Genomic DNA, 57671 nt, shown 5'->3' on the forward strand with positions numbered 1-57671 from the left:
CCGCCATCACGCGTCCCCGGCCTGCACGTACGCGGCGCGCATCACGTCTTCCAACTCGGCCTCGTCGAGGGCGATGTCGGTGACCTCGTACCGTTCGATGACCGACTTCAGCGCCTGGTGCACCGTCGGCGCGCCGGGTCCGTCCGGTCCGAACACCACGCGGGAGCCGTCGTGGCGCAGCACCGCGATTCCGGGCAGAGCCACGACCTCGGCGTGCGGGTCGGCGAGGGTGGCCCGCACCTGCCATGTCGAGCCGAACTTGCGGCGGATCTCGTCGAGGGTGCCGTCCAGGACCAGCCGTCCGTGGTTGATCAGCACCACGCGCTCGGCGAGCCGCTCGACCTCCGTCATGTCGTGCGTGGTCAACAGGACCGTCCGGCCCCGCTGTTCGACCTGGTGGCGCAGGAACTCGCGGACCTGTTCCTTCACCACCACGTCCATCCCGATCGTCGGCTCGTCGAGGAAGACGACGGGTGGGTCGTGGAGCAGCGCCGCCGCGAGGTCGCAGCGCACGCGCTGGCCGAGGGAGAGGTGGCGTACACGGGTGTCCCAGAAGGAGGACAGGTCGAGCAGATTGTCGAACTCCCGTAGCCGGACTGTGTGTTCGGTTTTCGGCACCTCGTAGATGTCCCGCAGGATCGCGAACGACTCGCGCACCGGGAGGTCCCACCACAGCTGTGTGCGCTGCCCGAACACGGCGCCGATGTTGCGGGCGTTGCGTTCCCGTTCCCGGTACGGCACGACGCCGGCGACGCGTGCCTCGCCGGAGGTGGGGGTGAGGATGCCGGTGAGCATCTTGATGGTGGTGGACTTGCCGGCGCCGTTGGGGCCGAGCAGGGCGAGGAGTTCGCCGGCGGCCACGTCGAAGGTGATGTCGCAGACGGCGTGCTTGGCGACCCGCTCCGGGTTGACCAGGGAGCGCAGGCCGCCGGCGAGGCCGGGTCGGCGGACGGTGGTGTGGAAGGTGCGGGAGAGGTCGCGCACCTCGATGCTGCCGATCACTTGTTCAACCTCCAGTGAAGCGCGGCCGGCCGGCTGGGGGAGCCGGCCGGCCGCGGGAGACGCCATCACCGTGTCGGAATGTCGATCAAATGGTCAATCGATTAATCGATCCCCGAGAAGACGAAGGAGAACTCGACGGGTTCGGCGTTCAGGAAGTACCGCGGGAGCGGGCCCGGGCCGCACGACTGGGAGCCGATGCCGTGCTGGCCGTGGTCGAGGTTGACCCAGACCGTGTCGCCGGGTGTGAGGTCGGTCAGGTGCCGCGCCGCGTCCAGCTGCTCGTTCGTCCAGCGCCGCGCGGAGAACCAGAACTCCGGGTCGCCCTCGATCCGCAGTCCGCCGAGCTCCGCCCAGCGGACGTCGGCCCGGGCGCCGTTCTCCTGCGGGCGCAGGTACGGGGTCTGCATCTCCTCGATGCTCCCGTCCCACTGGCCGAGCATGGCCGCGGCGCCGGTGTCCGGGTAGGCCTCGCCGGGACCACCGCCGAACCACTGGGCGTGTCCCGCGGAGGACGCCAGCCCGAAGCGGATGCCGATCCTGGGCAGCGGCACCGTCCAGTTGCCGTCGGGTCGCACGGAGACGGTCAGCTTCAGCCGTGTCCCGTCGGACGTCCAGCGGTACACGGTGCGCAGGCCCGCCTCCCGGGCGGCCGGTGCCACCCGGGTCCGTACGGTCAGCGCGTCGTCACCCGACTCGACGCCGTCCAGGCGGTGCCGCATGCGATGCAGACCGTACGAGCGCCACAGCACGCCGTAGCGCGTGTCGTCCTGCCAGGACGCGCCGTCGTCGTTGTCGGTCGGCGCCCGCCACACATCCAGTCGCAGCCCGGTCACGTCGACGCCGCCGATCGTCCTCGGTTCGCCGGTACGGGCGTCGAAGACACCGGGGCCGAGCGTGATCAGGCGCTCACCGGCGACGGGACCCGCCGACGCGGCGACGGTCACGGGTGCGCGTGGGGCGACGGTCTCCTGGCCCCACGCCACCGTATGACCCTGGGGCGCCCACGGGGTGTCCTCGGCGAGCAGTGCGCGGACCGTCCACTGGACCTCGGCGCCGTGACCGTCGGGGCCGGCCGGGAGCTTGATCTCGGTCGACTGCCCGGGGGCGAGGGGCCCGACCGTGAGTTCCCTCGCGCCGGTGGGAAGCCCGTCCACCTGGTGGGAGAACTCGAACGCCAGATGGGAGAGGTCCGAGAAGTCGTACGCGTTGGTGACCCGCACGGTCCCGCCCGTGCCGTCGCCCGCGATACGGACCGGCTCGATCACCTTCTTGTACTCGACCAGGCCCGGCGACGGCTTCCGGTCCGGGAAGACCAGACCGTCGCAGACGAAGTTGCCGTCGTGCAGCTCCTCGCCGAAGTCGCCGCCGTAGGCGTAGCCCAGCTCGGGGTGCTTGATGCCGTGGTCGATCCACTCCCAGACGAAGGCGCCCTGGAGGCGTTCGTGCGCCTCGAAGATCCGCTGGTAGTCGGCAAGTCCGCCCGGTCCGTTGCCCATGGCGTGGGCGTACTCGCAGAGGATGAAGGGCAGTTGGCGTCGCCTGTGGGTGCCGCCGTCCAGCCCCTTGCCTATCCGCTCCACCTCGTCGTGGAAGGCGTACATGCGCGAATAGACGTCCGTGTCGCGGCAGTCGATGTCGCCTTCGTAGTGCACGAGGCGCGAGTCGTCACGGTCGCGGATCCACTCGGCCATCGCGGTGAGACCGCGCCCTGTGCCGGCCTCGTTGCCGAGGGACCAGATGACGACCGACGGGTGGTTCTTGTCGCGTTCGACCATGCGGGCGGCACGGTCGAGGAGCGCGGGGGTCCAGCGGTCGTCGTCGACGGGGTTGTCCCGCCAGTCCTGCTCGACGAAGCCGTGGGTCTCCAGGTCGCACTCGTCGATCACCCACAGCCCGTACTCGTCGCACAGGTCGAGGAAGGCCGGGTGGGGCGGGTAGTGCGAGGTGCGGACGGCGTTGATGTTGTGCCGCTTCATCAGCAGCACGTCCGCGCGCATCGTCTCCAGGTCGAGGGCCCGGCCCGTCTCGGGGTGCCACTCGTGCCGGTTGACGCCCTTGAAGAGGATCGGCCGGCCGTTGACCTTGATCAGGCCGTCCGCGAGCTCGACGGTACGGAAACCGATGCGCAGGGGCACCCGCTCGCCCTCCGTCACCAGTTCACCGTCGTACAGCGCGGGCGTCTCCGCCGTCCACGGCTCAACCGGTACCGTAACCGCTTCCCCGGTCTCGACATCGATGTCCAGAGCCGGCACGGACACCCGCCCGTCGACATCGGAGTCGACGCGCAGGGTGCCCTCACCGGTGACATGGTCGTAGGAGGCGTGCACGAAGAAGTCGAGCACGCTGCCCGCCGGGCGGTGCAGCAGGGTGACGTCACGGAAGATGCCGGGCAGCCACCACTGGTCCTGGTCCTCCAGGTACGAGCCCGCCGACCACTGGTGGACCCGGACCGCGAGGACGTTGCCCGTCGGCCTGAGCAGGTGCCCCACCGCGAACTCGTGCGGCACCCGCGAGCCCTTGAACTCGCCGATGTCCCTGCCGTTCAGCCAGGCACGGGCGCAGGACTCCACGCCGTCGAAACGGAGAACGAAACCGCCTTCGGAAACGTCGGGCCATCCCTCGGGCAGGTCGAAGACCTTCAGGTGGTCGCCGGTGGGGTTCTCGGTCGGCACCCGGGGCGGGTCGACCGGGAAGGGGTAGAGATGGTTGGTGTAGACGGGCGAGCCGAAAGCCCCGTCGCCCTGGAGGACCCAGTGACCCGGCACCGCGACCTCGGCCCAGCCTCCGGCGTCGTAACCGTCTTCGGCGAACGAGTCGTCCTCGGCGTCGGCGGTCGCCGACACACGCAGTCGCCAACTTCCGTTGAGTGAGAGTGACTTCGCGTCCGACGAGGCGTACCGGGCGCGGGGCGGCAGGGCCCCGCTGCCCGGCGAGACGTTCTCGACGTAGTCGGCGGCCGTGGTGCGGAAGGTCATCGGTCTCCTAGGTCAGCCCTTGATGCCTGTCTGTGCGATCCCCTGGACCAGCCAGCGCTGGAGGAAGAGGAACACGAACACCAGGGGCAGGATGGAAAAGGCGGTGGCCATGAAGATCAGATGGAAGACGACGGTCTGGTTGGTCATGTAGTTGGAGAGCGCGACCTGAACGGTCCACGAACCCGGGTCCTGGCCGATGACCAGCGGCCACAGGAAGGAGTTCCAGCCGTTGATGAAGGTGATGGTCGCCATCGCCGCGAAGAAGTTCAGCGAGTTGGGCACCACGATGCGCCAGTACGCACCCCAGTAGCCCAGTCCGTCCACCCGCGCCGCCTCCTCCAGCTCCTTGGGGAACCCCAGGAAGTACTGCCGGAACAGGAAGCAGGTGAAACCACTGAACAGGCCCGGAATGATGAGACCCCGGTAGGTGTCCACCCAGCCGAGCGACGACACCAGGACGAAGCTCGGGACGAAGGTGACCGCCGTCGGGACCATCAGGGTGCCCAGGACGGCGTAGAAGACCTTGTTGGCGTGCCGGTAGGGGATGCGGGCGAGACCGTAGCCCGCGAGGGAGCACACCAGCAGGACGCCGACCGTGTGCAGGGTGGCCACCACCGCGGAGTTCCACAGGGACTGGCCGAACGGCACCGTCTCGTCGGTGAAGAGTTCGCTGACGTTGCCCCACTGGATGTCCGTGGGGAAGAACTTCCAGTTCTCTCCGGTGATCTCGGCGTCGGTGGAGAGGGCGTTGCGGATCAGCAGATAGAACGGGATGAGGAAGAAGAAGCCCGCGACGCCGGTGGCGACATAGAGGCCGGTGGAGCTCATCACGCCGCCGCGACCTGCGCGGCGGGGCTTGTCCGACGACGGCGCGGGTTCCCGTACCTCGGGCATCGTGGTGGTCACTTGGACTCCTCCCCCCTTCCGAAGCCCATGAACTTGCCCTGGAGCAGGGTCACGGCGCAGATCAGCACGGTCAGGATGACCGCGCCCGCGCTGCCGGAACCGTAGTCCTGGCTCTCTCCCAGGGCCTTGTAGTACAGCTCGACGAGGGGCGGACGACCCCACGTGGTCTTCGACAGCAGGTTGTAGAACTCGTCGAAGGCCTGGTACGCGGCGATGAGCAGCAGCAGGATCACCGCGGTGGACGTGGCGCGCAGCTGGGGCAGGGTGATGTACCGGAAGGTCTGCCAGCCCGGCTTGGCGCCGTCGATGGCGGCGGCCTCGTACAGCTCGCCCGGGATGTTCTGGAGCGCGGCCAGGAACAGGATCATGTAGAAGCCGGACTGGAGCCACAGCCGTGCGGTGACGATGACGAACCAGTACCAGGGCGGACTGGGGTCGGCCAGCCAGGCGATGTTCTCGACCCCGAACCAGCCGAGGACCGTGTTCATCATGCCGAAGCGGACGCCGCTGAAGATGGACATCTTCCAGATCAGCGAGGCGGCCACGTAACTGCACGCGGTCGGCAGGAAGAAGACCGAGCGGAAGAACGCGCGCATGAAGCGCAGCCGGTTCACGAGCAGGGCCAGGCTCAGTGAGAGCGCCCAGGTGGTGGGCACGATGAACGCGGCGAACGCCGTGAAGGTGCCGAGCGAGCCGACGAAGTCGTCGTTCGTCAGCATGTACGTGTAGTTCTCGAAGCCGACGAACTTGTCGGGCGTGACCGTGAAGCGGGCCTCGAAGAAGCTGAGCCAGAGGCTCCAGAGGATCGGCGCGTAGACGAAGATCGCCAGGCCGATGAGGAACGGCCCCGTGAAGAGCCAGAAGTTGAAGGTGGGGCTGCCCCGCAGAGCCCGCCGCGGCCTGGCCGGTGTGGCCTTCGCCGCGGCGGGGCGCGCGAGGTCGCGCGTCTTGGTCGTCGACATGTCGTGTTCCGTCCCGCGGCCTATCCGAACAGCTTCTTGAGTTCGCGGTTGACGGCCGTGTCGGCCTTGTCGAGCGCGGCCTCCGGGTCCATGTCCTTGCGGACGCTGTTGGCGAAGACGTCCTCGAGCGAGGTGCGCATGGCCTGCGTCCAGCCGATGTTGTCGAAGTGCCCGAACTCGTTGAAGAGCCGGACGCCTTCGGCGGCGTTGCCCGACTTGAGCTTGGTGGCGGTCTGCGCGAGCGAGGTGCGCGGCGGAATGTGGAAGCCGAAGTCGGTGGCCCATTCCTCCTGGTACTTCTTCTGGTCGATCCACAGCCACTTGACGTATTCCTTGGCCGCTTCGACGTTCTCGCCCTTGGCGTTGACGAACATCGACCAGCCGCCGTTGTAGACCGACTGCTTGCCCGAGTCGATGGTCTTCGGGAAGGGGAAGACCCCCCAGTCGTCGCCGAGTGCGGCCTGGATCCCCGGCATCGCCCACATGCCGCAGAACTGGATGGCACACAGGCCCTGGTTGAGCGAGGAGGGGTCCCAGGACTCGGTCGGAGCGCCGAGGAGGAGGTCGCCGCTGGTGAACAGCTTGCGCATCTTCTTCAGGCCCTCGATGACGCCGGGGGTGTGGTAGGCGATCTCGTTCTTTTCGGTGAGGTGGTCGGCGCCGGCCGACCAGATCATCGTGTCGATGACGTTGTGCAGGTCGTTGCCCATGTACAGGCCCTTGACCTTGCCGGTGGTGAGCTTGGCGGCGGCCTCCGCCAGTTCGTCGAGCGTGGTCGGCACCTCGACCTTGGCCTTCTCCAGCATCGACTTGCGGTAGAAGAAGAACTGCGGGTCGTCGATCATACGGACGCCGTAGATCTTGCCGTCCACCGTGTGCGACTTGATGTCGGCCGGGTTGAAGTCGTCCTTGACCGGCGTGACGATGTCGGTCAGGTCCGCCACCTGACCGCTCTTGATCAGCTGGATCTGCGGGTGGAACTCGAAGAGGTCGGGCGCGTTCTTGGTGAGCAGGGTCGCGAAGAGCTTGCTCTCGAAGTCGGCACTGGTGATCCACTGCGTGGTCACGGCGGCCTTGTCGTAGGCCTTCGCGTACTTCTTGATGGCCTGCTCGGTGCCCGCCTCGCCGTACGCGTGGAAGTACTGCGTGAGGTTGACACCCGAACCGGAGCCGCCACCGCGGCCGTTGTTGCCGCCGCAGGCGGCGAGCGTGCCGGCGGCGGCCATGCCCGCGGCGGCTCGGAAGAGGGACCTGCGGGACCAGTTGCTGTTGCTCATTGCCGACATGGCGACGTCCTTGTCTCGAAGTACGGCTACGGCTCTGTGGCTCGGCGCAGGTGGCTCAATTCCTGTCGCGGAGCGGGACGTTAACCTTCGGCTAAGCCTTCGGCAAGGGGTTGGACGAAGTCTGTTCGAAGCGTTGTGATCGGTTCGGAATGGCGAACGGGAGGGGTGTCGGCAAAGGGTGTGGAGCGGTTGCCGCAGGGGTAATGCGGGCGCGCGACAGGAGGGTTGAGGGCCGCCGGTGTCAGGGCCGGCGGCCCTCGGTCAGTAGGGCGATCCCGGACGGCTATTGCCTGGTCAAGGCCTCGTCGACCTTGCCGGTGCGGCCGTGGAGGATCACTTCCGGGCCGTCGACGACCGTCCGGTCGCCGACGGCGGGGCACTCGCCGTCCGTCCGGCCGACGAGTTGTCCGCCGACGCTCGGCAACCGGTGCGGGGGGTCGTCACCGGCGTGCGCGACGGCTTCTTCGGCTTCGCCTTCGGCTTCCGGCCCTCGGCTTCCGGCTTCCGGCCCCGGTCCCCGGCTCCCGGTCCCCGGCCGGTGGACGCTCGGCTGCGTCCCTGGGCTCCCCCTTCGCGTCGTGCGCGACAGGACTGCTGCTCGCTGCCGCCCGCGCGGGGATGCCGGAGCCGTGGACCGGGCCGCCGACCGGGCCGCCGACCGGGCCGCCGACCGCGCCGCCGGCCGCGTCGGCGGGCAGCGGTTTGTGAGAGCGGTTTCCGGCAAGTGCTCCGTTGCGGCAAACGAATCGCCCGGTTTCCTCGGTTCTCCTCGGGCAGCGGACGTACGTCGCTGTCGGTGCGCGTAACACTGCATCCCTTCCGTCGTCGTGAAGGTGGTGCGGTTCCGCATGGTTCATGCGGGCGGTGCGGTACGGCTCCTCGCACCGGCGAAAACGGCTCGCTTCGCGTTTCTCTGCCCCACCGACTGCAACGCCCCTTCGAGCGCGAATGTCGCCGCGCCCAGACAGGCCGGGTCGGTGGGGATCGGGGAGAGGACGATCCGGTTGGCGGCCAGCGGCCGTTTCAGCGCGTGCCGGGCGACGGCCTCCCGCACCTCGTCGAGGAGGGGTTCGCCGAGCCGGGCGGCGACCCAGCTGCTCAGGACGACCACCTCGGGGTTGAGCACGTTGACCAGGTTGGCGATGCCCGCGCCGAGGTAGCGGGCGGTGTCGCGGACGACCTTGACGGCGACCGGGTCGTTCGCGGCGACCCCGGCGGCCAGGGCGTCGATGGTGGCGGTCTGGTCGTCGGGATGCAACAGCGGGCTCCGCGGGCTGAGTTCACGCAGGTTCTGCATGATGCCGGGCGCGCCGACGTACGTCTCCACGCAGCCGTGGTTGCCGCAGCGGCACAGCCGCCCGTCGAGCACCAGCGTGGTGTGCCCCCACTCGCCGGCGCTGTTGCTGACGCCCCGGTGCAGCCCGCCGCCGAGGACCAGGCCGGCCCCGACTCCCGTGCCCAGGTTGACCACCACGGCGTCCCCGTGCCCGCGGGCCGCCCCGAACCACAGCTCGGCGACCGCGCCCGCGCGCAGCGGGTTGTCCAAGTACAGGGGATACGCGATGTGTTCGGAGAGCAGGTCGAGCAACGGCACGTCGTGCCAGTCCCAGTTGGGCGCGTACTCGGAGATGCCGGTGGCACGGTCCACCTGCCCCGGCACGCTCACCCCGACGCCGAGCACCCGGGCGGCCTCGACCCCGGCCTGCGCGACCACCGAACCGGCGGCCGCGGCGACATGGCCGACCACCTGCTCGGGGCGACTCTCGCCGGGGCGCATGTTCTCCTCGGCGCGGGCCAGCACGTTCAGCGCGAGGTCGAAGAGCTCGACATGGACGTAGGTTTCCGCGATGTCCACGCCGATCAACGCGCCCCCCGACGCGTTGACGGCCACGAGGCCCCGGGGGCGGCCACCCGCCGAGTCCTCGAACCCGACCTCGGTGATCATGCGGAGGTCGAGCAGCTCGCCGACGAGGGTGGCGACGGTGGCGAGCGAGAGACCGGTCGCGGCCGCGAGCTCCTGCCGGGAGGTGGGCGAGGCGGCGATGATCTGACGCAGCACCTCGTAGCGGTTCGCGGTGCGGATGTCCCGTGATGTGCCGCGCTTCATGCAGCGTGCCCCCTCATCCCTTCCGTGCCGTTCCGTGCCGGGCGGGCCCGCACTGCGACGGCACCGGCGCCGCGCCAGGTTATGGGCTGCCGAACCGTTCGACAAGGGGTTAGGAAAGGGGCTTTATAAAGTCGCCGGAGGCCGCGCGTACTCAGCCCGCCAGGAAGTCCCGCACGAAGGCGTTGGTGAACTTTCCGGCCGGATCCAGCACCCGCGCCAGGGCCGTGAAGTCGTCGATCCGGGGATACCGCCCGCGCACCACGTCGGCCGGCATCTCGAACACCTTGCCCCAGTGCGGCCGCGGCTCGAAGGGCTCCAGCGCGGCTTCCACCGCCCGCACCACCGGGAGCACGGCCGCCGTGTCCTCGACCCAGGTGAAGTGCAGCGCCACGGTGTCCCGCCCGTAGGAGGGGCTCAGCCACTGCTCGTCGGCGGCCACCGTGCGCACCTCGCAGACCTGGAGCACGGGGGCGACTGTCTGCCGGATACCGTCGATCGCATACAGCGCCTCGGTGGCATGCCGGCGCGCCAGCAGATACTCGCTCTGTAGCTCGTTCCCGCTGCTCGGGGTGAACTCCGCCCGGAAATGCGGCAGCCGCTCGTGCCACGGCCCCGGCACCCCGAACTGCTCGGTGCAGTTGACCGCCGGCATCCCCGGTACCGGATGCAGCGCCTCCCCGGCCGGCGTCGCCCACGGGAAGTCGGCGAGGGGCTCGTCCGTACGCCGTTTCAGCCACACCTGCCGGAAGCCGGGCGCGCCCCAGTCGGTGAACAGGCTGACGCTGTACGCGGCCGCCGCGACGGTCTCGAAGTCCAGCCCGTCCAGGGGAAGTTCGGTGAACAGATGCTGCTCGACCCCATAGCCGGGCTGGAGATCGAGGACGAGCGCGGTGACCACGCCGAGAGCGCCCAGCGAGGTGACGGCCCCGCCGAACCGCCGGTCGCCGCGCCCGATGACGACGGTCGAGCCGTCGGCGGTGACGATCTCCACCTCCCGTACGGCCGAGGCGAGCGAGCCGTTGCCGACCCCCGACCCGTGCGTACCGGTCGCCACCGACCCGGCGACCGAGATGTGCGGCAAGGAGGCCATGTTCGGCAGCGCGAGCCCGCGCTCGTGCACGCGGCGCGCCAGTTCGGCGTACCGGACGCCGCCGGCGACCCGCACGGTCCTGGCCGCCGTGTCGACGTCGACCTCACCGGCCAGCGCGCCCAGCGACAGCAGTACCCCGTCGCCGCCGGGCTCGGCGATCTCGTTGAACGAGTGCCCGCTGCCCAGCACCCGCACCCGCCCGCTTCCCGCCACGAGCGAGCGGAGCGCGTCGAGGGAGTGCGGACGGTGCAGTTCCTTGGCGGCGAAGGTGATGTTGCCGGCCCAGTTGGTAACGGTTTCGGTCATGCGACTGCTCGCCCCTCCCGAGGAGATCGAGAACCCGGAATTCCCAGGTGGAACCTACCCTGCCCGCAACACGAGGCCCCCGCCCCCACCTCCGCTTCGCCGGGGGCATACCGTGAGGAGTCGTACGCCTGAACCGGGAGGAGAGAGGGATGGGCAGCCGTACCGCGCTGGTCGAGGATCTGATGGAGCGGTTTCCGCATGTTCCGCGGGAGGCCGTCTTCAAGGAGGACCTGCTGCGTGGAGGTGTGGCCTTCGATCCCTCCGCGCTGAGCGACAACGAGTCGGGCGAGGTCAAACCGAAGTCCTACTTCATCTTCTCCTTCGACCACGGCACCCTGCCCGAGCTGGGCGAGGCCGCGCTGCGTCGCCCGCCGGAGGAGATCATCCTCACGGGAGGCCCGTACGACCTGCGGCGGACGGTCGTCTCGGTCCGGGTGAATCCGTCCTCCCCGTACCGCGTCGCGGCGGACGGCGAAGGTCTGCTCGGGCTCTACCTCGACGGAAAGCGCATCGCCGACGTCGGCGTGCCGCCGATGCCCGAGTACTACCGGCACAAGCTCTCCAACGGGAAGTCCGTCATGGAGGTCGCCCCGACCATCCAGTGGGGTTACCTGATCTATCTGACCGTTTTCCGGGTGTGTCAGTACTTCGGCGCCAAGGAGGAGTGCCAGTACTGCGACATCAACCACAACTGGCGCCAGCACAAGGCGGCCGGCCGGCCGTACACGGGCGTGAAGGACGTCGAGGAGGTCCTCGAAGCCCTGGAGATCATCGACCGGTACGACACCCAGAAGGCGTCCACCGCCTACACCCTCACCGGCGGCGCGATCACCAAGACCGTCGCCGGGCGGGACGAGGCCGACTTCTACGGTCACTACGCCAAGGCCATCGAGGAGCGTTTCCCGGGCCGCTGGATCGGCAAGGTCGTCGCCCAGGCGCTGCCCCGTGACGACGTGCAGCGCTTCAAGGACTACGGGGTGCAGATCTACCACCCCAACTACGAAGTGTGGGACCGCCGTCTGTTCGAGCTGTACTGCCCGGGCAAGGAGCGCTATGTCGGCCGCGACGAGTGGCACAAGCGGATCCTCGACTCGGCGGAGATCTTCGGCGCGCGCAACGTGATCCCCAACTTCGTCGCCGGGGTGGAGATGGCCGAGCCGTTCGGTTTCACCACCGTCGACGAGGCCATCGCCTCCACCACGGAGGGCCTGCGTTTCTTCATGTCGCAGGGCATCACGCCGCGCTTCACCACCTGGTGCCCGGAACCCACCACCCCGCTGGGCAAGGCCAACCCGCAGGGTGCGCCGCTGGAGTACCACATCCGGCTGCTGGAGGCCTACCGCGCCACCATGGACGAGTTCGGTCTCTCCTCGCCTCCCGGCTACGGACTGCCCGGACCCGGCCGCGCGGTGTTCTCCGTGAGTTCCTTCATGGACAGCCTTCCGGCAGAGGACTCGGCGACCGTATAGTCCGCGCAACGGTCCCGCCGTCCGCGAAACAGTCCCCGAAACCGGTGTCGAAACATGGCGTCGGTGTTGAGCACAGGGCGGTCCGCGTCCGTACTGGAGGCCGGAGTACCGGGCGCGGCCGCCTTCTCGTCGTCCCGTTCCGTTGTCTGTCCTGCTGTCCTGACATGACATCTGAACAGGGCGCTTGTCAGTTGTGTTGGAAACGTGAAAAGCTCTGCCCCTGCCGCGAGGTTCCCCCCAACTCCATTGCCGTCATGGTGAGTTGACCTCGCTTGTGGATGCAGGAGACTCATGCCCGACCTGCCGACCCCGAAGGACGCCGCCGAGGCCGCGCTGTTCTCCGAGTGCTGGGACGCCGTCCTGTCGTACGCCGACCTGTGTACGTCCGGCTCGACCGCGGCGAACCAGCTGGCCCGTGAGGCGTTCGCACTCGGCATACGCGAGGCCCGCGCCGCCGAGGACGGTACCGCACGAGGTGCCGGCCGTCGCTCGTCCCGGCTGCCCCGGATCCCGCTGCTGCTGACCGCCGTACGCACCACGGCCGCCGCCTGGGAGGCTCGGGGACAGGGCCACAAACTCGACCCCGATCTGCGCCTGTGGCTGAACTCCGACAAGGCCGCACGGTACGTCGGACCGCCCCTGAGCCGTCCCATCGCCCTGCGCGGACTGCGTGACATGCAGGAACCGGACGCCGCTCTGCTGTGGCTGGCGGAGGTGGAGGCACTGCCGCTGCATGCCGTGGTCCGCCGGCAGGGCCTCGACCCGACCGCCGCGGTGGAGGAGCTGAACCAGGTCCGCGGACTGTTCCGGGACCGCTGCCACCGCAACCATCTCGACACGCCGATGGACGCGGAGTGCCGCAGCTACGTCCGGCTCCTGGACGCCGTCACCCGCTCGCCCGCCGCCGACACGCCCCCCGACCTCTCCCGCCATCTCGCCACCTGTGTGGAGTGCGCGGAAGCCGCCGCCTGTCTGCGGCTGCACGGGGGCGGCCTGCCCGCCGCCCTGGCCCAGGGCGTCATCGGCTGGGGCGGCCTCGCCTACCTGGAGCGCCGCCGCCGGGCCGCCGAGGTGCGCCTCGGCGCCGGACGCCCGGACGCGGCGGACGCCGAGGGCGCGGCGGCACAGGTCGCCGCGAGCAGGGCGCGCGTACTGCGGGGCGGAATGCTCGCCACCGCCGTCCTGGTCTCCGTGGTGGCGCTCGCCGTGTCGATGATGCCCGGCGACACCGGCGGCGGCAGCGGCGGCGAGAACGTCGCCCAGGGCAACCCCGCGGACAGCAGCCCGGTGGCCGGCCCCGGCTCCGTCCTGCCGTCCGCGGACCCTGCCACCTCCGCCGCGCCGTCCTCGTCCCGCCCGGCGGCGTCCGCGAGCGGTACGCCCTCGGCGCCGGGCGGCGACGACGCCGGGAAGCCCGACCCCGAGCCCCAGGGCACCTCCTCGGCCACCGCCGGTGCCGGGGGGAGCGAGGACGCGGCGGCCTGCGAGGTCACGTACGACCTCGTCAACCAGTGGCCCGACGGCTTCCAGGCCACCGTCACCGTCACCACCGCCGTGACGCTCGACGCCTGGCGTGTGGCCTGGTCCTTCCGTGACGGCCAGAAGGTCGACCAGATGTGGGACGCGAGCCTCGCCCAGAACGGCTCACGCGTCACCGCGACCGCCGCCGACTACAACAGGTCCGTCTCGGCGAACGGCACGCTCACCTTCGGTTTCCTCGCCTCCTGGCAGAACAAGAACAGCGCGCCGTACGCTTTCACCCTCAACGGGCAGACGTGCACGAGCTCTTGACGCACGACGGCTGAACCGGCCGTCGGCGGAAACCGAGCGCAAGCCGTAGAGAGGGGCGGGCTTCCCGCCCCTCTCTCTTCTCTCGCCGCTTCGGCGAACAGGCGGGCCCCGGCGAGGGAGATGCGGTGCTGGGCCCGTTTCGAGGTGGGCGCGCCCCTCTTCGGTGACCAGGAACTGGCGCGCCCGACGGTCGCGGGGGCCGGGCCGCCTGCGGCTGGGCCCCCGGGCGCAGCCGCAGGCGGCCACGCGCGCGGCGACTTCGGTGCGTGGGCCGGAATTGGGTGGCAACCGGCTTCCTGCGCCCCTATCCTGAGTGAGCTTTGAGCGGGGCCGACGGCCGCGCTGTCAGTCGTGTGAGAAACATGAGGAACGGGAGGTGTGACCGATGACTGTCGCCGAGAAGGGTGCTGTTCGCAGCGACCAGACGTTCGTTCACTCCACCTCCGCGGTCTCCGGCTGACCACTTCTTCCGCTTCGCGTACGCGAGCGCTGCCGGGGCCGTCCCTGTGAAGGGTTTCCCTTGCATTTCTCCTCCACCTCCACTTCCGCCTTCTCCTCTTCGGCTTTGCCGCTGCCTCTCGCCGCGTACGGCTGGGACGCCGACCGGGAAGCCGAGTTCGCCCCCTACGCCGAGCGGGGCCTGCTGCCCGGCCGTGTGGTGCGGGTCGACCGTGGACTGTGCGATGTCGTCACCGCGGCGGGCGTCGTGCGCGCCGACACCGAGTTCGTCGTTCCCCGTGACCCGCTGAAGGTCGTCTGCACGGGCGACTGGGTCGCCGTCGATCCCGAGGACGCCGATCCGCGGTACGTACGGACACTTCTGACGCGCCGTACGGCCTTCGTGCGCTCCACCTCCTCCAAGCGGTCCGAGGGACAGATCCTCGCCGCCAACGTCGACCACGCCGTCGTCGCGATGTCCCTGGCCGTCGAACTCGACCTCGGTCGCGTCGAGCGGTTCCTGGCGCTGGCCTGGGAGTCCGGCGCCCAGCCCGTCGTCGTACTCACCAAGGCCGACCTGGTGCCCGACCCGGTCGCGCTGTCGTACCTCGTCGAGGACGTCGAGGCGAGCGCGCCCGGCGTGCCCGTGCTCACCGTCTGCGCGCGCGACGGTGACGGCGTCGAGGAGCTCGCCGCGCTCCTCGACCGGGGCACCTCCGTGCTGCTCGGGGCGTCCGGCGCGGGCAAGTCGACGCTCGCGAACGCGCTCGTCGGCGAGGACGTGATGGGCGTCCAGGCCACCCGAGACATGGACGGCAAGGGGCGGCACACCACCACCACCCGCAACCTGCTGCCGTTGCCCGGCGGAGGCGTTCTCATCGACACGCCCGGACTGCGCGGCGTCGGCCTCTGGGACGCGGGCACCGGGGTCGGACAGGTCTTCTCGGAGATCGAGGAGTTCGCCCGGGACTGCCGGTTCCACGACTGCGCGCACGAGTCCGAGCCGGGGTGCGCGGTGCGGGCGGCCGTAGAGGACGGGGAGCTGCCGACGCGCCGGCTGGAGAGCTACCACAAGCTCGTCCGGGAGAACCAGTGGATCGTCGCCAAGTCCGACGCCCGCGTGCGCGCCGACGTCCGCCAGGACTGGAAGCGCAAGCAGGCCGCCGGCCGGGCCGCGGGGGAGGCGAAGCGAGGGCGCGGGCCGTGGCGACCCGCTCCTCCGCGGTAACGCTTGCCTGTTCCGGCAACGCTTCCCGTTGCGGTAGTGCGTGCCTGTTCCGGAAACGCTTGCCGGTCGCAGTAACGCATGTGTGGTCCGGTAACGCTTGCTGGTCCCGGTAACGCGTGCGTGGTCCGGTAACGCTTGCTGGTCCCGGTAACGCGTGCGTGGTTCGGTAACGCTTGCCGGTCCCGGCCCCGGTAACGCTTGCCGGTCCCGGTCCCGGTCCCGGTAACGCGTACGTGGTCGGTAACGCTTGCCGGGCCGGCCACCCGTTCCGGCCCGGCAACCCGTTTCCGGTTCAGCATCACGTCCGATTTCCGCTAGCACGGTTTCTCTCGGGCGCGAAGACTGGAGTCCATGACGGACCAGGACACGCGGTACGAGGCGGTCCGCAGCCGGGACGCCCGGTTCGACGGCGAGTTCTTCTTCGCCGTCGAGACCACCGGCATCTACTGCCGGCCCAGCTGCCCCGCCGTGACGCCGAAACGCCACAACGTGCGTTTCTTCGCGACGGCCGCCGCCGCGCAGGGCTCGGGTTTCCGGGCCTGCCGGCGGTGCCGCCCGGACGCCGTGCCGGGATCGGCCGACTGGAACGCGCGTGCAGACGTGGTCGGCCGGGCCATGCGGCTGATCGGCGACGGCGTCGTCGACCGGGAGGGCGTCACCGGGCTCGCCGTACGGCTCGGCTACAGCGCCCGCCAGGTGCAGCGGCAGCTCACCGCCGAGCTCGGCGCGGGACCGGTCGCCCTCGCCCGGGCGCAGCGCGCGCACACCGCGCGGGTCCTGCTCCAGACGACGGGCCTGCCGGTCACGGAGATCGCCTTCGCGGCCGGGTTCGCCAGCGTGCGCCAGTTCAACGACACCGTCCGGACCGTGTACGCGACGACCCCGACCGAACTGCGGGCCGCGGTACGCGCGACCCGCCGCACCGCCACCCCGTCGGCCGGGATCCCGCTGCGGCTCGCCCACCGGGGCCCGTACCACGCGGGCGCCGTGTTCGACCTGCTGCGCCGGGAGGCCGTGGCCGGGGTGGAGGAGGTGAGCGGGCCGCCCGGCGGGCGTACCTACCGCCGTACGCTGCGACTGCCGTACGGCACCGGGATCGTCGCCGTGGACGAGCGGGCCGGCGACCCGGGCCGGGCCTCGGCCGTCCACCCCGGCGGCTGGCTCGAGGCCCGGCTGCATCTCACCGACCCGCGCGACCTCACCACCGCCGTCCAGCGGCTGCGCAGGCTGTTCGACCTCGACTCCGACCCGTACGCCGTCGACGAGCGGCTCGGCGCGGATCCGCGGCTCGCCCCGCTGGTCGCCGCCCGGCCCGGGCTGCGTGCGCCGGGAGCCGCCGATCCGGAGGAGTACGCGGTGCGGGCGGTCGTGGGGCGGGCGGCGGCCGAACGGCTCGTCCGGGCCTACGGCAAGGTCCTCGACGCGCCCTGCGGGACCCTCACCCACCTCTTCCCCGAACCGGCCGTCCTGGCGCAGTCCGAATCCGGGGCCGGGTCCGGGGCCGGGCCCGAGGGGCCGCTGGGCGCCCTCACCGCCGCCCTCGCCGACGGCACCGTACGGCTGGACCCGGGCGTCGACCGGGACGAGGCCCAGGAGGCGCTGCTCGCGCTGCCCGGTCTGGACGCCCGTACGATCGCGGAGATCCGTGCCCGTGCCCTCGGCGACCCCGACGTCGCGCCGCCCGGCCCGGACGTCCCCGACACCTGGCGCCCCTGGCGCACCTACGCCCTGCACCACCTGCGCGCCGCGGAGGAACGATGACCGACCTGACGTACTGGACCAGCGTGGAGAGCCCGCTCGGTGCTCTGCTGCTCACCGCCGACGCCGACGCCACGCTGACCTCCCTCTCCGTGCCCGGACAGAAGGGCGGGCGGACCGTCCAGGACGGCTGGCGGCACGACCCCGGACCCTTCCGCTCCGCCGCGGAACAGCTCGCCGCCTACTTCGCCGCCGAGCTGAAGGAGTTCCGGCTGCCGCTGCGCAGTGAGGGCACCGAGTTCCGCGAGCGCGTGTGGGCCGCCCTCGACTCCGTGCCCTACGGGGCGACCACGACCTACGGCGAGATCGCCGCCCGGGTCGGCGCCTCGCGGATGGCCGTACGGGCCGTCGGAGGGGCGATCGGCGCGAATCCGCTGCTGATCGTGCGCCCCTGCCACCGGGTGATCGGCGCCGACGGCTCGCTGACGGGATACGCGGGCGGGCTGGAGTGCAAGGTGCGACTGCTCTCTCTGGAGGGCTCGCTCCAGGAGCGGTTCCAGGCTCTCGTCTGATCGAGGGGCCGCCTCGGGGCGCGTCATCCGGCGCGCGATCCCCGTAGAGCCGTCATCCCCACAGAACCGTCCCCAGCCACGCCCCCATGATCAACAGGCAGGTGAACAGTTCCGTGAGGACGCTGGAGCCGCCCGAGCGCATCGCCGTGCGCAGGGCCGCCCGGGCTTCGCCGTGGCGGCCCAGGCGGAGACGTTCGGAGAGGTAGATGCCGCCCATGAAGCCGGGGATCGCGCCGATCACGGGGAGCAGGAAGAAGCCGAGGAACGCGCCGAGCCCCGCGTACACCGCCATCCGGGGGGTCGCGCCGCTCTCCCGCAACCGACGGGGCGGCAGCGTCCAGCGCACCACCTGCGACAGGAACAGCGTCACCGTGGCACCGACCAGCACGACCCAGGCGACCGGCTGCGGATCCTCCAGCGCCCACCACAGGACCGCGGCCCACACCAGCCACGACCCCGGCACGCCGGGCACCAGCACTCCGCACAGGCCGAGCAGAATGACCAGTCCGACCAGCAGGAGTTGCGACACTCCCATCTGCCCAGGGTGCCCGAGTCAGGGAGAATGCGCAGGTCAAGCCGTACGGACTCGGACCGCGGACGCGTACCGTCAGTGCTCCCGGGCCACCCAGCCGCGTTCGTACGCGTGCCAGCCCAGCTGTAGCCGGGTCGTCACTCCCGTCAGCTCCATCAGCCCCTTCACCCGGCGCTGCACGGTCCGCAGCCCGAGGTCGAGCTGCTTGGCCGCGCTCGCGTCGGTCATCCCGGCCAGCAGCAGGGAAAGGATCTCCAGGTCGGTGGCGTCGGGACCGTCCTGGGCATGCTCGACGACGCCGGCCGTGCCGAGGCGCAGCGGCAGCGCCTCCCGCCACACCGACTCGAACAGGCCCGACAACAGTTCCAGCAACCCGCTGGCGTGCACCACCAGCGCGGCCGGCTCCGCCGAGCGGCCGGTCAGCGGCACCAGGGCGAGCGAGCGGTCGGCGACGACCAGTTTCGTCGGCACCTGGTCCACCACCCGCACCTGTTCGTCCCGGCCCAGCGCGGCGGTCAGCTCCGTCATGCCGTCCGGCTGGTCGAGCACCGCCCGCTCCAGTACGACGCGGTAGCGCACCCCACGGGCGGTCGCCCGCTCCTCGGCGTCGTTCTCGCCGCCGGTCACGGCCACCGGGGTGCCGGTGACCAGCGCGCACACCTCCTCGCTCGCCCCGAGCTGGATCTGGAGGAAGCGCTGGGTGACGGCGGCGGCGCCCGTCACCACCTCGACCAGGTCGTGCACCGCCGGTTCGGCGGCGGCCGCCCGGTACTCCTCGGCGAGCAGGGCCGCCGCCAGCTCGGCCTTCTCCAGCTCGTGCCGCTGCTGGGTGAGCAGCGCGCCCAGGGCGACGCCCGGAGGCGCGGCGACCCACCGGCCGGGGCGACCTGAGGACTGCGCGGCGAGACCGTGCCGCTCCAGCCGGCGCAGCGCGCGTTCGGTGTCGTGCTCGCCGAGGGCCAGCCGGCGCGCCAGGTCGGGCACGTCGGCGGCGCCCACGGACACCAGCGCCCGGTAGGCCGACTCGTGCGTCTCGTCCAGCCCTATCGCTCCCAGCATCGGGGGTTTCTCTCCTTCTGACGTCCCGTGAGTGGCGGGAAACAGCCACGGCGTAAACCCGCCGCCGCACATCATCGCCGTACCGCCGGTCACTCTGCCAAGGTGTGGCCACGGCGGAAACACGTGATCATCCACTGATCATCCACAGCGGAGGTCCAGGAACGCCGCAGACTCGGGTCGGTCGGCCACAACGCCGCGGCGCGGAAACCTTTCGAGAACGTGATCCGGCTCATGACGCGCAGGGGCGCATAGGGGATATGAGACCGGGTCACCCCATGTCGCCGGGCGGTTCTCCCGTGGGGGGTGGAACCGCTCGGCGACCTCTGTCGCACCGTGCTTCGCACGGGTGTTCAGGACGTCACTCGGCTTGCTGTTCGACACACCTGCGGTGGCGCATTTTCCGGATGCCCCGTTTTCATCCGGGCCGTGCGGTGGACAATCGGGGGCATGAGCCAGCAGGGGGGAAGGCCCACCGGTCACGAGGACGACTGGTGGGGGCAGTTGTACGACGACGCCACCGAGGACACGGGGCCCGCGCGCACCGGAGACTCCCTGGACGACCGTTTCGCGTCGGCCGCCGGGGCGGTGCGCTCCGGTGGTGCGACGGAGAGCGGGGGTACGCCGGACGGCGTCGGCGGTCCCACGTCCACGGCGGCGCCGCACCACCTGAAGGGCGCGGGCGACACGGAGGGCCACGCGGACGGCGCGGACGCTCCCGGCGGCGCGGGTCCGGTGCCGGCACCCCGCGGCGAGCGGTCCGGTTCCGCCGGACGGACGGACTGGTGGAGCTCGTCGGCCGCGACGACGGCGGGGGCGCCACCGTCCCCGGAGGCCGCCGTGCCGCTGCCCCGGAGCCGATCCGCCGCCGAGTCCGCCCCGGGGCGGGACACCGAGTGGGAGATCCCAAGGGATACCGGGCCGGACCCCGAACAGGCTGCCGGTGCCGGTGCCGGTGCCGGTGCCGGTGCCGGTGCCGGCGCCGGACGCGACGGCGACGGCGACGTGCGTGACGGCTGGAGCGACACCGAGCATGGCACCGAACAGGACGCGGGGCGTGGCACCGGACGCGACGCCGGGCGTGGCACCGGACGCGACGCCGGGCGTGACGGCATCGGGCGCGGTCCAGAGCGTGACGTCGCCGAGCAGGGTGTCGGCGTCGGCGCAGGTGCCGTGGAAACGGACCAGGGTGCCGGCCCGCCGGGGCGGCACCGCGCTCCCTGGGAGCCGCCGTCGGCCACGCCCGCCGGTCCCACGAACTTCCCGCCCCGTCCGCTGCCACCGGGATTCGCCGAGCGGGCGCCCCACGACTCCGCCCCCGCCCCCTCCGCCGCCGACGGCCTTGCGTCGACGGAGACACCCCCCGGCGCCCCCGAACCCCCGGCGCAGTCCGTCCCGCCCGCGCCTCCGTCCGCCCCGCCCCCGCCCGCACTGCCGACGACCTCACCCGCCGGGCCGGAGACCGCGACCGCACCCGGCGAGGGCACCGGGTCGGCCTCACTCGCCGCGCCGCCTCCACCGCCCACGATGCCCCCCGTTCCGGCCCACGCGCCGCCGCCCCCGCAGGCCCCCACCGCCTCCGTCGACGGCTCGGCTGCCCGCCTCTACGCGACGAACCCCGCGCCCGCCCCCGAACGCGAGCCGGATGCCGAGCGCGCCCCCGTCTCCCCGAGCATCTCCCCGCCGGACCATCCCCCCACCGTCCTCAGCTTTCCGGCCTTTCCCGCCCTTCCGCCCCTGTCCACCGCCAAGGACTACGTCGGTTCCGGGCCGCCCACCTACGACGCCGAGCCCACCGCTCTTCCGCCCGCGGATCCGGACGACCTCGCCGACCTGGTCGCCGACACCGTGTTGGACGGCGCCCGGTACGGAGTCTGGGCGCTGCGGGCCGCGTCGGTGCGGGGGGACTCCGCGCGGTACCGGGGGGAGCCGCGCCGTGACTCGTTCCTCACCGCACGCTTCGGCGCGGGGGAGCAGGCGCTGATCCTGGTCGCGATGGCGACCGGTGCCCGGGCGACCCCGGGAGCGCATCGCGCGGCCGCCGAGGTGTGCCGGTGGATCGGGCGGGCCGTGGGCCGCAGTCACGTCCGGCTCGCCGAGGACATGCGGGCGGCCAGGCGCGGAGACCTGAAGTCGGGCCTGCACCGGCTCACCGACCGCAGCCTCGGCCGGCTCCGCGCCAGCGCCGCCGAACAGGGCCTGGAACCGGAGGAGTACGCGGCCACCTTGCGTTGTCTCCTCCTGCCCGCCGACCCCGCGTGCCGTACGCGCGTCTTCTTCGGCGTCGGCGCCGGCGGACTGTTCCGGCTGCGTGGCGGTGTGTGGCGGGACATCGAGCCGCAGGTGGGTGAGGTGGCGGGCGAGCCGGTCGTCGGGTTCGGCTCACTGCCCGCCGAGACGCCCGAGGGCGACCGGCTCACCATGGACCTGGGCATCACCACACCGCCGAACCCCTACGACCCGGACCCGGGACCTCCCCGCGAGCCGTTCCGTTTCCGCGCCTCCGTAGCCCGCCCGGGTGACACGCTCCTGATGTGCACCGACGGCCTGGCCGAACCCCTGCGCGGGGAGCCGGAGCTGTCCGCGTACCTGACGGGACGCTGGTCGGGCCCCACCCCGCCCGGACTCGCCGCCTTCCTCGCCGACACCCAGGTGAGAGTGAAGGGCTACGCCGACGACCGCACGGCCGCGGCCGTCTGGGAGGCGTAACCGAGTCGCCGCGGCCACTGTGGAGGGATGGACCCGAGGAGACCGAAGGGGTGCGTCGATCCATGGCCAAGCAGAACGTCGCGGAACAGTTCGTGGACATCCTCGCCCGCGCGGGAGTGCGGCGCCTCTACGGAGTCGTGGGAGACAGCCTCAATCCCGTGGTGGACGCGGTGCGGCGCAACCCCGCCATCGACTGGATCCACGTCCGTCACGAGGAGACGGCCGCCTTCGCCGCCGGTGCGGAAGCCCAGATCACCGGGAAGCTCGCGGCCTGCGCGGGGTCCTGCGGACCCGGCAACCTCCATCTCATCAACGGCCTCTACGACGCCCACCGCTCCATGGCCCCCGTCCTGGCCCTCGCCTCGCACATCCCGTCCAGCGAAATCGGTCTCGGCTTTTTCCAGGAGACCCACCCCGATCAGTTGTTCCGCGAGTGCAGCCACTACAGCGAGCTGATCTCCAGCCCGAAACAGATGCCCCGGCTGTTGCACACCGCGATCCAGAACGCGGTCGGGCGCAGTGGCGTCAGCGTCGTGTCGCTCCCCGGTGACGTCGCCGACCAGCCCGCCCCCGAGAAAGCCGTCGAAACCGCTCTCGTCACCGCCCGGCCCACCGTCCGCCCCGGCGACGCCGAGATCGACGCGCTCGTCGCGCTGATCGACACGGCCGACAAGGTCACCCTGTTCTGCGGCAGCGGCACGGCCGGCGCGCATGCCGAGGTCATGGAGTTCGCCGGGAAGATCAAGTCCCCGGTGGGGCATGCGTTGCGCGGCAAGGAACACATTCAGTACGACAATCCGTACGACGTCGGGATGAGCGGTCTCCTCGGTTACGGCGCCGCCTACGAGGCCACTCACGAGTGCGACCTGCTGATCCTGCTCGGAACCGATTTCCCCTACAGCGCCTTCCTCCCCGACGACGTGAAGATCGCCCAGGTCGACGTACGCCCCGAACACCTCGGCCGACGCTCGAAACTGGACCTCGCCGTATGGGGCGACGTAAGGGAGACCCTGCGCTGTCTCATCCCGCGGGTGCGGGCCAAGGAGAACCGGCGCTTCCTCGACCGGATGTTGAAGAAGCACGCCGACGCGCTGGAGGGCGTGGTGAAGGCGTACACGCGGAAAGTGGAGAAACACGTTCCCATCCATCCCGAGTATGTCGCCGCCGTCCTCGACGAACTCGCCGACGAAGACGCCGTGTTCACCGTGGACACCGGTATGTGCAACGTCTGGGCCGCCCGCTATCTCACGCCCAACGGCCGTCGTCGTGTCATCGGTTCCTTCTCCCACGGCTCCATGGCGAACGCGCTGCCCATGGCGATCGGCGCCCAGTTCACCGACCGCCGCCGTCAGGTCGTGTCGATGTCCGGCGACGGCGGTTTCTCCATGCTGATGGGCGACTTCCTGACGCTGGTGCAGTACGACCTGCCGGTGAAGGTGGTCCTCTTCAACAACTCATCCCTGGGCATGGTCGAGTTGGAGATGCTGGTCGCCGGTCTGCCCTCGTACGGCACGACCAACAAGAACCCCGACTTCGCCGCCGTCGCCCGAGCCTGTGGTGCCCACGGGGTGCGCGTCGAGAAGCCCAAACAGCTGGCAGGCGCCCTGAAGGACGCCTTCCGGCACAAGGGCCCGGCCCTCGTCGACATCGTCACCGACCCCAACGCCCTGTCCATCCCGCCGAAGATCAGCGCCGAGATGGTAACCGGTTTCGCACTCTCTGCCTCGAAGATCGTTCTCGATGGCGGAGTGGGCCGGATGCTTCAGCTGGCCCGTTCCAACCTCCGTAACGTGCCCCGACCGTAGGACGATGGCGGCCGGTCAGGGATGTCAGTCGCCGGTCGGGACCCACTGACGTTCACCGTTCTCGGAGCCGTACCAGTAGCGCGGCAGTCCCTTGATGCCGCTCGTGCGGAACGGGCGGCCGCGGTCGTCGATACGGACCGTGCCGGTACGGCCCTGGGACGACCAGTCCAGTTCGAGGTACCAGTCGCAGGCGCAGGTCTCGGTCCGTGCCGTGACCAGCAGCACCTCGGGGTCGGTGCTGGACACGCGGTAGGGCAGGCTCACCGCCGGGATCGGCGTGCCCGCGTCATTGCCGGCGACCGAGTGCGCCACGGGACGGTCCTTGTCCAGGTCGACCGCGAAGTAACGCTTGCTGAGGGAGCCGCCGCAGCCCTGGTCCATGGCGTACGCGGTGCCCGGCATGGGTGCGGTGCGCCCCACGACCCGCACGCGCAGCGCCGTCAGCACGACGGCCGTGGAACTGCGGCCCTGCACCGAGATCTCCACGTTGGTCTCCCGCCCGTGCACCGCTCCCTGGGCGGTCGCCCAGGGGCCGGCGTCCTGCTCCGCCGGGGGCGGTGGAACCTGCGCCGGCGGCTTGTCGATGACGTAGTCGTGACCGCAACCGAGCGCCCAGACCTGTGAGTCGACCGTCCAGGCGAGCGGTACGCCCGACGCGGGTTTCGAGGCCTTGCCACCGGCCGGGGAGGTGTCCGGGGAGGGGGAGGTCCTCGCGGGGCGGGCGGAGGCGGAGGCGGTGCCGGGTGTGGGGGAGGTGGTCGAGCCGGCGCCGGGGGTCGGGGAGTGGGACGAGACCGTCGTCCGGGGCGCGGCCGTGGCGGAACCGGAGGACCGGGCCGCGTCGCCGGAGGCCGAGGGGTGGCCACCGCCGGGCAGCGCGGACAGCGTGCCCAGGGTGGCGAGCAGTGCGCAGGCGACACCGACGGCGACCGTGGTGCGCCGACGGCGGTACCAACGGCGAGGCGGTACCGGTTTCCCGTCCGGTTTCCGAGCTTGCGTGTCCGCCGTGAGCCAAGCGTCCGTTTCTGTCGGCGTTTCAGAGGGGTTCGCGGTCTCCGAGGCCGTCGCGGCTTCCGGCGCAACCGGCGTCGCCGTCGTTTCCCGCGTTACCGGCGTTACCGGCGTTACCGGCGTTACCGGCGTTACCGGCGTTACCGGCGTTACCGGCGTTACCGGCGTTACCGGTAACGCCGTCGTTCCCGGTGTTTCCGACCGTTCGTAGGCCTCACGTGTTTCCTGAGATTCCTGAGCTTCCTGAGCTTCCTGAGCTTCTTGGGTTTCCCGTGTTTCCCGGGCTTCCGGTGTCTCCGGAGTCGCCGTGGTCCGGGCCCGCTGGCGGGCCGCCACCGCTCGCAGCCACCGCCGGTGCAGTTCGAGGCGTTCGTCCGGGGTCGCCCCGCAGAACTCCGCGAGCCGTTCGACGGGGGCGAAATCCTGCGGAACCGCTTCCCCGGCGCAGTACCGGTGCAACGTCGAGGTGTTCATGCCCAGCCGACGGGCCAGGGAGCCGTAGCTGCGCTCCGTGCGCCCCTTCAGTTCCGTCAGCAGCGCCGCGAACTCCGTCACATCGGCCACACCGTCGTCGGTCGACACCGTTCTCCCCGTGTTCGTCCGGCCCGGCGGTCATCCCAGGCACACATATACCTGCACGTCAGATGGCCTGGGATGGTTCCACCTCGGCCGATCGGGCGCTGACCGTTGCACCGGGCCGCCCGGACCGCCGATGCTCTTGGTGTCGCACCGACCAGGGCCGGACCGACCAACCGGCGTCGTAGTGACTACCCACAGCCATGCACTTACTCACGGGGGACACCCATGTCCAAGCGCACCCGAGCGGGCACGCTCACCGGGCTCACCGGGCTCACCGGGCTCACCGCACTCACGGCCGCGGGCCTCGCCCTCGGCACCGTACTCGCCGTACCGGCGGGCGCCGCCACTCCGCGACCGCCCGGTTTCCTCTCGGCCGCCGACCTTCCCCCGCACCCCAGCTCGCCCTGGACGGCCGGCAGGGTCACCGCCGGCGCGTCACCGGACGTGGAGGTGGACCGCTGCCTAGGCATGGCGCTGGGCGACGGCTGGGACTCCTGGTACCGGGACTTCCGGACCGACCTCGACACGAGCGCCCGTCAGGTGAGCGTCGAGCTGTCGAGCGTCAGCGCGGCGAAGGGCCGGTTCTCCCGGGTCGACCAGGACATCAAGTCCTGTCCCGCGTGGATCGAGCAGGCCGACCCGGAGGTCGAGGCCACGCTCAAGGACTACGGGAGGCTGAACGTGGAGGAAGGCGCCCACGTCTACGGCCTGCACACCGAGACCTCCTGGGGCGCGACCGACATCCGCCTCCTCTCCGTCGGCCGGGACGGTACGACGGTGACCGTCGTGGACTGGGGCCGGCTGGGCGACTTCGGCGACGCCCCGGTGAAGGCCTTCAAGAAGACGACCGTCACGGCCGTCAACAAGCTCCACTGACACACGACCACCGAGGAAGAACCGGGGCCGCCGCCCTCCCGCCACGGGGGTCGGGAGGGTCGGTGGCCCCGTACGACCGCACAGCCACCAGTCAGGCCGGACAGGCCGCACACACGAGACATACGGGGAACACGCACATGATCAGCAACAACAGCACGACCGGTGACATCAGCACGACCGGCAGGAGCAGCGCGACCGGTGACAGCAAGGCCCGTTTCCGTACCGCCCGCCGTCGTACGGCCCTGGCCGCCGGCCTCGCCCTGGCCCTCGGTCTCGGCGTGACGGCGCAGGCCTCCGCCGGCAGCCCGCGCAGCGTGAGCGGCAAGCCGTCCGACAACATCACGCGCATCGCCGACTTCTACGGCGCCTACATCGACGCGGTGACCGACGAGGGCGGCGACAAGCTCGCGGACGAACTCCGCAAGCACTACCTCACCCCCGCCTTCCAGAAGGAGCTGGCGGCCTGGGAGGACAAGAACCACGCCAACGGCGTCCTCCAGGCCCAGAACGTCCCGCTCGCGTGGAAGGTCACCGACAACGGCACGGCGAACTACACGGAGGCCGTCGTCACCCTCACCTGGGGCAGCGGGACCACGAAGCTCATCGTCGACATGACCCGCGGCACCCACAAGATCTTCCACATCGGCACGACGGGAGTCGAGGCCGGCTAGGACACCGCCGCCCTGACGTGAGAGGTGGTGTCGGCGTCCGGCTCGGCGGCCGGACGCCGATGCCGCGGGACAGGCCGAGGTGGAGTGCCCTTTGCCGTCGGGGCACTCCCGGCGACCTCTGCGTCAACAGCTCGATCATCGGCCCGCCCAACCCTTTTCCCTGCCGAGGTCGTTCCGCACCAGCGGATTCCGGCCAACCTCGTCGGCCGCGCCACGGCGCGCTCGGCGCGGCGGCATGGTTCAGGGCGACGGTCGACGCGGTGAGAGCGGTATCTGCTGTCCCACCTCTTCTTCGCGTACGGCCAGGTCGGCAGGGGCGAATCGGCAGACGGGCCGATCCCCGGCGGTCGGCGGGCCACCTGGGTGCGTAGGTTCGGAGGCGGGCGGGACGGCCGGACCGGCGGCCGTATCGCACCGCGGATACGCCGGCTCACTCCCGCTCGCGAGGGAGGTGAGGGTCAGGTGCCGTTGCGCGGGGGCACGCCCCCCGAAGGCACGCCGACGCCGTCGTACGGCAGGCCCTTCGACCGGAAAACGGGGCCGATCACCGCCTCCGCCCGGCGGCCCGCCCCTTGTTCCAGTACGTGCCCCACCAACCGGAATCGGCTCGTCGACCAGGGCTTTCCCCGCCGGGCGCCGGCCGCGGCGGGATCATGGACGGCGTGCACGGCCCGTTCCACCGGCACCGGCTCGTCAGGCTTGTGCCGCGCCGACGTCACCAGCGGCACAGCGGCCACATACCGCGCGGGACGCACGAACCGTCCCGGCGCTCGCTCCGGACGCGCTCGCGCGAGGGTCGGACGCCTGGTGTGCGGCCCCGTCCCCGACGGCCCGAACAGTGCTGTCGGACGGTCTCCCCGTTCCCGGGAGCGTCCTGGAGGCCCGCCCGAACATGGCCGAACACCCGGGCGTCGATGATTCGACATGACTGGCGCGGTGTCGACCGGGCAAGGATCCCCGTGAACGTGTTCGAGCAGGAGGGGAACCCACATCGACACGCGGGCGGGGGTCATGGAGAGGCAGGCACGGGGAAGCGGTCCGACGGCGATCGCGGGCACCTCGGCGACGAGACAGGCGGGGGAGAACAGGGCCGAGGACGTGACGGAGCAGGACCGGGCGTCGCAGCTCAGGCGCAGACTCGGGCGGGCGGACCTGCGGGCGGTGCCCGAGACGCGCCGGGCGCTGAGGGAGCTGTTGCGGGGCTGGGGCAGGCCGGGGCGGTCGGAGACGGCGGAACTGCTCACCAGTGAACTCGTCACCAACGCGCTCGTGCACACCGACGACGACGCGGTCCTGACGGCCACCGTCTCACCGTCCGGCCTGCGGGTGGAGGTGCGGGACTGCGCGGCCCACCGTCCACGGCCGAGGGTGCCGAGCGCCGACGAGGCCACGCACGGCCGGGGTCTGGTCCTGGTGGAATCGCTCGCGGACACGTGGGGGGTACGGGCGCAGGGCGGCGGAAAGGTCGTCTGGTTCGAGCTGGGCGCCGGAGCCGCGTGAGCGAAGCCGACGGCAACCGACCGTTGAGCAACGGTTTTTGATGAGCAACCGTCGCTGAACGACGGGCAACGGGAAGGGGGCGCGACCTCGGCGGTCGCGCCCCCTTCCCGTGATATCTGATGAACCGTCAGCCGAACTGCTGCTCCAGGTCCTTGAGCTTGCGCTCCAGGGAGTCGAGGCGCGGCAGGGCCATGGTGTCGTCCTCCGCGGTGAGGTCGACGGTGATCGAGGAGTCAGCTCCGTGGCGCACGGGCTGAAGGGAGTGCCGTGAGCGTACGGGCAGCTGCTCCGCCGAGTTGGCTATGGCAGGCTCCGCGGAGACCCGCTCGGCCGTGGCCGGCTCCAGGGCGGCCGGAGCCTCCTGACGGCCACCACCGCCGCCACCGCGGCCGGGAAAGCGAGGGCCGTGGCCCCTGCTGATCGCCTTCAACTGCGCCCGCTCGACGCGGTGCTGCTCGCGGCGGCGCAGCTTCGTCTCTTCCTTGCGGGCCTTGTCGTCGCGGACTTCCTCGACGGCCTCGTCCAGGCTGCGCACGTTCTCGAGGAGCATCAGCGACCAGGCCTTGTAGGTCTCGCGGGGGGCGCGTGCCCAGCGCACGACGCGGATCTGCGGGAGCGGACGGGGCACGAGACCCTGCTCGCGCAGCGCGGCCCGGCGGGTCTGCTTCAGGGCCCGGTCGAAGAGCACGGCAGCCGAGAGGGACATGCCGGAGAAGAACTGCGGCGCGCCGTCGTGGCCGAGGCCCCTGGGCGCGTGCACCCAGTTGAACCAGGCCGCGGCGCCCGCGAACGTCCACACGAGTATCCGGGAGCCGAGTGCGGCGTCACCGTGACTGGCCTCGCGCACCGCGAGCACGGAGCAGAACATGGCCGCGCCGTCGAGGCCGAACGGGACCAGGTACTCCCAGCCGTTGGTGAGGCCGAGGTTCTGCTGGCCGAAGCCGACCAGACCGTGGAAGGAGAGCGCGGCGGCCACGGCCGCACAGCAGAACAGAAGGACGTAGGAGGCGGTGCCATATATGGCTTCCTTGCGCCTGCGGCGCTCCTCGGTACGCTCCCACGAATCGTCCGCGCTGGCGTTTGCCCCGGAGGAGCGCTTGCCGCGCGCGAGCACCGCCACCGCCGCCAGCATGCCCAGGAGCAGTACGGCGCCCGGAAGCAGCCAGTTCAGCGATATGTCGGTCAATCTCATCTGGGGTCCCTTGCATTGGGATAGGGCGTAACGCCCGCCATAGTGGCGCAATCCCGCCGTCCCTCAGGGGGTTTCGGGGCAAGAGGCCGCCAAGGAAGTGCAAGGGGATGCCCAGGGCGACGTTCTGCTCGAACTGCCGCTTGAGGGGCGGGAGTTGAGTTCGAATAAGACTACCCGTACGGGTGGTTCCTCGGAAAGTTCCCGGGGTAAGTGAGGAAATTGTGAATTGCCTGTAACCCTGGGAGGAGAGTCTCGTCCGGGTGATCTTACGGGACGTCCGACGGCGTCATGCCCCGGGGTGAGCCTGAGGCCGCGTCAACTGGCGGCGGCCGCGGTGAGCTTGGTGACGCGGTCCGCGTCGCAGGTGCGCGGGCAGGTGGCGCAGGCGTCCTCGGGGCGCAGTGTGTAGAACATGCAGCAGCTCGCCCGGTCCCGGGTGGGCAGGGTCTCGCCGTCGGGTCCGGTCAGCTCGCGGAAGGACGCCGAGCCGACGTAGGGCCGGGTGGCGCCCGGCAGGAGCAGCTCCAGTTCCCGTCGCGCCCGGTCCTTCTCGCCCTCGCCGAGCAGCTCGGCGACGTACCAGAGGCCCTCGACGATCTCGTCGGTCACCATGCCCCACAGGGCCCGGCCGCGGCGACGCGCGGGTGGTCCGAACCCGGCGAGCACCGGCTCGTGGTGCTCGGCTATCGCCGCCCGCACCTCCGCCCGGAGCGCCTCCTCGTCAGGGACCACCCGGGCGCCGGGCAGCAGTGCCGCCGGATCGCCCGGCAGACAGGCGAAGGAGGTGGGCGGCCGGACGGCCATCCGCATGCCGTCGCCGGTGCGGTCGTACGAGACGTGTGTCACGGGGAGGCGGGGCACCCGGCGGTGCAGGAACCAGGGGACGGTGATCAGCAGACAGGCGGGCCAGGAGTACCGGTGCAGTCCGAAGCTCGCCACGACGTCCGGGCGCGCGGGCCGGCCGTAGTCGCGGAGGACCTGGGCGTCGTCCCAGGCGAGGAAGGCCTCCAGCGCCGCTCCGCCCTGCGCGAGGTCGGCCGCGGCGACCCAGCCGCCGCCCTGCGGAAACGGTTCCCGGTGTCCCAGCTCCGTGACGGTCAGGTCGGGGAAGACCTCCGCGAGACGGGCGTAGGCCTCCGCTGTGGCCGACGAGGCTGTGAGCATGCCGGGACCGCCGTTTCGAGAGGAACTAAAGGTAAGCCTTACCTTACTCAGTATCGTCGGGATTTGAACTGACGGCCAGTACGCCTAAGGTGCTTGACGGACGAGTAACAACCAGCCGTAATGACCCCAAGTACCGACAAGGCCGGAGGAGGCCCCGTGGAGCAGGGTGCGCAGAGCTCCACCGGTACCGGAACTCCGGCCGTGCCGGGGGCCGAGGGCCGTGCCCGGGTGCCGGCGCAGTCACGGGGGTCCGCCGAGTACGGCGAGGGCGCGGACCGGGAGAGATGCGGCCCGACCGGCGCCGCACGCGGCGAGCACACGCACAGCGAGATCCCCGTCCCGCGTCCCCGGCCGGTGGTGCAGCGCGCCTCGGTGCGCGGCCAGATCCTCGACGCGCTGCGCACCGCGCTCGTCGCCGGGGAACTGCTGCCGGGCGAGGTGTACTCGGCGCCGGTCCTCGGCGATCGCTTCGGGGTCTCCGCGACGCCGGTCCGCGAGGCGATGCAGCAGCTCGCGCTGGAAGGCGCCGTCGAGGTCGTCCCCAACCGGGGCTTCCGGGTGATCGTGCGAGGCACGCGCGAGCTGGCCGAGCTGGCCGAGGTACGCGCGCTGATCGAGGTTCCCGTGATGCTGCGGCTCGCCCGTACGGTGCCCGCCGAGCGCTGGGCGGAGCTGCGGCCGGTCGGCGAGGCGAGCGTGCGCGCGGCGGCCTCCGGCTGCCCGGCCACGTACGCGGAGGCCGACCGGATCTTCCACCGGGCGGTGCTCGCCCTGTCCGGCAACGAGCAACTGGTCGGCGTCGCCGAGGATCTGCACCGGCGCTCGCAGTGGCCGCTGGCCGGCGGTTCGGTGCGGCGCGGGCGGACGGATCTCGTGGCCGACGCGGCGGAGCACATGGCGCTGCTGGAAGCGTTGACGGCGGGGGAGCCGGACCGGGCGCAGGCGCTGGTGCGCGGGCACTTCACCGGCGCACGCGGCTGAGCCGACGGCTGCCGGGGCCGCGGTCCGACCGCCCCCTGAGCCCGGTCGGCGCTGAAGCGGCCGCGCCGCGCGCCGCCCGACGCGAGCCATGGCCCACAGCGCGCGCAAGACCTCGTCAGCCCGAGCTGCGAAGATGCCTCCTCCCATCCCCTCGAGCAGTGAAGGCGCCGCCTCGCTCACCCGCGCCCTGACGCGGCCCCGTCCTCAGACTCCGGATGGGCTGGGCGTCGGCGGTGGTGCCAACTGCCGTGCCAGCCAGGTCGGTACGCCGCCCAGGAGCCGGAACAGCCGGCGCGCCTCCTCGCGCAACCGCGAGGCCTCCGGGTCGACCTCCGCGTCCGCCAGCGAGGCGAGCGCCGGGGCGGTTCCCACCAGGTAGCCCAACTCCTCCCGGATGCGCAGCGATTCGGCGAAGCCGTGCCGGGCCTCCGCCACCTCACCGTCGCGCAGGGCGAGTCCGGCGAGGTGGCGCCAGGTGAAGGACAGCAGCAGCGAGTCGGAGTGGGCCGCGGCAGCCGTGTGGGCGCGCCGGTACGCGGCCCTCGCGGCCTGCGGGGAACGCGAGATGTTCTCGGCGAGCAGGCCCCGGCGGAAGTCCAGCAGCGCCCGTCCGGGCGCGTCCGGCGGGATCAGCGCCGCCGCCCGGCCGAGCGCGGCCCGCGCCTCGTCCACCCGGTCGCGCACACCGTGCAGCGTGGCCGCGTAGGCAAGTTGCCCTCGTTCACAAGCGGCCGCGCCGCGTTCCTCGTCGTCGTGGGCCAGCGCCTCCGCCGTGCGCAGCGCGTCCTCGGCGTCCTGCCAGCCCTGCTCGGTGTACAGGCACCGTTCCACGAGCAGTGAGGCCCGCTGGATCGCGCCCGCCGCGCTGTCCGGCGGGAGCAGAGCCGCCGCGTCGGCCCAGCAGGCGCGCGAGCGCAGCCGCCATACCGCGGTCTGGAGGGGATCGTCACCTGAGGTCGTTCCGGTACCAGACATGGCGGTGTACGCCACGTTGCCCTCCCCGAGCGCGCCGTCGAGCTTTGAGTGGTGGCCGCATCTCAGCACGGATCGCGGGGCCGGGCCAAGGGGGCGGGTGAAGGATTTCACAAAGTCGTGGGACTCCGCGCCCCAAAGGGTTCGACTGCTCGTGCCCCAGGGGTGGTAACCGGTGTCGGTCCGGTGTCAGCTCATCCGCAGCGCAAGGAAGAAATCCAGCTTGTCCTCCAGCCGCGAGAGGTCACGGCCCGTCAACTGCTCGATCCGTCCGACCCGGTAGCGCAGTGTGTTGACGTGCAGGTGCAGCCGGGACGCGCACCGCGTCCAGGAACCGTCGCAGTCCAGGAACGCTTCCAGGGTCGGGATCAGCTCGGCGCGGTGCCGTCGGTCGTAGTCGCGCAGCGGGTCCAGGAGACGGGCGGTAAACGCTTTCCGCACATCGTCCGGGACGAACGGGAGCAGCAGCACGTGCGAGGCCAGTTCCTGGTGGCCCGCCGCGCAGACCCGGCCGGGGCGGGCGGCGGCCACGCGCCGGGCGTGCCGTGCCTCCTCCAGGGCCCCGCGCAGCCCTTCCGCCGAGTGCACGGCCGCGCTGACGCCCAGCGTGAGCCGCCCGTCGCCGTCGAGGCCGGACGACAGCGGCTCCCGAACCGCCGCGAGCAGCGCGTCGGCGAGGAGGCCGGTCTCGGAGCCGTCGTGCTCGCTCGACACCGCCGGCAGCGGGACCAGGGCGATGGCCTCGTCGCCGGTGTGGGCCACGGCGATACGGTCGGAGGGCTCGGGTCCGGTGGCGAGCGGGTCGACCAGGATCTCCTCCAGGAGCGACTGGGCGACCGGGCCGGCCTCCAGGCCGCCTTCGTCCCACTCGACCCGGGCCACGACCACCTGCCAGTGCGGGGCGGCCCCCAGCCCCGGCAGCAGCACCGGCGCGGCCACCCGCAGGCGGGCCGCGATCTCCGCCGGCGCCGCGCCCGTCTGGACCAGCTCCAGCACCTCCTGCGCGAGGCGCCTGCGCACCGTGCGCGCGGCGTCCCGGCGGTCCCGCTCGACGGCGATCAGCTGAGTGACGCCCTGGAGCAGGTCGAGGCGCTCGTCCGCCCAGTCCCCGGCGTCCGCCTCGACGGCCAGCAGCCAGTCCGACAGGACGCTCTCGCGCACGTCCCGCGATGCCTGGGCGGCCTGCGAGGTCCGTGGGGCCTGCGGGGCGCGGCCGCCGCTGCGGATCGGGAACAGCGAGTACGTCGTCTGGCCCATGATCACCCGGTGCGGTCCGCGCCGCCCGGTGCGGACGGCCGCAAGGTGTTCGGCCGCCAGCTTCGCGCACGCGTCGGGCGGCAGGCCGGGCCCCGCCACCTTCGGGCCCGCGATGAGCCGCCCGGTGGGGGACAGGACCCAGGCCCGCAGGTCCAGGTCGGAGCCGAGCAGGTCCAGGACCACGTCCGGGCCGCCGCCCGCCGGGCCCGAGGTCATCATCCGGCGGTGCCGGTCCACGACGGCCGCGAGGTCCCCGGCGCGCTCGCCGGACACCTGCCGCACGACGTGCTCGGTGATCGTCGCGAAGGCCACCGACTCGTGCACCGCGAACAGCGGGAGACGGTGCCGGGCGCAGGCCACGGCCAGGTCCTCCGGAACGGCCCCCAGCTCCGCCTCACCGGCCGCGAGCGCCGCCACGCCGGCCTGCACCAGGATCCGTACGAACGGCTCGGAGTCCGCCGCGTCCCGGCGCCACGCCAGGCCCGTCAGCACCAGCTCGCCCCCGGAGAGGTAGCGGCTGGGGTCCCGCAGGTCGGTGGTCATGACACCCCGTACCGTGCGGTCCAGCTCGTCCCCGCCGCCGAGGAGCCTGAGGCCCAGCGCATCGGTGTCCAGCAGTGCGCGCAGCCGCATCTCGTCGCCGCCGTTCTTTGTCTCGAAAACTACGATGAATCCTGAAGGACGTGGTGGGAGAGGACCCGCCGTCGGCCCCGCCCCGGCGAGTCCGACCCGTGCGGCGGACAGTCACGAACCGCATTCTTCGGTGGCCAGGTCGTTTCCTACGTTTCCACAGGAAAACGAGGAGGTTACTGAGGACCTCCGTTCATACGAATCTACAAGATGCCTGGACCGACCAGCCAACTCCTTCATGGTTTCCGTGACTGACCCGGTCGGAGCAAGGCGCTGTGTACTGGCCTCACTCCGCGTGAACACCACAGATACGAGCCGGGCCCGCCGCACCCGATTCTGGCTCGATACGACTCACGAGACTCAAGAGACGAAGAAGAGAGCCGGTCATGGACTTCCTTCGCCCCGCCAGCTGGGAGGAGGCGCTCGCCGCCAAGGCCGAGCACCCCACCGCTGTGCCGATTGCGGGTGGCACCGACGTGATGGTCGAGATCAACTTCGACCACCGCAGGCCCGAGTACCTGCTCGACCTCACCCGCGTGGATGACCTCTATGCATGGGAGGTCGGCGAGGAGAGCGTGCGGCTCGGCGCCTCCGTCCCCTACACCCGGATCATGGAGAACCTGCGTACGGAGCTGCCGGGCCTGGCCCTCGCCTCGCACACCGTGGCCTCCCCGCAGATCCGCAACCGCGGCGGCGTCGGCGGCAACCTCGGCACCGCCTCCCCGGCCGGCGACGCCCACCCCGCCCTGCTGGCGGCCGGCGCCGAGGTCGAGGCGGAGTCGGTGCGCGGTACCCGCCGGATCCCGATCGACGCCTTCTACACCGGCGTGAAGCGCAACGCGCTCGCCCCCGACGAGCTGATCCGCGCCGTGCACATCAAGAAGGCCGACGGCCCGCAGCAGTACTCCAAGGTGGGTACCCGCAACGCCATGGTCATCGCCGTCTGCGCCTTCGGTCTCGCGCTGCACCCGCAGTCCCGGACCGTCCGTACCGGCATCGGCTCGGCCGCGCCCACCCCCGTTCGGGCGAAGAACGCCGAGGACTTCCTCAACGCGGCGCTCGAAGAAGGCGGTTTCTGGGACAACGGAAAGATCATCGCCCCGTCGGTCGCCAAGCAGTTCGCGGACCTGTGCGCCGCCGCGTGCAGCCCCATCGACGACGTCCGGGGGACGGCGAGTTACCGACGGCACGCGGTGGGCGTCATGGCCCGCCGCACGCTGACCTGGACGTGGGAGTCGTACCGCGGCCCCCGCCGCACCGCAAAGGGAGCCGCGTGATGCGCGTCAACTTCACTGTCAACGGACGTCCGCAGGAAGCGGACGACGTGTGGGAGGGCGAGAGCCTGCTCTACGTGCTGCGTGAGCGGCTCGGGCTGCCGGGTTCGAAGAACGCCTGCGAGCAGGGCGAGTGCGGCTCGTGCACGGTCCGGCTGGACGGCGTCCCGGTGTGTTCCTGCCTGGTAGCCGCCGGACAGGCCGAGGGCCGCGACGTCGTCACCGTCGAGGGCCTCGCGGAGTACGCCAAGCAGCGCGCCGAGCACGGCGGTTGTGGAACCGGTTCCTGCGGCGCGTCGGGCGCGTCGGACACCTCCCTCGACGAGGCCGACGGACGGCCGGCCAAGGGCGCCGACTCCCACACCGGTGAGGGAACCGAACTCGCCCCGATCCAGCAGGCGTTCATCGACGCCGGCGCCGTCCAGTGCGGTTTCTGCACTCCGGGGCTGCTGGTCGCGGCCGACGAGATGCTGGAACGCAATCCGAACCCGAGCGACGCGGACATCCGCGAGGCGCTCTCCGGCAACCTCTGCCGGTGCACCGGTTACGAGAAGATCATGGACGCGGTCCGCCTGGCGGCCGCCCGTCAGGGAGAGGCGGTCTGACGATGCCTTCCAACGGCGCTCCCCTAGGCACTCCCACCAAGGTCACCCAGGGCTCCCCGACCAAGGGCGGCATCGGTGAGTCCACGCTCCGCCCCGACGGCACCCTCAAGGTCACCGGCGAGTTCGCGTACTCGTCGGACATGTGGCACGAGGACATGCTCTGGGGCCAGATCCTGCGCTCCACGGTCGCCCACGCCGAGATCGTCTCCATCGACACGTCGGAGGCCCTCGCCCTGCCCGGTGTCTACGCCGTGATGACGTACGACGACCTGCCGACCGACGTGAAGAACTACGGCCTGGAGATCCAGGACACCCCAGTCCTGGCCCACGGCAAGGTCCGGCACCACGGCGAGCCGGTCGCGATCGTGGCCGCGGACCACCCCGAGACCGCCCGCCGCGCCGCCGCGAAGATCAAGGTCGAGTACCGCGAGCTGCCCGTCGTCACCGACGAGGCCTCGGCGACCGCGCCGGACGCGATCCTGATCCACGAGGGCCGCGACGACCACCACATCGGTCACGTCCCGCACCCGAACATCGTCCACCGCCAGCCGATCATCCGGGGCGACGCGGCCGCGGCCGCCGCGCGCGCCGATGTCGTCGTCAGGGGCGAGTACACCTTCGGCATGCAGGACCAGGCCTTCCTCGGCCCCGAGTCCGGCCTCGCCGTGCCCGAGGAGGACGGCGGCGTCCACCTCTACATCGCCACCCAGTGGCTCCACTCCGACCTGCGCCAGATCGCGCCCGTGCTCGGCCTGCCCGAGAGCAAGGTGCGGATGACGCTGTCCGGCGTCGGCGGCGCGTTCGGCGGCCGCGAGGACCTGTCGATGCAGATCCACGCCTGTCTGCTGGCCCTGCGCACCGGAAAACCCGTCAAAATCGTTTACAACCGTTTCGAGTCCTTCTTCGGCCACGTCCACCGCCACCCGGCGAAGCTCTTCTACGAGCACGGCGCGACCAGAGACGGCAAGCTCACCCACGTCAAGTGCCGGATCGTCCTCGACGGCGGCGCGTACGCCTCGGCCAGCCCGGCCGTCGTCGGAAACGCCTCCTCGCTCGGTATCGGTCCGTACGTCGTCGACGACGTCGAGATCGAGGCCATCGCCCTCTACACCAACAACCCGCCCTGCGGCGCGATGCGCGGCTTCGGCGCGGTCCAGGCCTGCTTCGCCTACGAGGCGCAGATGGACAAGGTCGCGGCCGAACTCGGCATGGATCCGGTGGAGTTCCGCCGGCTCAACGCGATGGAGCAGGGAACCCTCCTGCCGACCGGCCAGCCTGTCGACTCCCCGGCGCCGGTCGCCGAGATCCTGCGCCGGGTCAAGGCGATGCCGCTGCCCCCGGAGCGCCAGTGGGAGAGCAGCGAGGGCGCCGACGTACGGCAGCTGCCCGGCGGTCTGTCCAACACCACGCACGGCGAAGGCGTCGTACGGGGAATCGGTTACGCGGTCGGCATCAAGAACGTCGGTTTCTCCGAGGGCTTCGACGACTACTCGACCGCCCGGGTCCGCATGGAGGTCATCGCCGGAGAGCCCGTGGCGACCGTCCACACGGCCATGGCGGAGGTCGGCCAGGGCGGTGTCACCGTCCACGCGCAGATCGCCCGCACCGAGCTGGGCGTCTCGCAGGTGACCATCCGGCCCGCGGACACGCAGGTGGGCAGCGCCGGCTCGACCTCGGCCTCCCGGCAGACGTACGTCACCGGCGGCGCCGTGAAGAACTCCTGCGAGCTCGTCCGGGAGAAGGTCCTGGAGCTCGGCCGTCGCCGGTTCGGCTCCTACCACCCCGCCTGGGCCACCGCCGAGCTGCTCCTGGAGGGCGGCAAGGTCGTCACGGACGGCGGTGAGGTCCTCGCAGACCTGGTCGACGTGCTCGAGGACGGATGCGTCGAGGTCGAGGCGGAGTGGCGGCACCGGGCCACCGAGCCGTTCGACCTGCGCACGGGGCAGGGCAACGGCCACGTCCAGTACTCCTTCGCCGCGCACCGCGCCGTCGTCGAGGTCGACACCGAGCTCGGCCTGGTGAAGGTCGTCGAGCTGGCCTGTGTGCAGGACGTCGGCAAGGCGCTCAACCCGCTGTCCGTGATCGGTCAGATCCAGGGCGGTACGACCCAGGGTCTGGGCGTGGCGGTCATGGAGGAGATCATCGTCGACCCCAAGACGGCGAAGGTCAGGAACCCGTCGTTCACGGACTATCTGATCCCCACGATTCTCGACACGCCGACCATCCCGGTCGACGTGCTCGAACTCGCCGACGACCACGCCCCCTACGGGCTGCGTGGCGTCGGAGAGGCACCCACCCTGTCGTCGACTCCGGCGGTCCTCGCGGCCATCCGGAACGCGACCGGGCTGGAGCTCAACCGCACGCCGGTACGTCCGGAGCACCTCACCGGAACGTGACCCCACGGGGTCCGATCAGGTGTCGTCCGGGGGTGCCACACCCCCGGACCACCCCCCTTGTTCGTCTCGGGCCGTCCCCCGGGTCGTCCATTCCCAAATCCCGCGACCAGCCGAAGGCGCCACGCGGGTGTCCCTTTGAACCTTGGGAGATGGCCCATGACCCAGCAGTCACTGGAGCCGAGGACCACAGCCGAAGACGCGGGCGAAGGCACCCGCGTCCCGGCCGGACGGTCCTGGCTCGATCGGTACTTCCACATATCCAGGCGGGGAACCACGGTCGCCCGCGAAGTGCGCGGAGGCGTCACCACCTTCATGGCGATGGCGTACATCCTCCTGCTCAACCCCCTGATCCTGTCCGGCAAGGACGTGGCCGGGGACACCCTCGGTCAGAGAGCGCTGATCACCGCAACCGCTTTCGCAGCGGCTTTCACCACGCTGCTGATGGGCTTCCTCGGCAAGGTGCCGCTCGCGCTCGCCGCCGGGCTCTCCGTCTCGGGCGTCCTGTCCTCCCAGGTCGCCCCGGAGATGACCTGGCCGCAGGCGATGGGCATGTGCGTGCTGTACGGCGTCGTCATCATGCTGCTGGTCGTCACCGGTCTGCGCGAGATGATCATGAACGCGATTCCGCTCGCGCTCAAGCACGGCATCACCATGGGCATCGGCCTGTTCATCGCGCTCATCGGTTTCTACAAGTCCGGCTTCGTGCACCAGGGCGAGGCGACCCCGGTCACCCTCGGCCCGGCGGGCGAACTCGCGGGCTGGCCCGTCCTGTTGTTCGCCGGCACGCTGCTGCTGATCTTCATGCTCCAGGCCCGGAACATCCCCGGCGCCATCCTCATCGGCATCGTCGGCGGCACGGTCGTCGCCGCGATCCTGAACGCCACCGGGGTCGTGGACCCGAAGCAGTGGGCGGCCGGCGCTCCGGAACTGCACGGCAGCGCGGTCTCGATGCCCGACTTCTCGCTCTTCGGGGACGTGGAGTTCGGCGGCTGGGGCGAGGTCGGCGCGATGACCGTCGGCATGATCGTCTTCACGCTCGTCCTCGCCGGGTTCTTCGACGCGATGGCCACCATCATCGGCGTCGGCACCGAGGCGGGGCTCGCCGACGACAAGGGCCGGATGCCGGGCCTGTCCAAGGCGCTGTTCATCGACGGCGCCGGCGGAGCGATCGGCGGAGTGGCGGGCGGCTCCGGCCAGACCGTGTTCATCGAGTCGGCGACCGGCGTGGGCGAGGGAGCCCGTACGGGTCTCGCCTCGGTCGTCACCGGCGCCTTCTTCGCGGCCTGTCTGTTCTTCACCCCGCTCACCGCGATCGTCCCGCAGGAGGTCGCCTCCGCCGCCCTGGTCGTCATCGGCGCGATGATGCTGAGGAACGCCCGCCACGTCGACTGGGCCGACCGGGCAACCGCTGTCCCGGTGTTTCTGACCGTCGTCCTGATGCCGTTCACGTACACCATCACCACCGGAGTCGCCGCGGGTGTCATCTCCTACGTCGCGATCAAGGCCGCGCAGGGCAGGGCGCGGGAGATCGGCGCCTTCATGTGGGTCCTGACGGCGATCTTCCTCGTCTACTTCGCCCTCAACCCGATCGAGAGCTGGCTGGGCGTGCACTAGCACCCCGGTCCGACGGGCACCCGCCCCGCCACACAACCGCCCTCCACTCGACCCGCCCTCCCCGCAACCGCAGTCAAGGAGACCGAGAGATGCTGGACATCGCCGAGGAGCTCGACCGGTGGGTCGAGCAGGGCCGTGACTTCGCCGTGGCCACCGTGGTGGCCGTCGGCGGCAGCGCGCCCCGCCGGCCGGGCGCCGCCCTGGCGGTGGACGCCGACGGCACGGCGATCGGCTCGGTCTCCGGTGGTTGTGTGGAGGGCGCGGTGTACGAGCTGTGCCGGCAGGCGCTGGAGGACGGGGAGTCCGTCCTCGAACGCTTCGGTTACAGCGACGACGACGCCTTCGCCGTCGGGCTCACCTGTGGCGGGATCATCGACATCCTCGTCACCCCGGTGCGGGTCGGCGACCGGGTCCGTCCGGTGATCGCGGCCGGCCTGGAGGCCGCCGCCTCCGGCGGGGCCACGGCGCTGGCGCGGATCGTGACCGGCCCGGCCGACCTCGTCGGCCGCGCGCTGATCGTCCGCCCGCACGGGAGTGACGACAGCGGTTCCTACGAGAGCGTCTCTTACGACAGCGGTTTCCACGGCGGTGGCTCTTACGACAGCGGTTACTACGAAGGCGGCTTCGGTGCCCATCCGGAGTTGGACCGCACGGTCGCGGCCGAGGCCGGCGCCTTCCTCGACGCCGGTCGCACCGGCACCCTGGAGATCGGCGAGCAGGGCTCCCGCTGCGGGGCGCCGCTCACGGTGCTGGTCGAGTCGTCCGTCCCGCCGCCCCGGATGATCGTGTTCGGCGCGATCGACTTCGCGTCGGCCCTGGTGCGGGTCGGCAAGTTCCTGAACTACCGCGTGACGGTGTGCGACGCGCGTCCCGTCTTCGCGACCGAGGCCCGTTTCCCGGAGGCCGACGAGATCGTCGTCGAGTGGCCGCACAGGTACCTGGAGCGCACGGAGGTGGACGCGCGGACCGTGCTGTGCGTTCTCACCCACGACGCCAAGTTCGATGTCCCCCTGCTCCGGCTGGCGTTGCGGCTCCCGGTCGCCTACGTCGGCGCGATGGGCTCCCGCCGCACCCACCTCGACCGCAACGCCCGGTTGCGTGAAGTAGGTGTGACCGAGCTGGAGTTGGCGCGTCTTCGGTCCCCCATCGGCCTCGACCTGGGCGCCCGTACGCCCGAGGAGACGGCGTTGTCGATCGCCGCCGAGATCGTGGCCGACCGGCGCGGCGGCAGCGGGGTCTCACTCACCGGCGCGCACACGCCCATCCATCACGACACGGCCTCGGTGCCGACGGGCCGGATCGGCTCGGTGGCCTGAGCCGCCGCACCGCGCACGGCCGGCTGGTCCGGCCAGGTGAACGCGTAGCGCGGGTCGCCGCCCCGGCCCAGCCGGACGTGGCACAGCAGTTCGCGCGCGATGCCCGCGTTGCCCATCGCCCAGCCGGTCTGCGGTTCGAGGCGGCCCGGGCGGGCCGGTGCGCGAGGTCGGACCAGCGAGCGCCGGCCGCGTCCCGGGTCGCGCGGGGGACGAGGTCCGCCACGAGCGCCCGGGCGAGGTCGGGGGAGTCGCCCTGTTCGGCGATCCGGTCCCAGGCCGGCGCCGGTACCCCCGCCGTTCCGCAGCAGCGGCCGCAGCATCCGGCGCAGGGCGTCCACCGCGAGTTCCTCGACGTCGTCGGCTGCCGTCGTGCCCTCAGCCCGGCACGGTCGCCGCGGCCCTCGCGAGGTCACCTGCCGCGGAGCAGCCGGTTCACCGCGCGCCCGAACACCCTGCGGGCCGCGGCCCCGAGGAGCGGGTCGAAGAGGGACGGTAGAAAACGCACCCGCAACTCCTCCCGCCAGAGCACCCTGGCCCGCCCGCCGGGGCCCGGCCGTACCTCGATCTCGGCCCAGCCCAGGACGACCCGGCCGCGTTTCTCCAGCCGGCACCGGCCCGGCTCGTCGTCGGACGGCGGCTGCCACACGGTCACCTCCATCCGGTCGGCGAAGGCGAACGGGCCGAGACCCGAACGGGCCACGAAGACCGTGCCCTCGTGGGTCGGCGCGGGGGTGAGCACAGCCACGTCGGTGAGCGGTACGACGTCGCCGTGCCGGGACCACTCCGTCAGGCGACGCCAGGCGTCGTCCAGGGAAAGCGGTACCGTGCGTTCGAGCTGGAAGAAGACCACTCGTTGATCGTAGGGAGTCGGGGCCGTCCGACGGAGGATTACCCTCCGGCTCACAGGTTCGGACTCACCTTCGCGGTGTGGTGGCCGGGTCAGCGGTAGACCTGTCCGGGCACCGCCGTCCCCGGCGCCAGCAGCTGGGGAACCGTCACGAAAACGTATCCGCGCTCTTTCAGCGCGTCGATGATCCCCGGTACGGCCGGCACGGTCCCGTCGTAGATGTCGTGCAGCAGGATGATGCCGTCCCGGTCGGCCTGGGCCAGTACCCGGCGCTGGATCAGTGCGGAGTCGGTCGTCGTGTAGTCCTTGGCGGTCACCGTCCACAGCACCTCGGCGAGGCCCAGCTCGCGGCTGATCTCGTGCACGGTCTCGTCGGTGCGGCCCTGCGGCGGCCGCATCAGGGTGGGGCGCCGGCCGGTGAGGCGCTCTATCTCGTCGTTGGGGCGCTGGAGTTCCTCGCGTATCTCCTCAGGGGTGATCTGCGTGAGGATCTTGTGGTCCCAGGTGTGGCTGGCCACCTCGTGTCCCTCGGCGGCCATGCGTCTGACGAGCTCCGGGTATTTCTCGATGTGCCGCTCGCCCAGCAGGAAGAAGGTCGCCGGGACCTGTTTCTCCTTCAGGATGTCGAGCAGACGGGCCGAGTTCTCGCTCGGGCCGGCGTCGAAGGTGAGGGCGATGCACTTCGCCTCACGGCAGTCGACGGCGCCGAAGCGGGCGGCCTGGGTGGTGGCCGCGGGGCGGGCGCGGGCGGCGCTCGGGTGCGTGATGTCGGCGCCGCCGCAGCCGGTCAGCGTGACCGCCAGGCAGGTGGCCGCAGCCGAGATGGCGACGGCCCGCAACCTGGCCCCCGTTTTCTTCATCTTCCTGGTCAGAGAAGGCATGTCGAGACTATACATAGAGCGTATACACGCTATGTATAGTCTCGGTCGTCATGCGCTCCTCAGGCCGGTCAGGGCCCTACTGGGCGTAGAACGTGGCGTCTCCCTTGTCCGTGGCCGTGCTCGGCGTCTGCACGTACAGCACGTAGTTGTAGTGGCGGACATAGCGTCCGGCGTAGTTGTACGACTCGTACGAGACCCCCGCGGAGTCGGCGAGACCGGCCCGCCGGTAGAAACTCGCGTCGGACGCGAACGCCGACGTGCCGTCGTTCTTCTCCAGCCACACCTCGAAGTTCTTGTGCCGCAGGTAGTAGCCCGGGAAGTTGGCCGACTCCAGGGAGACGGTGCCGGTGCCCGCGAGACCGGTGACCACCCGGAACTGCGAGTCGGCGAGCGGGCTGACGCCGGCCTCGATGCGGGCGCGGTACTCCCAGTGCCGGATGAACCGGTCCGCGTAGTTGTACGAGGAGAAGCGCTGCGGGGTGACCCCGTCGGCCACCGGGATGCCGAAGTCGGGGGTGCCGTCCGCCTTCCAGTACACCTTCTGCACGCGGGTGCGGCGGTTGGGGTCGTTCAGCGGGTCACCGGTGATGTCCTTGTAGCTGCGGTCGTGGTAGACGAGGATGTCGGACTTGCCGTCCTCGGAGACCGTGAACGAGTTGTGGCCCGGCCCGTACTGTGAGGTCGAGGCGTTCGAGGTGAAGACGGGCTGCGTCCCCTTGGTCCAGGACGCCGGGTCGGTCAGGTCGGCCGTCGCGGAGGCGGTCAGCATGCCCAGGCAGTAGTTGGCGTCGGTCGCGCTCGCCGAGTAGGTCATGAAGACCTTGTTGCCGTGCTGGATCAGCGCGGGGCCCTCGTTGACCTTGTAGCCGATCGTCTCCCAGGAGAGCGTCGGCTGTGAGATCTCCGCCGGAGTGCCCTGGATCGTCCAGGGGTTGGCCATCGTCGCGATGAAGAGACTCGTGTTGTTGTCCTCGGACGGGTTGCGCTGCGCCCAGGCGAGATAGCGGACACCGTTGACGACGAACGTGGTGGAGTCGAGCGAGAAGCTCTCCCACGTGGTCTTGATCTGGCCCTTCTCGGTCCAGGTCGCGGTGAGCGGGTTGGCGCCGGTGCCTTCGAGGACGTACATCCGGATCGCCCAGACGTCACTGGTGGACCCGGCCGCGAAGTACACGTACCACTTGCCGTCGATGAAGTGGATCTCCGGCGCCCAGATGTGGGCGCCCATGACCCCGCTGCTGTGCTTGGTCCAGATGGTGACCTCCTGGGCCGTCGACAGCCCCTGGATGGTCGTCGCCCGGCGCAGCACGATGCGGTCGTACGCGGGGACCGTGGCGGTGAAGTAGTAGTAGCCGTCGGTGTGCTTGTAGATGTGCGGATCGGCGCGCTGCTCCGCGATCGGGTTGGTGTACGTCACCGCGGGGGAGTCGGGCACGGCGGCCTGGGCGGGGGCGCCCACGCCGGTGAGGACGGCCGCGAGGGCGACGAGGCCGGCCAGGATCAGCCGAACGGCGTTGCGTCTCAAGGGAGTTCTCCTGACGGAGGGGAGGGGAGGGGAGGGGAGGGGAGGAGGGAGGGGGAGAAGGCGCCGGGCTCAGGTGGTGGGCACCAGGCGCCACTGCTGGCAGGTGTTGTTCAGCCAGGTCCACTGCCGTACGTCGGTGCCGTTGGCGGTCCCGCAGTCGGTGACGTCGGCGACCTTGCCGCTGTTCTCGTTCACGAGCCGGACGTAGTCGCCGCTCGCGGTGAAGACGGGACGGAAACGCTGGCACTTGTTGTTCAGCCATGACCACTGGCGCAGGTCGGCGCCGTCGGCGGTGGAGCAGTCGGCGGTGTCCATCACCCCGCCGGTGGCCACGTTCACCAGCCGGCTCGTGTCGTCGCCCTGGTCCTCGATCCGCCACTTCTGGTTGGTCCCGCCGGTGCAGGTCCACTGGAAGATGTTCGTGCCGTTGGCCGTGGAACCGCCTTCGACGTCGAGGCACTTGCCGCTGTTGCGGTTGACGAGGGTGTACGCGGTCGGGGTCGCCGCCGTCTCGCCGGACGGGCCGGGGAGCGTCGTGCCCAGGGCGACGGGGGTGCCGAAGTTCGGGGTGCCGTCGGCGTTCCAGGTGAACTTCTGGGCGCGGGTCGTCCGGCCGTTTCCGCAGCCGCCGCTCGCGGAGGAGTTGGCGTGGTAGACGATCCAGTTCTCGGTGCCGTCGGGTGAGGTGAAGAAACCGTTGTGACCCGGGCCGTAGACGCCGCCTGTGTCGCTGCGCTGGAAGACGGGCGTCTGTTTCTTGGTCCACGATGCCGGGTTCAGCGGGTCGCTGCCCGTCAGCTCCAGCTGGCCGAGCTTGTAGTCGGCGGTCTGGCAGTAGCTGGCGGAGTAGCTGAGGAAGGTGCGGCCGTTGTGGTACAGCGGTTCCGGGCCCTCGTTGACGGGCGCACCCACCCGCTCCCAGTCCAGTGTGGGGCTGGAGATCACCGTGAAGGTGCTGCTGGACAGCGTGTACGGGTTGCTCATCGGCGCGATGACCAGGCTCTGCGCGCTGCCGTTCACGAAACCGCTTCCGACGAGATACAGGTTTCCGTTCGCCTGGAGCACGCTCGCGTCGATCAGCCAGCCGCCCGGGGTGAGGTTGGAGCCGGTCAGGGAGCCCTTGTACGTGTAGGGGCCCAGCGGGTCGGTGCCGGCGCTCTCCAGGACGTGGGTGCGCTGGGAGTCGCAGCAGGCGGTGCCGCCCTGGCCGGCCGAGTAGTAGAGGTACCAGTGGCCGTTGAACCGGTGGATCTCCGGTGCCCAGATGTTGGTGTTGCGGGTCGAGGTGGTGTCCGACCACACCTGCACGGTGGGCGCGGTGGCGAGGCCCGCGAGGGTCGGCGCCTTGCGCATGCCGAGGACGCCCGTGAACGTCGTGGTGATCAGGTAGTAGTTGCCGTCGTAGAACTCCAGCCAGGGGTCCGCGCCCTTGGCCGACTTCAGCGGGTTGGTGTACGGGCGGCCGTCGGCCGCGGCCACCGGCTGGGTCGCCGCCACCAGGGCGACGAGGAGGGCCAACACGCAGACGAGCAGGGGTCTGCGGCGGTACTTCCGAGGCATACAGGACCGTCCCTTGTCCGTGAAACTGCCTGTCCGGGATTTCGAACATGGTTCGTAACTTCGGCCAGAAGATAGGGGGCGAGCATGTCTCCGTCAATGGTTTCGACAGCCCCACCGGCATCGGGAACCCGTCGGGACAACAGCATTCACCGCACGGCCGGTTCACGGTGGGGAACGCGCCAGGGCGCCCCGCCCGGTCACTGGGGACCGGGCGGGACGCCCTGGACGTGCTGCTGTGCTGTTCTTTCCGGCCTCTCCTGACGGAGAGTCCGGGATCAGATCAGGTCGAACCGGTCGAGGTTCGAGACCTTGACCCACGCGGCGACGAAGTCGTTCACGAACTTCGCCTTCGCGTCGTCGCTCGCGTAGACCTCGGCGACCGCGCGCAGCTCGGAGTTCGAGCCGAAGACGAGGTCGGCGCGGGTGCCGGTCCACTTGACCTCGCCCGTGGCGGCGTCGCGGCCCTCGAAGGTGGCCTGGTCCGAGGACGTCGACGACCACGTCGTACCCAGGTCGAGCAGGTTGACGAAGAAGTCGTTCGTCAGCGTGCCGGGGGCGTCGGTCAGGACGCCGTGCGAGGACTGGCCGTGGTTGGCGCCCAGCACGCGCAGGCCGCCGACCAGGACGGTCAGCTCGGGGGCGCTCAGGGTCAGCAGGTTCGCCTTGTCGAGCAGCAGGAACTCGGCCGGCAGACGGTTGCCCTTGCCGAGGTAGTTGCGGAACCCGTCGGCGGTCGGCTCGAGCGCGGCGAACGACTCGACGTCCGTCTGCTCCTGCGAGGCGTCCACGCGGCCCGGGGTGAAGGGGACCTCCACGGCGTGACCGGCGTCCTTGGCGGCCTTCTCCACGGCGGCGGCACCACCGAGGACGATCAGGTCGGCCAGGGAGACCTTCTTCGCGCCGGAGTTGAACTCCTGCTGGACGCCCTCCAGGACGCGCAGCACCTGGGCCAGCTCGTCCGGGTTGTTGACCTCCCAGCCGCGCTGCGGCTCGAGGCGGATGCGGGCGCCGTTGGCACCGCCGCGCTTGTCGCTGCCGCGGTGGGTGGAGGCCGACGCCCACGCGGTGGACACCAGCTGCGAGACGCTCAGCCCCGAGTCGAGGACCTTGGCCTTGAGCGCCGCGATGTCCTCGGCGCCGATGACCTCGCCCTCGGCCTCCGGCAGCGGGTCCTGCCACAGCAGGGTCTCCGCCGGGACCTCCGGGCCGAGGTACAGGGACTTCGGGCCCAGGTCGCGGTGGGTCAGCTTGTACCAGGCGCGGGCGAAGGCGTCCGCGAACTCGGCCGGGTTCTCGTGGAAGCGGCGCGAGATCTCACCGTAGATCGGGTCGAAGCGCAGCGACAGGTCGGTGGTGAGCATCGTCGGGAGCTTCTTCTTCGACGCGTCGTGCGCGTCGGGGATGATCGCCTCGGCGTCCTTGGCCACCCACTGCTTGGCGCCGGCCGGGGACTCCGACAGCTCCCACTCGTAGCCGAAGAGGATGTTGAAGAAGTCGTTGCTCCACTGGGTGGGCTTGGTGGTCCAGGTGACCTCAAGACCACTGGTGATGGCGTCGCCGCCCTTGCCCGTGCCGTAGCTGGACTTCCAGCCCAGGCCCTGCTGCGCGAGGGCGGCGGCCTCGGGGTCGTCGCCGACGCTGTCCGCCGGACCGGCACCGTGGGTCTTGCCGAAGGTGTGACCACCGGCGATCAGGGCGACGGTCTCCTCGTCGTTCATCGCCATGCGGCGGAACGTCTCGCGGATGTCGCGGGCCGCGGCCAGCGGGTCCGGGTTGCCGTTGGGGCCCTCGGGGTTGACGTAGATGAGGCCCATCTGGACCGCGCCGAGCGGGTTCTCCAGCTCGCGGTCGCCGGTGTAGCGCTGGTCGTCGAGCCAGGTGGTCTCCGGGCCCCAGTACACGTCCTCGTCGGCCTCCCAGACGTCCGCGCGGCCGCCGGCGAAGCCGAAGGTCTCGAAGCCCATCGTCTCCAGCGCGACGTTGCCCGTGAGGATCAGGAGGTCGGCCCAGGAGATGGACTGGCCGTACTTCTTCTTGACCGGCCACAGCAGACGGCGGGCCTTGTCGAGGTTGGCGTTGTCCGGCCAGCTGTTCAGCGGCGCGAAGCGCTGCTGCCCGCGGCCACCGCCGCCGCGGCCGTCGCTGATGCGGTAGGTGCCGGCGCTGTGCCAGGCCATACGGATCATCAGCGGGCCGTAGTTGCCGAAGTCGGCGGGCCACCAGTCCTGCGAGGTGGTCAGCACCTCGGCGATGTCCTGTTTCACGGCCGCCAGGTCGAGGGCCTCGAACGCCGCGGCGTAGTCGAACTCCGCACCGAGCGGGTTCGCCACGACGGGGTCCTTGGCGAGGATCTTCAGGTTGAGGCGCTCCGGCCACCACTGGCGGTTGCCGCCGCCCTGGGTCGGGTGCGCGGCGCGGTCGTGCGCGACCGGGCAGCCACCTGCCTCCGCCGCCTTCGAGTCGGTCACGATCGCATCATGGTTCTCGGTCATGGGGGAATCCTTCTGGACTGGTCGGATCACATGCTCACGTACCGCAGGTGTCGGGTCCTGCGGGCGCTCAGGTGCTGCGGGCGGTGGAACAGTCGGGGCACAGGCCCCAGTAGATGACCTCGGCCTCGTCTATGGCGAAGCCGCGGTCGTCGGAAGCGGTCAGACAGGGGGCGTGGCCGACGGCGCAGTCGACGTCGACGACCGCGCCGCAGGACCGGCAGACGAGGTGGTGGTGGTTGTCCCCCACGCGTCCCTCGAACCGGGCGGGGCTGCCCGGGGGCTCGATGCGGCGCACCAGTCCCGCGGTGGTCAGCGCGTGCAGGGCCTCATACACGGCCTGGAGGGAGATGTGGCCCACGCGGCCGCGCACCCCGGTGGCGATCGCCTCGACACCGAGATGATCGCCGTCCCGGACGGTCTCGAGCAGTGCGACACGGGCGGCCGTCACCCTCAGGCCGACACCGCGCAGCTCCTCGGCGGTGGTCGGTGTACGGGGTGCTGTCATGGCGTCGAACCTACTTCATAAACACGAACCGTTCAAGAAAACGAATGGTGCAAGTCTGGGAAACGGCACACGTCAGAGAAACGAGGCGAGCCCGTCGAGGAGCCTGTCGACGTCCTCGGTGTCGTTGTAGGGCGCGAGCCCCACCCGTAGTGCGGGATCGTCGAGTTTCAGCGCGGTGAAGGCCTCGTAGGCGTAGAACGAGCCCGCCGGGGCCACGACACCCCGTGCGGCGAGATGCGCCTGCGCCTCGCGCGCGTCCCGGCCCTCGAAACTCATCAGAACGGTCGGGGTGCGGTCCTTCGCCCGCGAGTGGACGGTGACGGCGTCGCCCAGCGCGCGCAGCCCCTCCTCCACCCGGGCGCGCACCGCGTTCTCGTGGTCGTGCAGGGACCGCAGCGACCGCGCCAGCCGGTCCCTGCGCGACACCGTCGGCCCCGGCGTGTCGCCGGGCGCCCCTGGCCGCCCCGGCCCACTCGTGTCGAGCGCGGCCAGGAAGTCCACGGCCGCGGTGGCGCCCGCCAGGATCTCGTAGGGCAGCGTCCCGAACTCGAAGCGCTCCGGCACCGTGTCCGGCGACGGCAGCAGCTTGTCCGGTACGAGCGCCTCGAGGACGTCGGGCGATCCGGCGAGCACCCCGCAGTGCGGACCGAGGAACTTGTACGGCGAGCAGACGAACAGGTCGGCCCCCAGCGCGGCCACGTCCACCAGGTGATGGGCGGCGTAGTGCACCCCGTCCACGAACACCAGGGCGCCGACCTCGTGGGCCCGGTCGGCGATCCGGCGTACCGGCGGCCTGGTGCCCAGCACGTTCGAGGCCGCCGTCACCGCGACCAGCCGGGTCCGGGGCGACAGCGCCCGCTCGTAGGAGCCGAGGTCCAGTTCCGCGGTCGCGCCGTCGAGCTCGATCCAGCGGACGACGGCCCCGGCGCGCTCCGCCGCCTGGGCCCAGGGACGCACATTGGCGTCGTGGTCGAGCCGGCTGAGGACGATCTCGTCGCCGGGCCGCCAGCCCTTGGCCAGGGTCCGGGAGAAGTCGTACGTGAGCTGCGTGGCGCTGCGCCCGTGCACGACGCCTGTCTCCGGCACGCCCAGCAGGTCGGCGTAAGCGGCCCGGAAGCCGGCGACGGCCTGTTCGGCGTTGCGCTCGGACGCGCTGACCAGCCCCCGGTTGGACAGCGGAGCGGTCATCGTCCTGGTGACGGCCTCGGCGACGGGGGTGGGCGTCTGGGTACCGCCCGGCCCGTCGAAGAAGGCGAGACCCTGTGCGAGGGACGGGAAATGCGCCCGGAGGGCGGCGACATCGATGGCCATGGCCCCGACTCTGGCACCCGGACCCGGGGCCCACCAGAGAGCCACGAGGCGACATCGGGTGTGCCGCGGCGAGGACGGGCGCCGGGGGAGCCGCCGCGGTCAGCCGCTCTGAGCCGGAGGGGGTGTCACCAGCCCGCTCCGGTACGCGGCGACGACGAGCTGGGCACGGTCGCGGGCGTCGAGCTTGGTCATGGCGCGCTGGATGTGACTGCGTACCGTCAACGGGCTCAGGAAGAGCTCGGCGGCGATCTCCGCGTTGGACCTGCCGTACGCGGCCAGGGCCATCACCTCGCGCTCGCGTTCCGTCAGGGTCCTGAGGGCGTCGGGGAGCGCGCGGACGTCGTCGGTGTCCGGGCCGGCCAGGAAGCGGGTGATGAGGGCCCGGGTGGCGAGCGGCGAGAGGAGGGAGTCGCCGGCCGCCACGGTGCGGATGCCCGACAGCAGGGCCTCGGGGCTCACGCCCTTGCCGAGGAAGCCGCTGGCGCCGGCGCGCAGCGCCTTCGCGACGTTCCGGTCGTCCTCGAAGGTGGTGAGGACGAGGATCCGGGTCCCCGACAGCTCCGGCCGGGCGCAGATGGCGGCGGTGGCCGCCACTCCGTCGACGTTCGGCATCCGGATGTCCATGAGCACCACATCGGGCCGGTGCGTCTCGGTGCGGTCGACGGCTTCCTGTCCGTCGGCGGCCTCCGCGACGACGGTCATGTCCGCGACCGACTCGATGAGGATGCGGAAGGTGGCCCGGAGCAGGGCCTGGTCGTCGGCGAGCAGGACACGGATGGTCATGAGGCGGGACTTTCGTCGTGACGGTCGAGCGGAAGGGTGCAGGCGACCTCGAAGCCGCCCCGCGGGCGGGGACCGGCGTGGAAGGTGCCGCCCGCCGCCGCGGTGCGCTCGCGCATGCCGAGCAGACCGAAGCCGCGGCCCGGACCGGGCACGGGTACCGGCGCGGGGCGGCCGGGGGCGGTGTCGTTGGTGACGGTCAGGGTCAGGTAGTGGGGGGTGTAGGCGAGCCGGATCCGGGCGGTGCGGGTCGCGGCGTGCTTGCTGACGTTGGTGAGCGCTTCCTGGACGATCCGGTAGGCCGTCAGGTCGAGGACGGGGGTCAGCGGGCGCGAGGGTCCCTCGACGGTGACGGTCACCTCCAGGCCGGCCGCCGAGCAGGCGTCGACCAGGTCGGGCAGCTGCCCGAGTCCCGGTGCGGGCGTCAGATCGTTCGCGGGGTCGGTGTCCTCGCGCAGGAGTCCCACGGTCGCCTTGAGCTCGCGCAGTGCCGCGGCCGTCGTCTCCGGAAGCCTGCCGACGATCTCGAGGGCCTTGCCGGGGTCGGTCCGTGCGAGGTGGGCGGCGGTGCCGGCCTGGGCGTCGGCCAGGGTCAGATGGTGGGCGACCACGTCGTGCAGCTCCCGCGCGATGCGCATCCGTTCCTGGATCACCCGGTGCCGTGCCTCCTCCTCCCGCCGACGGTCGGCGTGCTCGGCACGGGCCGTCGCGTACTCGCGGCGTACCCGGATGTAGGCGCCGAAGGCCGCGGACATCAGGACCCAGGCCGCCGGGTTGACGATGACGAGGATGGGCGAGTCGTGGAACGAGGGGACGAACAGACCGGTGACGGCGATGCCGGCGGCGGCCGTCAGCGCGCCGTTGCGGGCGGCGCGGCGAGGGGTGCGCACGCTCGCCGAGTACTGCGCCCACAGGAGCGGGACCATCAGCAGCGGTGTCAGGAGGTAGCCGAGGGCACCCTGGCCCATGGTGCACAGCAGGGTGACGGCGAGGACCTGGAGGGGGTGGTCGCGGCGCCGGTGCAGTGCGGCGCACGCGACGACGGACAGGGCGACGCCGGGCCACAGGGCCGGCGCCTCGGGCATCACCGCCCGGGTGACGACGGCACCGGAGACGGTGAAGGCGGACAACAGGACCAGCGTCGTCGCCTCGACGGCCTTCGGGCGGGTCGCTGCCCGGCGCTGCCAGCTTGTGCTCATCACGCTCCGACGTCCAAAGGCAGACATACTCACACACCGTCGGCCGCGGCGCCCTGCTGTCCGGCGCCGCGGCCCGCGGTGGAGGGGGAAGGGCTCACCGGGGACGCGTCCGGGGCCCGGACTTCAGGTACGGGCCGGTTCCTGCGGCGCGGGCTCGCCGCCCACCCGTCCGGCGGCGGGCACCGGCGGCACGGTGAGCCCGACGCCCTCGACGTCGACCCGCGGCAGCAGCCGGTCGAGCCACCCGGGCAGCCACCACGCCCGGTCGCCGAGCAGGGCCAGCACCGCGGGTACGAGCGCCATGCGGACGACGAAGGCGTCGAACAGCACGGCGACGGCCAGACCGAAACCGATGGTCTTGATCATCGACTCGGCGGCGCCGACGAATCCGGAGAAGACCGCGATCATGATCACCGCCGCGGCGACGACCACCCGCGCACTGTGCCGGAAACCGGTGACGACCGCCTGTGGAGCCCGGTCCCCGTGGATGTACGCCTCCCGCATCCGGGCCACCAGGAACACCTCGTAGTCCATCGCCAGGCCGAAGACGATGCCCACCAGGAAGATCGGCATCAGGCTCATGATCGGACCGGTCTGCTCCACCCCCAGCAGCTCCGCGCCCCAGCCCCACTGGAAGACCGCGACGACCGCGCCGAGAGCGGCCAGCACCGACAGCAGGAACCCGAAGGCGGCCTTGACGGGCACCAGCACGGACCGGAAGACCACCAGCAGCAGGAGCAGGGCCAGGACGACGATGACGGCCAGGTAGGGGACGAGCGCGTCCTGGAGGGCCTGCGCCACGTCGATGTTCATCGCGGTGCTGCCGGTGACCTCGAACGTCGCCCCCGTCTCCCCTTCGAGACCGGCCCGTTCCGAGCGGATGGCCTTGACCAGGTTCTTGGTGTCCTCGGTGTTCGGACCGGCGGTCGGGACCGCCGAGAACAGCGCGGTGTCACCGGCCCGGTCGAACCGAGGGGCGGAGACGGACACGACCCCGCGGGTCGCGCCGATCGCCCGGGCGATCGACTGCGCGGCCGCCTTCGGCTCGGCCGCGTCCCTGACGTCCGCGACGATCGTCAGCGGCCCGTTGAAGCCCGCGCCGAAGCCGTCCGCGAGCGCGTCGTAGGCACGTCGTTCCGTCGACGAGACCGGCTTGGACTCGTCCCCCGGCATACCCATCTCCAGCTGCGCGGCGGGCAGCGCCAGGACACCGAGGCCCGCGACACAGGTCACCAGCACGGCCACCGGGCGACGCAGCACGAAGCGCGCCCACCGCGAACCCCCGTTGTCGGCCGGCCGGGCCGCGCGGCCGGCCTTGCGCGCGGCGCGGGAGAGGACGGCCTCGGGCCACATGCCGAGCAGGGCGGGGACCAGGGTGAGGGCGATCAGGACGGCGACGACCACGGCGCCCGCGGCGCACAGACCCATCTTGGTCAGCATCGGAACGCCGACCACCGAGAGGCCGGCCAGCGCGATGACGACGGTGAGGCCGGCGAAGACCACGGCGGAGCCGGCCGTGCCGACGGCGAGTGCGGTCGCCTCGCGCGGGGCGTGGCCGCCCGCGCGCTCCTCCCGGTAGCGGGAGACCACGAACAGGGCGTAGTCGATGCCGACCGCGAGGCCCAGCATCGTGGCGAGCGTCCCGGTGGTCAGGGACAGGCCGAAGGCGCTGCCGAGGGCCATGATGGACGCCATGCTGATCCCGACGCCGATGACGGCGGTCAGCAGCGGCAGGCCGGCGGCCGCGAGGGAGCCGAAGGTGATCAGCAGGACGACGGCGGCGAGGACGATGCCGATGGCCTCCGAGGAGCCGCCCGCCGCGGGCTGGGTGGCGAGCGCGGTGCCTCCGACCTCGACCGTGAGACCGGAGGCACGGGCCTTGTCGATGGCCTTCTCCAGGGCGGCCTTGTCGGCATCGGTGAGATCGTCGGCCTTGACCTTGTAGTTCACCGTGGCGTAGGCGGTCGAGCCGTCCTCGCTCACCGCGCCCGCCTCGAACGGGCTCACGGCACCGGCGACCTGCGGCTCGTCGGCCGCCTCGGCCACGAGTGTGTCGACGGCCGCGCGGTGGCCGGCCGCGGTCACCTTCTGGCCGTCGGGCGCGACGAACACGATCCGCGCGTCGGCGCCGTCGGCGTCCGAGCCCGGGAACCGCTCTCCGATCAGGTCGAACGCCTTCTGCGCCTCGATGCCGGGCATGAAGGAGGTGCCGTCGTCGGAGGCGGCGGGAGCCTTGGCGGCGCCGAGTCCGACGGCGCCGAGGATCACCGCCCACAGCAGCGTCACGAGCCAGCGCCGCTGGAAGGCGGTCCGGCCCATCCGGTAGAGCAAGGTAGCCACGGGAAACGGATCTCCAGGTCTGGGTTCGGGTGGACGACCAGCCTGGCTCGCGGGGGTGCGCCGGGACATCGTGCCCGTGTGGGCACTCCCGCCTGGTGCCGGTGCATGAGCTGACGCTCCGCTGTCCTCCTCCAGGAGGACCCCCGCGTACCGCTCGGGCAGGAGGCAGGCGCCCCTTCGTGGACCGACGCGACGCATTGCGCGACGAATTACGCGCCGAATGCCGGACAGAGGACTACGACTGACCTGACCTGACCTGACCCGTGCCCCGAGAGGTCCTCGCATGCAATCCGTACTCGACCGCGCGCTCGACTGTGTCGTCGGCGCGCTCGGGAAGACCACCGATACGACGGGAGTCACCCTGCACCGTTCCCCGGACTCGGGACGGGCGCGGCTGGCCGACCGGGCGTTCGACTTCAACAGCGCCGTGCCGTCCGGAGTGCGGTTGGAGATGCTCACGGACGCCACCGAGCTCGAGCTCGACGCCCGGCTGACCGTGCTCCTCCCTCTGGGCATGCCGTCCACCGGCAGCGTCTTCGACCTGGTGGTCGACGGCGAACTGCGCGAGCCGGTGGTGGCGACGGAGGAGAACCCGATCGACCCGGCCCTCTTCGGCCCCGCCACCGGCTCGCCGGAGGCCGGACCGGCCGAGCCCGCGACCGTCCGCTTCCGCCTCGGCCGGCGGGCCGTCGACCGACGCGTGGAGATCTGGCTGCCCGTCACCCCGGCCGTCACGCTGATCGACGTCCGCGTCCCGGACGGGGCGTCGGTGCGTCCGGCTCCGGCGAGCGGCCCGCTGTGGGTGCACTACGGCAGCTCCATCAGCCAGTGCTCGGACGCGGACCGCCCGACCTCCACCTGGCCGGCCGCCGTGGCCCGCTCGGCCGGCCGGTGCCTGGTCAACCTCGGCCTCGGCGGGCAGTGCCAGCTCGACCCCTTCATGGCCCGCGCCGTCCGCGACCTGCCCGCGAGCGCGATCAGCCTCGAACTGGGCATCAACGTCCACAACGCCGACAGCATGCGGGAACGCGCCTTCGTCCCGGCCTTCCACGGCTTCGTCGACACGATCCGCGACGGGCACCCGTCCACACCGATCCTGATCATCAGCCCCATCGTCTGCCCGGCCGCCGAACAGCGGCCCGGTCCCACGCTGGTGGGCCCCGACGGAATGGTCCGCACCGTCGACCGTCCCGCCGAACTCGCGCTCGGCGCGCTCACGCTCACCCGCATCCGCGAGTTGCTGAGCGAGCACGTCGATCAGCGCCGCAAGGACGGCGACGACCGGCTCCGACTCATCGACGGGACAACGCTGTTCGGGCCCGACGACGTGGCCGACCTGCCCGACGGCCTGCACCCGAACGCGGCCGGCTACGCCCGCATGGCCGAGCGCTTCCTGCCTCTTTCCTTCGGCAGGGCGGGCGCGTTCGGGTGACCGGGCGGCGGCGCAGGGGTCAACTCCCGTGCACGACACTGACCTTGACGGTCAGCGTGTCCCTGTTGTCCTCGGAGCAGGACCCGGCGGTGTCGTTCATGCCCAGCTGGAGGGTTCCGTTCCCGGAGGGCTGAGCGCCCGCCGACCGTCGCGCGGTCGGTCGTTGTCCGGTCGGTCGCTGTTCGGCCGGTCGTCGTTCGTTCGAACGGGGCCGGGCATAGCGGAGCACATGAAGGTGACATACCGTCAACTGTGTTGCCGTGCTAGGCCTTTGGCCGCGACAACGGGCCCACGACGGTGGCGGCGGATTGTCGGACCCCCTGCCATGCCGGGAGCGTCGGCCACCGTGTTCCGGCGTTCGCCTGACGATGACGATCTGTCCGGGCGACATCCTGACGGCCTGGACGGTGGACGGCCTGTCCAGCGAGGCGGGCGGCCGGGCCGCGGAACGGCTGAACCGCATCCACCTCGCCGTCGCCCGCGGCACCCCGCACCCGCCCGGCAGCTTCGACGACGTCGACGACCCCGTCTGTCCCCCGGTCCTGCCGGCCACGTTCGGCGACCGCCTGGAGACCTCGCTGGGCGTGCCCGGCGCGAGCGAGGACATGAAGACCGCGTTCCGCGCCCGGCGCCCGCTGCCCGACTACCGCACGCCGCTTCCCGAGCGACTCGGGCGTGGTTGACGAGTCGGCGGGGCGCCGCGGACGACGTCGAGCACGTCCCCGGCCCGTGTGCCGTCCGCGCCCCGCCACGCGATGTGCTGGTCGGGCCGGATCAGCAGCATCGGGGCCCCGTAGCGTTCGCGCGGGACCAGGCCGGTCAGGTCGAC

General features: G+C 71.3%; 46 protein-coding genes (2 of these 46 cut by a window edge). 18 read left to right on the top strand and 28 right to left on the bottom strand.

The genetic code is table 11. The features are described 5' to 3' along the window. From G9272_RS34885 to G9272_RS34920, 8 genes are all read right to left on the bottom strand, one after another. Window positions 1-7, bottom strand: the beginning of a protein-coding gene (locus G9272_RS34885; RefSeq protein ID WP_171400213.1) for an ABC transporter permease. 797 nt of this gene lie to the left of the window's left edge; only the first 7 of its 804 coding nucleotides appear in the window; the start codon lies at window positions 5-7; its stop codon lies beyond the left edge, outside the window. Next, window positions 7-1002, bottom strand: coding sequence for an ABC transporter ATP-binding protein (locus G9272_RS34890; protein WP_171400214.1), 996 nt, complete (start codon window positions 1000-1002; stop codon window positions 7-9). Before G9272_RS34890 ends, G9272_RS34885 begins: the two co-directional genes overlap by 1 nt. Before the next feature lie 101 nt (window positions 1003-1103). After that, window positions 1104-3977: a glycoside hydrolase family 2 TIM barrel-domain containing protein gene (locus G9272_RS34895; protein ID WP_171400215.1), complete on the bottom strand. Its 2874-nt coding sequence runs from the start codon at window positions 3975-3977 to the stop codon at window positions 1104-1106. Window positions 3978-3989: 12 nt separating this feature from the next. After that, the gene (locus G9272_RS34900; RefSeq protein WP_171402297.1) at window positions 3990-4871 is read right to left on the bottom strand and encodes a carbohydrate ABC transporter permease; all 882 of its coding nucleotides are present in this window, start codon (window positions 4869-4871) and stop codon (window positions 3990-3992) included. 8 nt (window positions 4872-4879) lie between these two features. Then, window positions 4880-5845 (bottom strand): carbohydrate ABC transporter permease, encoded by a 966-nt coding sequence (locus G9272_RS34905; protein WP_171400216.1) that lies wholly within the window; start codon window positions 5843-5845, stop codon window positions 4880-4882. 20 nt (window positions 5846-5865) lie between these two features. After that, window positions 5866-7122: an ABC transporter substrate-binding protein gene (locus G9272_RS34910; protein ID WP_171402298.1), complete on the bottom strand. Its 1257-nt coding sequence runs from the start codon at window positions 7120-7122 to the stop codon at window positions 5866-5868. Between the two features lie 862 nt (window positions 7123-7984). Continuing rightward, on the bottom strand, window positions 7985-9238 hold the full coding sequence (locus tag G9272_RS34915; RefSeq protein ID WP_171400217.1) for an ROK family transcriptional regulator: 1254 nt from the start codon (window positions 9236-9238) through the stop codon (window positions 7985-7987). Between the two features lie 151 nt (window positions 9239-9389). Further along, the gene (locus G9272_RS34920) at window positions 9390-10634 is read right to left on the bottom strand and encodes an FAD-binding protein (RefSeq protein ID WP_171400218.1); all 1245 of its coding nucleotides are present in this window, start codon (window positions 10632-10634) and stop codon (window positions 9390-9392) included. A gap of 149 nt (window positions 10635-10783) precedes the next feature. On the opposite strand from G9272_RS34920, the gene G9272_RS34925 reads away from it, so the two are divergent. From G9272_RS34925 to G9272_RS34945, 5 genes are all read left to right on the top strand, one after another. Beyond that, entirely contained in the window at window positions 10784-12103 is a 1320-nt protein-coding gene (locus tag G9272_RS34925; protein WP_171400219.1) for a radical SAM protein, read from the top strand. A gap of 291 nt (window positions 12104-12394) precedes the next feature. Next, complete coding sequence (locus G9272_RS34930) at window positions 12395-13894, top strand: cellulose-binding domain-containing protein (protein ID WP_171400220.1); 1500 nt, start codon at window positions 12395-12397, stop codon at window positions 13892-13894. Window positions 13895-14459: 565 nt separating this feature from the next. After that, the gene (rsgA, locus tag G9272_RS34935) at window positions 14460-15560 is read left to right on the top strand and encodes a ribosome small subunit-dependent GTPase A (RefSeq protein ID WP_437184335.1); all 1101 of its coding nucleotides are present in this window, start codon (window positions 14460-14462) and stop codon (window positions 15558-15560) included. A gap of 351 nt (window positions 15561-15911) precedes the next feature. Continuing rightward, entirely contained in the window at window positions 15912-17321 is a 1410-nt protein-coding gene (locus G9272_RS34940; protein ID WP_171400222.1) for a bifunctional transcriptional activator/DNA repair enzyme AdaA, read from the top strand. Then, window positions 17318-17830 carry a methylated-DNA--[protein]-cysteine S-methyltransferase gene (locus G9272_RS34945; RefSeq protein WP_171400223.1) on the top strand — a complete coding sequence of 171 codons (513 nt, stop codon included), beginning with the start codon at window positions 17318-17320 and terminating at the stop codon, window positions 17828-17830. The genes G9272_RS34940 and G9272_RS34945 overlap by 4 nt, the downstream gene beginning before the upstream one ends. 52 nt (window positions 17831-17882) lie before the next feature. Here the strand turns inward: G9272_RS34945 and G9272_RS34950 are convergent, their stop codons facing one another. Both G9272_RS34950 and G9272_RS34955 read right to left on the bottom strand, forming a co-directional pair. After that, complete coding sequence (locus G9272_RS34950) at window positions 17883-18365, bottom strand: DUF456 domain-containing protein (RefSeq protein WP_171400224.1); 483 nt, start codon at window positions 18363-18365, stop codon at window positions 17883-17885. Window positions 18366-18437: 72 nt separating this feature from the next. Then, window positions 18438-19421 carry a helix-turn-helix domain-containing protein gene (locus G9272_RS34955; protein ID WP_171400225.1) on the bottom strand — a complete coding sequence of 328 codons (984 nt, stop codon included), beginning with the start codon at window positions 19419-19421 and terminating at the stop codon, window positions 18438-18440. A 1170-nt stretch (window positions 19422-20591) separates the two neighbouring features. Here G9272_RS34955 and G9272_RS45575 point away from each other — a divergent pair. After that, window positions 20592-22127, top strand: coding sequence for a protein phosphatase 2C domain-containing protein (locus tag G9272_RS45575; RefSeq protein ID WP_437184387.1), 1536 nt, complete (start codon window positions 20592-20594; stop codon window positions 22125-22127). A gap of 62 nt (window positions 22128-22189) precedes the next feature. After that, the gene (locus G9272_RS34965; protein ID WP_171400226.1) at window positions 22190-23932 is read left to right on the top strand and encodes a pyruvate dehydrogenase; all 1743 of its coding nucleotides are present in this window, start codon (window positions 22190-22192) and stop codon (window positions 23930-23932) included. Between the two features lie 24 nt (window positions 23933-23956). Here the strand turns inward: G9272_RS34965 and G9272_RS44815 are convergent, their stop codons facing one another. Then, window positions 23957-25525 (bottom strand): helix-turn-helix domain-containing protein, encoded by a 1569-nt coding sequence (locus G9272_RS44815; RefSeq protein WP_216377846.1) that lies wholly within the window; start codon window positions 25523-25525, stop codon window positions 23957-23959. A 222-nt stretch (window positions 25526-25747) separates the two neighbouring features. Here G9272_RS44815 and G9272_RS34980 point away from each other — a divergent pair, with 222 nt between their 5' ends. Together G9272_RS34980 and G9272_RS34985 are read left to right on the top strand one after the other, a co-directional pair. Beyond that, complete coding sequence (locus tag G9272_RS34980; RefSeq protein ID WP_171400227.1) at window positions 25748-26398, top strand: hypothetical protein; 651 nt, start codon at window positions 25748-25750, stop codon at window positions 26396-26398. Between the two features lie 137 nt (window positions 26399-26535). Further along, on the top strand, window positions 26536-27069 hold the full coding sequence (locus G9272_RS34985) for a hypothetical protein (RefSeq protein WP_253268042.1): 534 nt from the start codon (window positions 26536-26538) through the stop codon (window positions 27067-27069). A gap of 458 nt (window positions 27070-27527) precedes the next feature. On the opposite strand, the gene G9272_RS34990 is transcribed toward G9272_RS34985, so the two are convergent. Next, on the bottom strand, window positions 27528-27824 hold the full coding sequence (locus G9272_RS34990; protein ID WP_171400228.1) for a hypothetical protein: 297 nt from the start codon (window positions 27822-27824) through the stop codon (window positions 27528-27530). 256 nt (window positions 27825-28080) lie between these two features. Between G9272_RS34990 and G9272_RS34995 the strand changes: the two genes are divergently transcribed. After that, complete coding sequence (locus G9272_RS34995; protein ID WP_171400229.1) at window positions 28081-28569, top strand: ATP-binding protein; 489 nt, start codon at window positions 28081-28083, stop codon at window positions 28567-28569. Between the two features lie 127 nt (window positions 28570-28696). Here the strand turns inward: G9272_RS34995 and G9272_RS35000 are convergent, their stop codons facing one another. Together G9272_RS35000 and G9272_RS35005 are read right to left on the bottom strand one after the other, a co-directional pair. Further along, window positions 28697-29761 carry a DUF2637 domain-containing protein gene (locus G9272_RS35000; protein ID WP_171400230.1) on the bottom strand — a complete coding sequence of 355 codons (1065 nt, stop codon included), beginning with the start codon at window positions 29759-29761 and terminating at the stop codon, window positions 28697-28699. 315 nt (window positions 29762-30076) lie between these two features. Then, window positions 30077-30925, bottom strand: coding sequence for a (2Fe-2S)-binding protein (locus tag G9272_RS35005; RefSeq protein ID WP_171400231.1), 849 nt, complete (start codon window positions 30923-30925; stop codon window positions 30077-30079). A 156-nt stretch (window positions 30926-31081) separates the two neighbouring features. Between G9272_RS35005 and G9272_RS35010 the strand changes: the two genes are divergently transcribed. Beyond that, window positions 31082-31906 (top strand): GntR family transcriptional regulator, encoded by an 825-nt coding sequence (locus tag G9272_RS35010; protein ID WP_171400232.1) that lies wholly within the window; start codon window positions 31082-31084, stop codon window positions 31904-31906. 204 nt (window positions 31907-32110) lie between these two features. On the opposite strand, the gene G9272_RS35015 is transcribed toward G9272_RS35010, so the two are convergent. Both G9272_RS35015 and G9272_RS35020 read right to left on the bottom strand, forming a co-directional pair. Continuing rightward, entirely contained in the window at window positions 32111-32896 is a 786-nt protein-coding gene (locus G9272_RS35015) for a hypothetical protein (protein ID WP_171400233.1), read from the bottom strand. Between the two features lie 171 nt (window positions 32897-33067). After that, window positions 33068-34768 carry a PucR family transcriptional regulator gene (locus G9272_RS35020; RefSeq protein ID WP_171400234.1) on the bottom strand — a complete coding sequence of 567 codons (1701 nt, stop codon included), beginning with the start codon at window positions 34766-34768 and terminating at the stop codon, window positions 33068-33070. Window positions 34769-35151: 383 nt separating this feature from the next. On the opposite strand from G9272_RS35020, the gene G9272_RS35025 reads away from it, so the two are divergent. From G9272_RS35025 to G9272_RS35045, 5 genes are all read left to right on the top strand, one after another. Further along, entirely contained in the window at window positions 35152-36042 is an 891-nt protein-coding gene (locus G9272_RS35025) for an FAD binding domain-containing protein (protein ID WP_171400235.1), read from the top strand. After that, window positions 36042-36644 carry a (2Fe-2S)-binding protein gene (locus tag G9272_RS35030; protein WP_171400236.1) on the top strand — a complete coding sequence of 201 codons (603 nt, stop codon included), beginning with the start codon at window positions 36042-36044 and terminating at the stop codon, window positions 36642-36644. Before G9272_RS35025 ends, G9272_RS35030 begins: the two co-directional genes overlap by 1 nt. Window positions 36645-36646: 2 nt before the next feature. After that, a complete protein-coding gene (locus G9272_RS35035) occupies window positions 36647-39040 on the top strand; it encodes a xanthine dehydrogenase family protein molybdopterin-binding subunit (RefSeq protein WP_171400237.1) in 2394 nt (797 codons plus the stop codon). A 156-nt stretch (window positions 39041-39196) separates the two neighbouring features. Next, on the top strand, window positions 39197-40654 hold the full coding sequence (locus G9272_RS35040) for an NCS2 family permease (protein ID WP_171400238.1): 1458 nt from the start codon (window positions 39197-39199) through the stop codon (window positions 40652-40654). Between the two features lie 89 nt (window positions 40655-40743). Then, the gene (locus G9272_RS35045; protein ID WP_171400239.1) at window positions 40744-41970 is read left to right on the top strand and encodes an XdhC family protein; all 1227 of its coding nucleotides are present in this window, start codon (window positions 40744-40746) and stop codon (window positions 41968-41970) included. Here the strand turns inward: G9272_RS35045 and G9272_RS35050 are convergent. The 11 genes from G9272_RS35050 to G9272_RS35100 form a co-directional block, all read right to left on the bottom strand. Continuing rightward, the gene (locus G9272_RS35050; protein WP_253268043.1) at window positions 41922-42308 is read right to left on the bottom strand and encodes a hypothetical protein; all 387 of its coding nucleotides are present in this window, start codon (window positions 42306-42308) and stop codon (window positions 41922-41924) included. The genes G9272_RS35045 and G9272_RS35050 overlap by 49 nt on opposite strands. Before the next feature lie 71 nt (window positions 42309-42379). Next, the gene (locus G9272_RS35055; protein ID WP_171400240.1) at window positions 42380-42820 is read right to left on the bottom strand and encodes an SRPBCC family protein; all 441 of its coding nucleotides are present in this window, start codon (window positions 42818-42820) and stop codon (window positions 42380-42382) included. 89 nt (window positions 42821-42909) lie between these two features. Continuing rightward, complete coding sequence (locus G9272_RS35060; RefSeq protein ID WP_171402302.1) at window positions 42910-43677, bottom strand: polysaccharide deacetylase family protein; 768 nt, start codon at window positions 43675-43677, stop codon at window positions 42910-42912. 97 nt (window positions 43678-43774) lie between these two features. Then, entirely contained in the window at window positions 43775-45223 is a 1449-nt protein-coding gene (locus tag G9272_RS35065) for a family 43 glycosylhydrolase (protein WP_171400241.1), read from the bottom strand. 69 nt (window positions 45224-45292) lie between these two features. Next, complete coding sequence (locus G9272_RS35070) at window positions 45293-46783, bottom strand: family 43 glycosylhydrolase (protein WP_171400242.1); 1491 nt, start codon at window positions 46781-46783, stop codon at window positions 45293-45295. 275 nt (window positions 46784-47058) lie between these two features. Further along, complete coding sequence (gene katG / locus G9272_RS35075) at window positions 47059-49275, bottom strand: catalase/peroxidase HPI (RefSeq protein WP_171400243.1); 2217 nt, start codon at window positions 49273-49275, stop codon at window positions 47059-47061. Between the two features lie 67 nt (window positions 49276-49342). Then, on the bottom strand, window positions 49343-49780 hold the full coding sequence (locus G9272_RS35080) for a Fur family transcriptional regulator (RefSeq protein ID WP_171400244.1): 438 nt from the start codon (window positions 49778-49780) through the stop codon (window positions 49343-49345). Between the two features lie 72 nt (window positions 49781-49852). Beyond that, complete coding sequence (locus G9272_RS35085) at window positions 49853-51091, bottom strand: cysteine desulfurase-like protein (RefSeq protein WP_171400245.1); 1239 nt, start codon at window positions 51089-51091, stop codon at window positions 49853-49855. 99 nt (window positions 51092-51190) lie between these two features. Further along, window positions 51191-51874 carry a response regulator transcription factor gene (locus G9272_RS35090; protein ID WP_171400246.1) on the bottom strand — a complete coding sequence of 228 codons (684 nt, stop codon included), beginning with the start codon at window positions 51872-51874 and terminating at the stop codon, window positions 51191-51193. Then, entirely contained in the window at window positions 51871-53070 is a 1200-nt protein-coding gene (locus G9272_RS35095; protein WP_171400247.1) for a sensor histidine kinase, read from the bottom strand. The genes G9272_RS35090 and G9272_RS35095 overlap by 4 nt, the downstream gene beginning before the upstream one ends. A 123-nt stretch (window positions 53071-53193) precedes the next feature. Continuing rightward, window positions 53194-55410, bottom strand: coding sequence for an MMPL family transporter (locus G9272_RS35100; RefSeq protein WP_171400248.1), 2217 nt, complete (start codon window positions 55408-55410; stop codon window positions 53194-53196). Window positions 55411-55693: 283 nt separating this feature from the next. On the opposite strand from G9272_RS35100, the gene G9272_RS35105 reads away from it, so the two are divergent. Next, window positions 55694-56842: an SGNH/GDSL hydrolase family protein gene (locus G9272_RS35105; protein ID WP_171400249.1), complete on the top strand. Its 1149-nt coding sequence runs from the start codon at window positions 55694-55696 to the stop codon at window positions 56840-56842. 368 nt (window positions 56843-57210) lie between these two features. Beyond that, on the top strand, window positions 57211-57525 hold the full coding sequence (locus G9272_RS35110; RefSeq protein WP_253268044.1) for a hypothetical protein: 315 nt from the start codon (window positions 57211-57213) through the stop codon (window positions 57523-57525). Here the strand turns inward: G9272_RS35110 and G9272_RS35115 are convergent. Beyond that, window positions 57486-57671, bottom strand: the 3' end of a protein-coding gene (locus G9272_RS35115; RefSeq protein ID WP_171400250.1) for an FAD-dependent monooxygenase. The gene runs 1467 nt beyond the window's last position; only the last 186 of its 1653 coding nucleotides appear in the window; its start codon lies off the right edge, out of view — the gene reads right to left on this strand; the stop codon is at window positions 57486-57488. The two genes, G9272_RS35110 and G9272_RS35115, sit on opposite strands and share 40 nt — an antisense overlap.

Origin of the sequence: Streptomyces asoensis (assembly GCF_013085465.1) — a bacterium.
Classification (GTDB): Bacteria; Actinomycetota; Actinomycetes; order Streptomycetales; family Streptomycetaceae; genus Streptomyces; species Streptomyces cacaoi_A.

Bases quoted from the DNA above. Each gene is read 5' to 3' on its own strand.
- G9272_RS34895 (WP_171400215.1), bottom strand. From the start codon at position 3,977: ATGACCTTCCGCACCACGGCCGCCGACTACGTCGAGAACGTCTCGCCG.
- G9272_RS34900 (WP_171402297.1), bottom strand. From the start codon at position 4,871: ATGCCCGAGGTACGGGAACCCGCGCCGTCGTCGGACAAGCCCCGCCGC.
- G9272_RS34905 (WP_171400216.1), bottom strand. From the start codon at position 5,845: ATGTCGACGACCAAGACGCGCGACCTCGCGCGCCCCGCCGCGGCGAAG.
- G9272_RS34910 (WP_171402298.1), bottom strand. From the start codon at position 7,122: ATGAGCAACAGCAACTGGTCCCGCAGGTCCCTCTTCCGAGCCGCCGCG.
- G9272_RS34915 (WP_171400217.1), bottom strand. From the start codon at position 9,238: ATGAAGCGCGGCACATCACGGGACATCCGCACCGCGAACCGCTACGAG.
- G9272_RS34920 (WP_171400218.1), bottom strand. From the start codon at position 10,634: ATGACCGAAACCGTTACCAACTGGGCCGGCAACATCACCTTCGCCGCC.
- G9272_RS34925 (WP_171400219.1), top strand. From the start codon at position 10,784: ATGGGCAGCCGTACCGCGCTGGTCGAGGATCTGATGGAGCGGTTTCCG.
- G9272_RS34930 (WP_171400220.1), top strand. From the start codon at position 12,395: ATGCCCGACCTGCCGACCCCGAAGGACGCCGCCGAGGCCGCGCTGTTC.
- G9272_RS34940 (WP_171400222.1), top strand. From the start codon at position 15,912: ATGACGGACCAGGACACGCGGTACGAGGCGGTCCGCAGCCGGGACGCC.
- G9272_RS34945 (WP_171400223.1), top strand. From the start codon at position 17,318: ATGACCGACCTGACGTACTGGACCAGCGTGGAGAGCCCGCTCGGTGCT.
- G9272_RS34950 (WP_171400224.1), bottom strand. From the start codon at position 18,365: ATGGGAGTGTCGCAACTCCTGCTGGTCGGACTGGTCATTCTGCTCGGC.
- G9272_RS34955 (WP_171400225.1), bottom strand. From the start codon at position 19,421: ATGCTGGGAGCGATAGGGCTGGACGAGACGCACGAGTCGGCCTACCGG.
- G9272_RS34965 (WP_171400226.1), top strand. From the start codon at position 22,190: ATGGCCAAGCAGAACGTCGCGGAACAGTTCGTGGACATCCTCGCCCGC.
- G9272_RS34980 (WP_171400227.1), top strand. From the start codon at position 25,748: ATGTCCAAGCGCACCCGAGCGGGCACGCTCACCGGGCTCACCGGGCTC.
- G9272_RS34985 (WP_253268042.1), top strand. From the start codon at position 26,536: ATGATCAGCAACAACAGCACGACCGGTGACATCAGCACGACCGGCAGG.
- G9272_RS34995 (WP_171400229.1), top strand. From the start codon at position 28,081: ATGGAGAGGCAGGCACGGGGAAGCGGTCCGACGGCGATCGCGGGCACC.
- G9272_RS35000 (WP_171400230.1), bottom strand. From the start codon at position 29,761: ATGAGATTGACCGACATATCGCTGAACTGGCTGCTTCCGGGCGCCGTA.
- G9272_RS35005 (WP_171400231.1), bottom strand. From the start codon at position 30,925: ATGCTCACAGCCTCGTCGGCCACAGCGGAGGCCTACGCCCGTCTCGCG.
- G9272_RS35020 (WP_171400234.1), bottom strand. From the start codon at position 34,768: ATGCGGCTGCGCGCACTGCTGGACACCGATGCGCTGGGCCTCAGGCTC.
- G9272_RS35025 (WP_171400235.1), top strand. From the start codon at position 35,152: ATGGACTTCCTTCGCCCCGCCAGCTGGGAGGAGGCGCTCGCCGCCAAG.
- G9272_RS35030 (WP_171400236.1), top strand. From the start codon at position 36,042: ATGCGCGTCAACTTCACTGTCAACGGACGTCCGCAGGAAGCGGACGAC.
- G9272_RS35035 (WP_171400237.1), top strand. From the start codon at position 36,647: ATGCCTTCCAACGGCGCTCCCCTAGGCACTCCCACCAAGGTCACCCAG.
- G9272_RS35040 (WP_171400238.1), top strand. From the start codon at position 39,197: ATGACCCAGCAGTCACTGGAGCCGAGGACCACAGCCGAAGACGCGGGC.
- G9272_RS35045 (WP_171400239.1), top strand. From the start codon at position 40,744: ATGCTGGACATCGCCGAGGAGCTCGACCGGTGGGTCGAGCAGGGCCGT.
- G9272_RS35060 (WP_171402302.1), bottom strand. From the start codon at position 43,677: ATGAAGAAAACGGGGGCCAGGTTGCGGGCCGTCGCCATCTCGGCTGCG.
- G9272_RS35070 (WP_171400242.1), bottom strand. From the start codon at position 46,783: ATGCCTCGGAAGTACCGCCGCAGACCCCTGCTCGTCTGCGTGTTGGCC.
- katG (WP_171400243.1), bottom strand. From the start codon at position 49,275: ATGACCGAGAACCATGATGCGATCGTGACCGACTCGAAGGCGGCGGAG.
- G9272_RS35080 (WP_171400244.1), bottom strand. From the start codon at position 49,780: ATGACAGCACCCCGTACACCGACCACCGCCGAGGAGCTGCGCGGTGTC.
- G9272_RS35085 (WP_171400245.1), bottom strand. From the start codon at position 51,091: ATGGCCATCGATGTCGCCGCCCTCCGGGCGCATTTCCCGTCCCTCGCA.
- G9272_RS35090 (WP_171400246.1), bottom strand. From the start codon at position 51,874: ATGACCATCCGTGTCCTGCTCGCCGACGACCAGGCCCTGCTCCGGGCC.
- G9272_RS35095 (WP_171400247.1), bottom strand. From the start codon at position 53,070: ATGAGCACAAGCTGGCAGCGCCGGGCAGCGACCCGCCCGAAGGCCGTC.
- G9272_RS35105 (WP_171400249.1), top strand. From the start codon at position 55,694: ATGCAATCCGTACTCGACCGCGCGCTCGACTGTGTCGTCGGCGCGCTC.
- G9272_RS35110 (WP_253268044.1), top strand. From the start codon at position 57,211: ATGACGATCTGTCCGGGCGACATCCTGACGGCCTGGACGGTGGACGGC.